General features: G+C 30.0%; 52 protein-coding genes, 1 pseudogene and 1 other annotated feature (1 of these 54 running past the window's edge). Of the genes and pseudogenes, 45 read left to right on the top strand and 8 right to left on the bottom strand.

From position 1 onward, the window contains the following. From Tmeso_RS10625 to trxB, 8 genes are all read left to right on the top strand, one after another. Positions 1-1054 carry the 3' portion of a glycine/sarcosine/betaine reductase component B subunit gene (locus Tmeso_RS10625; RefSeq protein ID WP_099190993.1) on the top strand. Its footprint begins 272 nt before the window's first position, so only the last 1054 of its 1326 coding nucleotides appear in the window; its start codon lies off the left edge, out of view; the stop codon is at positions 1052-1054. A 14-nt stretch (positions 1055-1068) separates the two neighbouring features. Then, on the top strand, positions 1069-2379 hold the full coding sequence (grdH, locus tag Tmeso_RS10620) for a betaine reductase selenoprotein B (protein WP_099190991.1): 1311 nt from the start codon (positions 1069-1071) through the stop codon (positions 2377-2379). 22 nt (positions 2380-2401) lie between these two features. After that, positions 2402-2719, top strand: coding sequence for a thioredoxin TrxA (gene trxA / locus Tmeso_RS10615; protein ID WP_099190989.1), 318 nt, complete (start codon positions 2402-2404; stop codon positions 2717-2719). A 53-nt stretch (positions 2720-2772) separates the two neighbouring features. Next, positions 2773-3249, top strand: a complete 477-nt coding sequence (gene grdA / locus Tmeso_RS10610; RefSeq protein ID WP_099190988.1) for a glycine/sarcosine/betaine reductase complex selenoprotein A — start codon at positions 2773-2775, stop codon at positions 3247-3249. Positions 3250-3525: 276 nt separating this feature from the next. Further along, positions 3526-5064: a glycine/sarcosine/betaine reductase complex component C subunit beta gene (grdC, locus tag Tmeso_RS10605; protein WP_099190986.1), complete on the top strand. Its 1539-nt coding sequence runs from the start codon at positions 3526-3528 to the stop codon at positions 5062-5064. A gap of 11 nt (positions 5065-5075) precedes the next feature. After that, on the top strand, positions 5076-6233 hold the full coding sequence (gene grdD / locus Tmeso_RS10600; protein WP_099190984.1) for a glycine/sarcosine/betaine reductase complex component C subunit alpha: 1158 nt from the start codon (positions 5076-5078) through the stop codon (positions 6231-6233). Between the two features lie 70 nt (positions 6234-6303). Next, entirely contained in the window at positions 6304-7839 is a 1536-nt protein-coding gene (locus Tmeso_RS10595; protein WP_099190982.1) for a glycine betaine uptake BCCT transporter, read from the top strand. A 78-nt stretch (positions 7840-7917) separates the two neighbouring features. Further along, positions 7918-8862 carry a thioredoxin-disulfide reductase gene (gene trxB, locus Tmeso_RS10590; protein WP_099190980.1) on the top strand — a complete coding sequence of 315 codons (945 nt, stop codon included), beginning with the start codon at positions 7918-7920 and terminating at the stop codon, positions 8860-8862. A 24-nt stretch (positions 8863-8886) separates the two neighbouring features. Here trxB and Tmeso_RS10585 read toward each other — a convergent pair whose 3' ends face one another. Continuing rightward, positions 8887-10323: a nicotinate phosphoribosyltransferase gene (locus Tmeso_RS10585; RefSeq protein ID WP_099190978.1), complete on the bottom strand. Its 1437-nt coding sequence runs from the start codon at positions 10321-10323 to the stop codon at positions 8887-8889. Between the two features lie 124 nt (positions 10324-10447). Here Tmeso_RS10585 and Tmeso_RS16455 point away from each other — a divergent pair, with 124 nt between their 5' ends. After that, entirely contained in the window at positions 10448-10618 is a 171-nt protein-coding gene (locus tag Tmeso_RS16455; protein WP_187296320.1) for a hypothetical protein, read from the top strand. A 79-nt stretch (positions 10619-10697) separates the two neighbouring features. Here the strand turns inward: Tmeso_RS16455 and Tmeso_RS10580 are convergent, their stop codons facing one another. Next, complete coding sequence (locus Tmeso_RS10580) at positions 10698-11408, bottom strand: zinc dependent phospholipase C family protein (RefSeq protein WP_187296319.1); 711 nt, start codon at positions 11406-11408, stop codon at positions 10698-10700. A gap of 190 nt (positions 11409-11598) precedes the next feature. On the opposite strand from Tmeso_RS10580, the gene Tmeso_RS10575 reads away from it, so the two are divergent. From Tmeso_RS10575 to Tmeso_RS10505, 15 genes are all read left to right on the top strand, one after another. After that, entirely contained in the window at positions 11599-12240 is a 642-nt protein-coding gene (locus Tmeso_RS10575; protein ID WP_099190976.1) for an MtnX-like HAD-IB family phosphatase, read from the top strand. A gap of 53 nt (positions 12241-12293) precedes the next feature. Next, positions 12294-12866 (top strand): nucleoside recognition domain-containing protein, encoded by a 573-nt coding sequence (locus Tmeso_RS10570; protein ID WP_242967912.1) that lies wholly within the window; start codon positions 12294-12296, stop codon positions 12864-12866. A gap of 1 nt (position 12867) precedes the next feature. Continuing rightward, complete coding sequence (locus tag Tmeso_RS10565; RefSeq protein ID WP_099190974.1) at positions 12868-13389, top strand: spore maturation protein; 522 nt, start codon at positions 12868-12870, stop codon at positions 13387-13389. 192 nt (positions 13390-13581) lie between these two features. After that, a complete protein-coding gene (locus Tmeso_RS10560) occupies positions 13582-13761 on the top strand; it encodes a hypothetical protein (protein WP_099190972.1) in 180 nt (59 codons plus the stop codon). Between the two features lie 188 nt (positions 13762-13949). Beyond that, positions 13950-14144, top strand: coding sequence for a hypothetical protein (locus Tmeso_RS10555; protein WP_099190970.1), 195 nt, complete (start codon positions 13950-13952; stop codon positions 14142-14144). A 148-nt stretch (positions 14145-14292) separates the two neighbouring features. Beyond that, the gene (locus Tmeso_RS10550; RefSeq protein ID WP_099190968.1) at positions 14293-14496 is read left to right on the top strand and encodes a hypothetical protein; all 204 of its coding nucleotides are present in this window, start codon (positions 14293-14295) and stop codon (positions 14494-14496) included. A gap of 126 nt (positions 14497-14622) precedes the next feature. Further along, positions 14623-15837, top strand: coding sequence for an HD-GYP domain-containing protein (locus Tmeso_RS10545; protein ID WP_099191040.1), 1215 nt, complete (start codon positions 14623-14625; stop codon positions 15835-15837). 71 nt (positions 15838-15908) lie between these two features. After that, positions 15909-16132, top strand: a binding site (T-box leader). Positions 16133-16237: 105 nt separating this feature from the next. Then, positions 16238-18181 carry a methionine--tRNA ligase gene (gene metG, locus Tmeso_RS10540; protein ID WP_099190966.1) on the top strand — a complete coding sequence of 648 codons (1944 nt, stop codon included), beginning with the start codon at positions 16238-16240 and terminating at the stop codon, positions 18179-18181. A 9-nt stretch (positions 18182-18190) separates the two neighbouring features. Beyond that, positions 18191-18958: a TatD family hydrolase gene (locus Tmeso_RS10535; protein ID WP_099190964.1), complete on the top strand. Its 768-nt coding sequence runs from the start codon at positions 18191-18193 to the stop codon at positions 18956-18958. Between the two features lie 952 nt (positions 18959-19910). Beyond that, entirely contained in the window at positions 19911-20966 is a 1056-nt protein-coding gene (locus tag Tmeso_RS10530) for a 3D domain-containing protein (protein WP_099190962.1), read from the top strand. Positions 20967-21125: 159 nt separating this feature from the next. Beyond that, complete coding sequence (gene rnmV, locus Tmeso_RS10525) at positions 21126-21662, top strand: ribonuclease M5 (protein ID WP_099191038.1); 537 nt, start codon at positions 21126-21128, stop codon at positions 21660-21662. A gap of 10 nt (positions 21663-21672) precedes the next feature. Continuing rightward, positions 21673-22545 carry a 16S rRNA (adenine(1518)-N(6)/adenine(1519)-N(6))-dimethyltransferase RsmA gene (gene rsmA / locus Tmeso_RS10520; protein WP_099190960.1) on the top strand — a complete coding sequence of 291 codons (873 nt, stop codon included), beginning with the start codon at positions 21673-21675 and terminating at the stop codon, positions 22543-22545. 166 nt (positions 22546-22711) lie between these two features. Continuing rightward, positions 22712-23833 carry a hypothetical protein gene (locus Tmeso_RS10515; protein ID WP_099190958.1) on the top strand — a complete coding sequence of 374 codons (1122 nt, stop codon included), beginning with the start codon at positions 22712-22714 and terminating at the stop codon, positions 23831-23833. A 295-nt stretch (positions 23834-24128) separates the two neighbouring features. Next, positions 24129-25034 carry a cation diffusion facilitator family transporter gene (locus Tmeso_RS10510; protein ID WP_099190956.1) on the top strand — a complete coding sequence of 302 codons (906 nt, stop codon included), beginning with the start codon at positions 24129-24131 and terminating at the stop codon, positions 25032-25034. A 12-nt stretch (positions 25035-25046) separates the two neighbouring features. Continuing rightward, complete coding sequence (locus Tmeso_RS10505; RefSeq protein ID WP_099190954.1) at positions 25047-26114, top strand: hypothetical protein; 1068 nt, start codon at positions 25047-25049, stop codon at positions 26112-26114. A gap of 801 nt (positions 26115-26915) precedes the next feature. Here the strand turns inward: Tmeso_RS10505 and murC are convergent. Then, positions 26916-28262, bottom strand: coding sequence for a UDP-N-acetylmuramate--L-alanine ligase (gene murC, locus Tmeso_RS10500; protein WP_099190952.1), 1347 nt, complete (start codon positions 28260-28262; stop codon positions 26916-26918). Between the two features lie 457 nt (positions 28263-28719). Here murC and purR point away from each other — a divergent pair, with 457 nt between their 5' ends. The 21 genes and pseudogenes from purR (at position 28720) to spoIIE (ending at position 52656) form a co-directional block, all read left to right on the top strand. Beyond that, positions 28720-29541, top strand: a complete 822-nt coding sequence (gene purR, locus Tmeso_RS10495) for a pur operon repressor (protein ID WP_099190950.1) — start codon at positions 28720-28722, stop codon at positions 29539-29541. A gap of 265 nt (positions 29542-29806) precedes the next feature. After that, positions 29807-30085 carry a septation regulator SpoVG gene (gene spoVG, locus Tmeso_RS10490; protein ID WP_099190948.1) on the top strand — a complete coding sequence of 93 codons (279 nt, stop codon included), beginning with the start codon at positions 29807-29809 and terminating at the stop codon, positions 30083-30085. Positions 30086-30298: 213 nt separating this feature from the next. Next, positions 30299-31669 carry a bifunctional UDP-N-acetylglucosamine diphosphorylase/glucosamine-1-phosphate N-acetyltransferase GlmU gene (gene glmU, locus Tmeso_RS10485; protein WP_099190946.1) on the top strand — a complete coding sequence of 457 codons (1371 nt, stop codon included), beginning with the start codon at positions 30299-30301 and terminating at the stop codon, positions 31667-31669. A gap of 35 nt (positions 31670-31704) precedes the next feature. Continuing rightward, the gene (locus Tmeso_RS10480) at positions 31705-32652 is read left to right on the top strand and encodes a ribose-phosphate diphosphokinase (protein ID WP_099190944.1); all 948 of its coding nucleotides are present in this window, start codon (positions 31705-31707) and stop codon (positions 32650-32652) included. Between the two features lie 268 nt (positions 32653-32920). Then, a complete protein-coding gene (locus tag Tmeso_RS10475; protein ID WP_099190942.1) occupies positions 32921-34909 on the top strand; it encodes a methyl-accepting chemotaxis protein in 1989 nt (662 codons plus the stop codon). Between the two features lie 760 nt (positions 34910-35669). Beyond that, complete coding sequence (gene pth / locus Tmeso_RS10470; RefSeq protein ID WP_099190940.1) at positions 35670-36230, top strand: aminoacyl-tRNA hydrolase; 561 nt, start codon at positions 35670-35672, stop codon at positions 36228-36230. A 15-nt stretch (positions 36231-36245) separates the two neighbouring features. Further along, the gene (mfd, locus tag Tmeso_RS10465) at positions 36246-39623 is read left to right on the top strand and encodes a transcription-repair coupling factor (protein WP_099190938.1); all 3378 of its coding nucleotides are present in this window, start codon (positions 36246-36248) and stop codon (positions 39621-39623) included. Between the two features lie 19 nt (positions 39624-39642). Then, positions 39643-40095: pseudogene (locus tag Tmeso_RS16965) on the top strand (SurA N-terminal domain-containing protein); the annotation flags it as partial. Next, complete coding sequence (locus tag Tmeso_RS16960) at positions 40090-40659, top strand: peptidylprolyl isomerase (RefSeq protein WP_278281446.1); 570 nt, start codon at positions 40090-40092, stop codon at positions 40657-40659. The pseudogene Tmeso_RS16965 and the gene Tmeso_RS16960, both read left to right, overlap by 6 nt. A 127-nt stretch (positions 40660-40786) precedes the next feature. Continuing rightward, positions 40787-41908 (top strand): polysaccharide deacetylase, encoded by a 1122-nt coding sequence (locus Tmeso_RS10455; protein WP_099190934.1) that lies wholly within the window; start codon positions 40787-40789, stop codon positions 41906-41908. Positions 41909-42000: 92 nt separating this feature from the next. Continuing rightward, positions 42001-42540, top strand: a complete 540-nt coding sequence (gene spoVT / locus Tmeso_RS10450; RefSeq protein ID WP_099190932.1) for a stage V sporulation protein T — start codon at positions 42001-42003, stop codon at positions 42538-42540. A 283-nt stretch (positions 42541-42823) separates the two neighbouring features. Beyond that, the gene (locus Tmeso_RS10445) at positions 42824-44413 is read left to right on the top strand and encodes a putative polysaccharide biosynthesis protein (RefSeq protein ID WP_187296317.1); all 1590 of its coding nucleotides are present in this window, start codon (positions 42824-42826) and stop codon (positions 44411-44413) included. A 15-nt stretch (positions 44414-44428) separates the two neighbouring features. Then, on the top strand, positions 44429-46021 hold the full coding sequence (locus Tmeso_RS10440) for a putative polysaccharide biosynthesis protein (RefSeq protein ID WP_099190927.1): 1593 nt from the start codon (positions 44429-44431) through the stop codon (positions 46019-46021). Positions 46022-46058: 37 nt separating this feature from the next. Continuing rightward, positions 46059-47507 carry a bifunctional methyltransferase/pyrophosphohydrolase YabN gene (yabN, locus tag Tmeso_RS10435; RefSeq protein ID WP_099190925.1) on the top strand — a complete coding sequence of 483 codons (1449 nt, stop codon included), beginning with the start codon at positions 46059-46061 and terminating at the stop codon, positions 47505-47507. Positions 47508-47623: 116 nt separating this feature from the next. Continuing rightward, entirely contained in the window at positions 47624-47902 is a 279-nt protein-coding gene (locus Tmeso_RS10430; protein ID WP_099190923.1) for an HU family DNA-binding protein, read from the top strand. Positions 47903-47962: 60 nt separating this feature from the next. Beyond that, positions 47963-48205, top strand: a complete 243-nt coding sequence (locus Tmeso_RS10425) for an RNA-binding S4 domain-containing protein (RefSeq protein WP_099190921.1) — start codon at positions 47963-47965, stop codon at positions 48203-48205. A 77-nt stretch (positions 48206-48282) separates the two neighbouring features. Continuing rightward, the gene (gene yabP, locus Tmeso_RS10420) at positions 48283-48540 is read left to right on the top strand and encodes a sporulation protein YabP (protein WP_099190919.1); all 258 of its coding nucleotides are present in this window, start codon (positions 48283-48285) and stop codon (positions 48538-48540) included. A gap of 2 nt (positions 48541-48542) precedes the next feature. Next, the gene (gene yabQ, locus Tmeso_RS10415) at positions 48543-48950 is read left to right on the top strand and encodes a spore cortex biosynthesis protein YabQ (protein WP_099190917.1); all 408 of its coding nucleotides are present in this window, start codon (positions 48543-48545) and stop codon (positions 48948-48950) included. Between the two features lie 15 nt (positions 48951-48965). Then, the gene (locus Tmeso_RS10410) at positions 48966-49280 is read left to right on the top strand and encodes an FtsB family cell division protein (RefSeq protein WP_099190915.1); all 315 of its coding nucleotides are present in this window, start codon (positions 48966-48968) and stop codon (positions 49278-49280) included. Then, positions 49280-50197 carry a Ppx/GppA phosphatase family protein gene (locus Tmeso_RS10405; protein ID WP_099190913.1) on the top strand — a complete coding sequence of 306 codons (918 nt, stop codon included), beginning with the start codon at positions 49280-49282 and terminating at the stop codon, positions 50195-50197. Before Tmeso_RS10410 ends, Tmeso_RS10405 begins: the two co-directional genes overlap by 1 nt. An 89-nt stretch (positions 50198-50286) precedes the next feature. Further along, positions 50287-52656 carry a stage II sporulation protein E gene (gene spoIIE / locus Tmeso_RS10400; protein WP_099190911.1) on the top strand — a complete coding sequence of 790 codons (2370 nt, stop codon included), beginning with the start codon at positions 50287-50289 and terminating at the stop codon, positions 52654-52656. 161 nt (positions 52657-52817) lie between these two features. On the opposite strand, the gene Tmeso_RS10395 is transcribed toward spoIIE, so the two are convergent. The 5 genes from Tmeso_RS10395 to Tmeso_RS10375 all read right to left on the bottom strand — a co-directional run bounded on the left by Tmeso_RS10395 (position 52818) and on the right by Tmeso_RS10375 (position 57310). Then, positions 52818-53474: an OLD family protein gene (locus Tmeso_RS10395; RefSeq protein WP_099190909.1), complete on the bottom strand. Its 657-nt coding sequence runs from the start codon at positions 53472-53474 to the stop codon at positions 52818-52820. Positions 53475-53485: 11 nt separating this feature from the next. Continuing rightward, on the bottom strand, positions 53486-53728 hold the full coding sequence (locus Tmeso_RS10390; protein ID WP_099190907.1) for a hypothetical protein: 243 nt from the start codon (positions 53726-53728) through the stop codon (positions 53486-53488). A gap of 13 nt (positions 53729-53741) precedes the next feature. Next, entirely contained in the window at positions 53742-55202 is a 1461-nt protein-coding gene (locus Tmeso_RS10385) for an AAA family ATPase (protein WP_099190905.1), read from the bottom strand. Between the two features lie 276 nt (positions 55203-55478). Continuing rightward, positions 55479-56492 (bottom strand): metallophosphoesterase family protein, encoded by a 1014-nt coding sequence (locus Tmeso_RS10380; protein ID WP_187296315.1) that lies wholly within the window; start codon positions 56490-56492, stop codon positions 55479-55481. 107 nt (positions 56493-56599) lie between these two features. Further along, a complete protein-coding gene (locus Tmeso_RS10375) occupies positions 56600-57310 on the bottom strand; it encodes a copper amine oxidase N-terminal domain-containing protein (RefSeq protein WP_099190901.1) in 711 nt (236 codons plus the stop codon). Positions 57311-57671 lie beyond the last annotated feature (361 nt).

Genomic DNA, 57671 nt, shown 5'->3' with positions numbered 1-57671 from the left:
AAAAACACATGCATTAAAAGGATGTAGTGTACTAGTTGTTGGGAAACACTGGGGAGGATTCCAAGATGGATTAATAGATATGAGTGGAGAAGGAGCAAAGTACACTTACTTCTCTCAACTTAAAAATATAGTATTAGTTGCTGATACAGATGAAGATTTTGAAAAAAGAGAGCAACAAAAGAAAAATAAAGCTTTAAGATGGGCAGGTATGAGACTTGCTGAATACATAGGAAATGCAGTTAAAGAGTTAGATCCAGAAGAAGTAGAAACATATGAATTAGAGCCAGTAACTAAAAGATCAAAAGAAGTAAATGATTTACCAAGTGTGGTATTTGTAATTCAGTGTCAATCACAAATGGAAGAAATGGGATACAATGACTTAGTATATGGATGGGATATGAATCATTATTTACCAACATTTATGAATCCTAATGAAATATTAGACGGAGCTATAATATCAGGAAGCTTTATGCCTTGTTCTTCTAAGTGGTCTACATATGATTTCCAAAACTTCTCTGCTATAAAGAGATTATATAAAGAGCATGGAAAAACAGTAAACTTCTTAGGCGTTATAACTTCTAACCTAAATGTTGCACTTGATCAAAAAGAGCGTTCTGCAATATTTGTGTCTCAAATGGCAAAATCTTTAGGAGCAGATGCTGCTATAGTTGCTGAAGAAGGATATGGAAATCCAGATGCTGACTTTATAGCTTGTGTAGTAGCACTTGAAAATGAAGGAATTAAGACTGTTGGACTTACAAATGAGTGTACTGGTAGAGATGGAAATTCACAACCATTAGTTACACTAGATGAGAAAGCTAATGCTATCGTATCTTGTGGTAATGTATCAGAATTAATAAAGCTTCCTCCTATGGAAACTGTAATTGGAGAGCTTGAATCTTTAGCAAGAGATGGATTATCTGGAGGATGGGCAGATGATGAAATATTAGGATCTTCTGTTAAAGAAGATGGATCTATAATAATGGAAAATAACTCAATGTTCTGTGGTGATCAAGTTACAGGATGGTCTCCAAAGACAATGAAAGAATTTTAGGGAGGTGCACTAAGATGAAAAAAGCAATACTTTACGTAAACCAATTTTTCGGACAAGTTGGTGGAGAAGATAAGGCTGATTTTGTTCCTGAGATTAGAGAAGGCTTAGTAGGACCTGCTATGGAACTTAACAAGCAATTAGATGCTGAGGTTACTCACACAATTATATGCGGAGATAATTTTATGGGTTCTAATGAAGAAGAAGCAGTAAAAATGATTTTAGGATTCTTAGAAGATAAAGAATTTGATATATTTGTTGCAGGACCTGCATTCCAAGCGGGTAGATATGGAAATGCTTGTGGAGTTATAGCTAAAATAGTAAAAGAAAAATTCAATGTTCCAGTTATATCATCTATGCATATAGAAAATCCTGGAGTTGAAATGTTTAAGAAAGATGTAGTAATTTTCCCAGGTGGAAAAAGTGCTGCAGCTATGAGAAAAGATATAAAGAAGATAGCTACATATGCAAATAAGATATTAAATGGAGAAAAATTAGGAACAGCTGAAGAGGAAGGATACTTCGTAAGAGGAATAAGACATCAATATTGGTTAGAAGATGCAAAGCCAGCTTCTGAGCGTGTTGTTGAAATGCTTCTTAAAAAGATAAACGGAGAAGACTTCGTAACTGAGCTTCCTATTCCTAAATTAGATAGAGTTGAAATTGCACCTCCTATAAAAGATTTATCTAAAGCTACTATAGCTTACGCAACTACTGGTGGTATAGTACCGGTTGATAATCCAGATAGAATACAATCTGCTTCTGCAACAAGATGGGGTAGATACAGTATAGAAGGAATGGACAGATTAGAAAGTGGAGTATTTAAAACAATACATGCAGGATTTGACCCAGCGGCGGCTGATGCTGATCCTAATGTTATAGTTCCTATAGATTCTTTAAGAGAGTACGAAAAACAAGGAGTAATAGGAAAGCTTCATGAATATTTCTATACAACAGTTGGAACTGGAACTACTCAAGCAGAAGCTGCTAGAATGGGTAAAGAAATGGTTGAATACTTCAAAAAAGAAGGCGTAGATGCAGTTGTACTATCTTCTACATGAGGTACTTGTACTCGTTGCGGTGCAACGATAGTAAAAGAAATTGAAAGAGCTGGATTCCCTATAGTGCAAATGGCTAACTTAATACCAGTTGCTAAGACTGTAGGATCTAATAAGATGGTTCCAACTATTTCAATACCATATCCATTAGGAGATCCATCTACAACTAAAGAAGAGCAGTGGAAATTAAGACATCATAGAGTTGGAGTAGCACTTGAAGCTTTAACTGATGATGCCAAAGATCAAACTGTTTATAAAGTTAAAATATAGATATACAAAAGGAGTGATTTGGATGTTAGCTTTAGATAAAAGTACATTTGAAGAAGAAGTTCTAAATGGTACAGGATGTATGTTAGTAGACTTTTGGAGTGAGAGTTGCGAGCCTTGTAAAGCTCTTATGCCAAGTGTCATTGAGTTATCACAAAAATATAGAGACCAATTAAAGTTTGCTAAGCTAGACACTTCAAAAGCTAGAAGACTTGCTATAAAGCAAAAAGTTTTAGGGTTACCAACTATAGCTATTTATAAAGATGGAGAAAAAGTTGAAGAGTTAACTAAAGATGATGCAACAGCTGAGAACATAGAAGAAATGATAAAAAAATACTTATAAGATAATAAATTTAAATAAATTAAAAAATACTAAAAAAGAGAGGAAGTATAGTCATGGGATTTTATGATGGAAAAAAAGTCATTGTAATTGGTGACAGAGATGGAATACCTGGTCCTGCTATGGAAGAGTGTTTAAAAGGTACTGGAGCAGAGGTTGTATTCTCATCTACTGAGTGTTTTGTCTGAACTGCTGCAGGAGCGATGGATCTAGAGAACCAACAACGTGTTAAGGATTTAACTGAGAAGCATGGAGCTGAAAACATGGTTGTTCTTTTAGGTGCCGCTGAAGCTGAAGCTGCTGGTCTAGCAGCTGAGACAGTAACTGCAGGAGATCCAACTTTTGCAGGACCACTTGCAGGAGTAGAACTTGGACTTAGAGCATATCACGCTGTAGAAGATAAGTTTAAAGGTGAAGTTGATGCATCTGTATACGAGGATCAAATTGGTATGATGGAAATGGTTCTTGAAGTAGATGAGATAATAGAAGAAATGAAAAATATAAGAGATGAATTCTGTAAATTTAATGATTAATTAAGCTCTGCATGTTTGTAGCTTAAATTAAATAAAGGAGTGGTATACTATATCACTCCTTTTTACACAAAAAAAATTGTTAAATATGTATCATATGACAAATTACATAATAAACCTGTTAAATATATATCATTTAACAAAATATGTATGGTATAATGAGTTAGAAATACAAAATATTTAAAAAATTAATAATTAGAAATATTAATATTAAAATTTTGTATTTCATAAGTAACAATAATATAAAAAGAGTTTCATAATAATGCGGAGGTGAATGTAATGTCTTATGCTGTAGTAAAGGGAAGTGGGTACATACTTGTACATACCCCAGATATGATAATTCACAATGGATCAACTCAAGTAACTGAAAGAATAGTTAATCCTGAATCAGAATATTTGAAAGAATTACCAAAACATTTAAGAAGTTTTGAAGAAGTTGTAAAATATTTACCTAACCAAACGTATATAGGGAACATGACACCAGAGGAACTAGGAAAAGTTGAAATGCCTTGGTTTGACAAGGAAAGTGATAAAACTAATAGGTTCGGTAAATTTGGAGAGATAATGCCTCAAGATGAATTTATAGGACTTTTACAATGCGTAGATGTATTTGATTTAGTAATACTTGAAAATGAATTTGCAAAAACAGTAAAAGGAAAATTAAAAGATCACCCTTTAATAAAGGATGAGTTAGTAAATAAGATAAAAGAAGGCGATGAATTAGATAATATAGAGAAATTTATAAAAGAAAATCACGCTGAAGCTTTATATAACGATGGAAAAATAGTTGGTTGTGTAAAAGCAGCCCATAATATAGATCCTAACTTAAATGCACATATAATATTTGAAAACTTAGTAGTTAAAGCATCTGGAGTAGTTGCTATGCTTAACTTATTAGATAAAAATAATATAAACCCACAAGATATAGATTATGTTGTTGAGTGTTCAGAAGAGGCTTGTGGAGATGTTAACCAAAGAGGTGGAGGAAACTTCGCAAAAGCCATAGCTGAAGTTGCAGGATGCGTTAATGCAACTGGCTCTGACACAAGAGGATTTTGTGCAGCACCTACTCATGCTTTAATACAAGCAGCAGCTCTTGTTAAAGCTGGAGTATATGAGAATGTAGTTATAGTTGCAGGTGGAGCTACTGCAAAACTTGGAATGAACGGAAAAGACCATGTTAAGAAAGATATGCCTGTACTTGAAGATGTACTTGGCGGATTTGCAGTACTTGTAAGTAAAAATGATGGTGTAAACCCAGTTTTAAGAACTGATTTAGTTGGAAGACATACAGTTGGAACAGGATCTTCTCCTCAAGCTGTAATAACTTCATTAATAACTATGCCTCTTGACAAAGGTAACCTAAAAATAACTGATATAGATAAGTATTCAGTAGAGATGCAAAATCCTGATATAACTAAACCAGCAGGAGCAGGAGATGTTCCAACATCTAACTATAAGATGATAGGAGCTTTAGGAGTTAAGAGAAAAGATATAGAAAAGAAAGATCTTATGAACTTTGTTAAAAATCACGGAATGCCAGGTTGGGCTCCAACTCAAGGACATATACCATCTGGGGTACCATATGTAGGTTTTGCAAGACAAGCTATGTTAAATGATGAAATAAACAGGGCTATGGTAGTTGGAAAAGGAAGTTTATTCCTTGGACGTATGACTAACCTATTTGATGGAGTATCAATAGTTATGGAAAAGAATGATGGTAAAGTAGATCAAGATCAAGGAGTTTCTAATGAAAGCGTTAAAATAATGATAGCTGAGGCCATGAGAGAATTTGCATCACATTTATCAGCTGAATAGAGGTGATATTAATGAGTGATAAAAACTTAAAAAATATGATAGGAAAAGCATTTAATGAGATTGCAGATGCTATAGAGAGTGGACAATTCGGTGAAAAGAAAAGGGTTGGAATAACTCTTCTTGGAAGCGAACATGGTGTTGATAATATACTAAAAGGAGCAGAACTTGCTCAAAGTAGAGATAATTCAATTGAAGTAGTATTAATAGGACCTAAAGTTAATACGAATCTTAGAACAGTACAAGCAAATACAGAAGATGAACAGCATAAGGTTATGGAACAACTTTTAGATTCTAAAGAAATAGATTCTTGTGTTACTATGCATTATAATTTTCCAATAGGAGTATCTACTGTAGGTAGAGTAGTAACTCCAGGTATTGGTAAAGAAATGATAATAGCTACTACAACAGGAACTTCATCAGCTCATAGAGTTGAGGGTATGGTAAAGAATGCTTTGTACGGAATAATAACAGCCAAATCTTTGGGAATAAAAGACCCAACAGTAGGTATATTAAATTTAGATGGAGCTAGACAAGTTGAGAAAGCTTTGAAAGAATTAAATGAGAATGGATACAAAGTTAATTTTACTGAATCATTAAGAGCAGATGGCGGAGCTGTTATGAGAGGAAACGATCTATTAACAGGAACACCTGATGTAATGGTTACAGATACATTAACAGGTAACCTACTTATGAAGGTATTCTCATCATTTAATACTGGTGGAAGTTATGAAGCTATGGGATTTGGATATGGTCCTGGGGTTGGAGAAGGATATGACAGAACTATATTAATACTTTCAAGAGCATCTGGGGTACCTGTTGTAGCTAATGCTATATCTTATGCAGGACAAGTTGCAAAGGGGAATATTAAGAAAATATCTAAAGACGAATTCAAATCTGCAAAAGATGCTAAGCTTTGTGATATATTATCTTCTGTAACTAAAGAAAAGAAAAAAGATGAAGAAGAAGTTGCAGCACCAGATAAAGAAATCGTGACAGGTTCTGTTTCTGGTATTGATATATTAGATCTTGAAGATGCTGTAAAGGCTTTATGGAGAAATGGAATATATGCAGAAAGTGGCATGGGATGTACTGGACCTATAGTTATGATAAATGAAACTAAGGTTGAAGCTGCTTTTGAAATACTTAAAAAAGAAGGCTATGTAAGTTAAGAATTAACCCCCGAAGACATAACTAGGAGATATATTTATATATCTCCTAGAATTTAAAGGAGGAATTTATTTGACTAATAAGACTAATAAAAATAATGATAATTCAGTATATATTATATCGGTACTGTTTGTTTTAGGTATCGTTGCATGGGCTCTTATAGCTAATGAAAGTTTTGGAAATGCAGCTAATGGGCTCTATGTATTCTTAAGAGATAATTTTGGATGGATGTATCTAATGGGAATGTTTTTCTTCGTATTAGTTGCAGTACTACTTGCAGGTAGTAGATACGGAAATGTAAAACTTGGGCCAGATGATTCAACACCAGATTATTCTTATGTTTCATGGTTTGCTATGTTATTTAGTGCAGGAATGGGTATAGGATTAGTATTCTGGGGTGTTGCAGAACCTCTTAATCATTTTGTTAATCCTCCTCTTGGACTTGCTGAGCCAGGATCAGCTGATGCTGCTCAACTTGCTATAAAAACTTCTTTCTTCCACTGGGGATTTCATCCGTGGGCAGGTTATAGTGTATTAGCATTAGCTCTTGCATATTTCCAATTTAGAAAAAATACACCGGGTCTTATAAGTAGTATATTTATACCTTTATTCGGTGAAAAAAGAGTTAACGGAGGACTGGGTAAATTTATAGATATACTGGCTATATTTGCAACTGTTGCAGGAGTTGCAACATCTTTAGGACTTGGAACTCTTCAGATAAACAGTGGACTTAACCACTTATTCGGGATTCCAACAAATACGACATCAAAAGTAATAATAATAGTAATAGTTACGATATTATTTATGTTGTCGGCAGTTACAGGACTTGATAAAGGAATTAAATTTTTATCAAATCTTAATTTAGGAATAGCTTTTGTATTAATGATGTTAGCTTTCTTACTTGGGCCTACTGTAAAAATAATAAATGCATTTACTGCTGGAATAGGACAATACTTAGGTAGCTTTACGCCTGATAGCTTTCGTATAAATGCATTTGGAGACAACTCATGGTTAGGTGGATGGACATTATTCTACTGGGCTTGGTGGATTGCATGGGCACCATTCGTTGGAACTTTTATAGCACGTATATCAAGAGGAAGAACTATAAGAGAATTTATAATAGGAGTTTTATTAGTACCGACTCTTGGGAGTTTCATGTGGTTTGCTGTATTTGGAACATTAGGAGTTAACTTAGGACTTGATATAGCAACAGAGGCTGCAAAAGTTACAGAAACAGCTTTCTTTGTTGTGATGAGTCATTACCCGCTTGGAAGTATAATATCTTTGGTAGCTGTTATATTACTTTGTACATTTTTTGTTACATCAGCAGATTCTGCTACATTCGTTTTAGGTATGATGTCTTCTAATGGAGATTTAAATCCATCTACTAAGAGAAAAGTTATTTGGGGAATTATACAATCTTCAATGGCTTTTGGTCTTTTACTTGGAGGAGGACTTACAACACTTCAAACAGCATCTATAGCTGCAGCATTCCCGTTTGCATTAATAATGATTTTAGGATGTATATCCTTATTCAAGGAGCTTAAGAATGAAGATCTTGATGCTGTTAATGAAAGATATAAAGAACAAAAGATAAATAAAGTATAATATAAAGGAATACATAAAAAAATATCGAAATATTATAAAGGTTTACAATATTAGGGATATTAAAGGGAGATGAAACTTATGTCTATGGTATATGATTTAATAGTAATAGGAGCTGGACCAGGAGGTTTATCAGCGGGATTATATGGAGCTAGAGCTAAGATGAACACTCTTATAATAGAAAAGGATAGAACTGGAGGACAAATAGCTACTACAGATGAAGTTGCTAACTATCCAGGATCTATACAAAATGCTACTGGACCAAGCTTAGTAGCTAGAATGGTAGAGCAATGTGAAGAGTTTGGAGCGAAAAGAGTAAAGGATACTATTGAAGATGTAGAATTTGATGGAAAGATAAAAGTTCTAAAAGGAAAGAAAGAGGAATATAAAGCTAAAGCTGTAGTTATAGCAACTGGAGCTACTCCAAGAAAACTTAACGTACCTGGAGAGAAAGAGTTAACAGGAAAAGGAGTTACTTATTGTGCTACTTGTGATGGAGCATTCTTTACTGATTTAGAAGTATTCGTAGTTGGTGGAGGAGATTCTGCTTGTGAGGAAGCTATGTTCTTAACTAAGTTTGCAAGAAAAGTAACTATATTATCAAGAGATAACCACCTTACTGCTGCAAAATCTATCCAAGCTAAGGTTTTAAATCATGATAAGATAGAAATTAAGTGGAATATAGAAATCACTGAGTTAAAAGGTGATGGAATATTAGAATCTATGACTCTTAAAAATAGAGAAACAGGTGAGATTACTGAGTTTGAAGCTGATGAAGAAGATGGGACTTTCGGAGTATTCATATTCGTAGGATATGCACCTCAAACTAAGTTATTTGATGGAAAAATAGATATGGACCGTGGATATATACCAACTACTGAAAATATGGAGACTAATGTTCCTGGAGTATATGCAGCAGGAGATTGTAGAGTTAAAATATTAAGACAGGTTGTTACTGCTTGTGGAGATGGAGCAACTGCTACAGTAATGGCTGAGAAGTATATTGAAAATAATTTTGAAGAATAGTATTAAAAAAGATAGCTTGTAAAATTACAAGCTATCTTTTTTCTTTTCTTTTATCATTTCATTTTTAAGGGTCCAAAGGTTTAATGATAAATCTACCTTATATACTTCTGGAGACTCTATTCGTCTATATTGCTTCCACAATGTATTTAATTCTTGTTTTGCAAATTCTCTTATTTCCATAACGCTCTTTGGTTCGTGAACGCATTTCCCTTTTAAAAATAAAGGTTTTAATAATTCTTTTATAGAGTAATTTTTAAAAGTTTTCTTTTTCCAAGTATGAATAGGATGAAATACTGTAAGAGGACTATTTGCATTTATAGTTTCTTCGTCTAAGAGAATAATATCTGCCTCAGCTTTTTTTGATTTATTATATATTCTAACTACTTTTTTATAACCTGGATTATTTATTTTTTCTGGATCTTCAGATATTTTAATTTTAGGTATTAATCCATTTCCATCATCGGAAGCACAAAGCTTATAAACTCCTCCAAGAGAAGGACAATCACTAGATGTTATAAGTTTTGTTCCGACTCCCCAACTGTTTATCTTAGCTCCTGAGTTTTTAAGGTGAGTTATTTTATATTCATCTAGATCATTTGAGGCAACTATTGATAAATTTTCAAACCCAGCTTCATTTAGCATTTTTTTAGCTTGTTTTGATAAATATTCAAGATCACCTGAGTCAAGTCTTATTCCAATAGGCTCATGACCTTTGTCTCTAAGTTCTTTGAATACTTTAATCGCATTAGGTACACCGCTATTTAAAACGTTGTAAGTATCTACTAATAAAAGAGCCTTTTCTGGATATACACTAGAGTAAGCTCTAAAGCTCTCTAACTCAGAATCGAATTTTTGAACCCAGCTGTGAGCATGGGTACCTATAATTGGAACATCAAACATTTGACCAGCAAGCACATTTGCAGTACCTGAACAACCCCCTACAATGGCGGCACGAGATCCATAAATACCTGCATCAGGTCCCTGAGCACGTCTTAGCCCAAATTCAAGTACGGAATCTCCGTTAGCTGCAAAGCAAACACGAGATGCCTTAGTAGCTATCAATGATTGAAAATTAATTATGTTAAGAAGTGTAGTTTCTATAAGTTGAGCTTGGTATAAAGGAGCCTTTATTCTTATTATAGGTTCATTAGGAAACATTACAGAACCTTCTTCAACTGAGTATATATCTCCTGTAAATTCAAAATTTCTCAGTAGATTTAAGAAAGCATCCGAGAATAAGTTTAGTTGTTTCAAATAGTCTAAATCATTTTCTTCAAATTTAAGATTATTTATGTAATCAACCAGCTGTTGTATTCCGCAAACTAGAGTATAACCTCCGTTACAAGGATTTTTTCTAAAGAACATATCAAATACAACTATATCTTCATGGACATTTTGACTAAAATAACCGTGCATCATTGTTAATTGATATAGGTCAGTAAGTAAAGTTAAATTTCTCATAATTTATCATCCTTTCCAATCGTAGCTACATTTTAGATTTTATCAATATTTTCAGAAATCTACAATAACATTAGTATATATTTAAAAATTAACGAAAAAATAATTTTATCTAGGAGGTGATATTGTGGACAAAGAAGGGAAAAGATTAAAGAACAGCAAAGAAATAATAGATGAATATAAGGGATTAGAAGCTGATAGAGATATTTATTATGAACAGGATTTAGGATATAGAAAAAATAATGTTCAAAAAGGAAATTTTTATAAACAGGGGCATGGACTATTATCAGATGAATAAAAAATTCGCTACATGCTACCGTTAGAAACATTATATAGATATAGTTAATAAGAAAATAAACCCTGACTAGCTTATTAAATCAGGGTTTATTTTTCTGTACAACATTATTATAAAAAAATACCATACATCCAGCTGTGGTTCTCTGAGCTAGTGGAAGAATTTTTCTGGATATTTTATAAAACCTATCTTGGGTATTTACAATATTTTTGAACTGTATGTCCATTCTTAAAGAAAATCTAGCATTGAATCTTACAAATTTATCTATAGAACTTAACATTATAGGTTTTTTATTGCATATAAATTCTTTTATAGAATCGTGGTGTTTTTTTACGAATGTTTCAAACTGCTTATGATTATCAAAAAGCTTTATATTAGCATGCTGAGGTATAGTCATATCCTGAATTATATGCATAGAAGCGCCTAAATAAAACATAGATTTATCTATGTTATTTATATTCCAAAAATATATAGATTTATTATAATAATTCTTTGCAAGATTTAAAGCATTATTGCCTCCATATATCCCCTTCTTTTTATAAGGATGATAAAAATGACCGTTGCTTTTAAAATCTTGGTCTGCCCAAACGGCTCCCTCGTTTATGGTTTTTATATGTTTTGAAAAAAGTTTATATTCTTTATTATAATGGTTTATTCTTAATATATTTAATGCTTGCATATTTATAAAAATATGAACCTTGCAGTGTGTATTTATTATCATTTTTTTAAAAGGATTCACAACTTTAAAAGAAGTATGTAATACTTTCCCATAATATTTTTCTAATAAATTCAATATTATCTCCCCTTACTATTATAATTCGACTTAGTATGCCCGATATATAAATATAATATTCTAAGATAATACAATACTTTAAAAAAATGTAATTGTATGTTAAAGTTTTAGTAAGCTTTAATTAATTGCATAAGCTTTTATTAATTAAAGATTCAAATAGTAACAGGGGACTTTTGAGGAGGTATATAAAGTGGAATATATAGTTATATGTGATTTTGATGGGACGATAACAATAGAAGATACTGTTAATTCTATGGCGAACAAGTTTGCCGGAAATCAATGGAAAAATCTTGATGATATGTGGATGAGTGGTCAGTATGATGCTCGTGAAATAAGTCAAAAAATATTAGATATGATGAAGACAAATGAAGTAGAGCTTAAAGAATTTATAAGAGGTATTGCCATAGATTCTAAGTTCAAAGAGTTTATAGATTATATAAGAGAAAAATGTATAGAATTTTACATAATAAGTGATGGATTTGATTTTAATATAGAAAATATATTAGAAAATAATGAAATAGAGGGACTTATGAGTTTTTCCAATATACTACAATTTGAAGGAAGTAATCTATTGGGGGTATATCCTAACACTAATGAAAATTGCAGAAAATGTGCAAACTGTAAGAGCAACTTAATAAATGATATAAATCTTGATAATAAGAAGATTATATATATAGGAGATGGACACTCTGACAAGTGTGCATCAAAGAATGCAGATTATATATTTGCTAAAAAAGATCTTGCAAATTATTTGAGAGAGAATGAAATTGAATTTATGGAGTTTGAGAATTTTGCTGATGTATTAAGTAAAGTTAAAAGGATAATCTCATAAAATAAGAATAACTGAAGTAACCCCCTTCATAAAATTACTGAGGGGGTTTTTTAATGAACAAAATTTGGTTTTATATGATTTCTATTGGGATAATAAATAGTATATTTATGGGAAAGCTTCCTGAGCTTAATATGGTCATAATGAACGAAGCTTCAAGGGGTATAGAATTTGTTATAAGTCTTATAAGTATAATGGCTCTTTGGATGGGGATAATGAATATAGCTAAAGAATCTGGGCTTGTAGATAGAATAGGAAAGTCTTTATACTGTGTTATGAATAAATTATTTCCATCTATTCCCAAAAAGAGTAAAGCGCTATCATACATGATAATGAATATGTCACTTAATATACTAGGAGCTTCTAATGGTGCTACTGCATTTGGCTTAAAGGCCATGGAAGAACTCCAAGAAATAAATCCTAAAAAAAATACAGCGACAAACGATATGATAATGTTTTTAGTTATAAATATGTCATCGGTTCAATTAGTTCCATTCACAGTTCTTAAGGTAAGAATGGATGAGGGTGCATCTAATCCAAATGAAATAATAATTACCACCTTAATAGCGACTGCAGTATCTACAATAGTGGGTATAATATCGTGCAAAATGCTTCAAAGGAGGTATTGAAATGGATTTTTTTTCTAATATATTAATCCCAATTATAATACTAATAATAATTGCATATGGGAAATACAAAGGCATAGATATATATGATAGTTTTATAAGAGGAGCATTTGATGGAATAAAAACTACATATAAAATATCACCGTACATATTAGGAATATTCTTAGCGATAGGAATATTTAAAGTTGGATATGGGATAGAAATACTTGAGTATATATTTTCTCCTATACTCAAAATATTTTCTATACCTAAAGAATTATTATCATTGATAATAATAAAACCGTTATCTGGAAGCGGAACACTTGCTATATATAAGGATATTATACCGAGGGTAGGAATCGATACATTAAAAGAAAAAATGGGAGCTACAATAGTTGGCTCATCTGAGACTATATTTTACACAATGGCTATATACTATGGAAACTTAAAGATAAAAAATATAAGACATACATTAGTGTGTGCTCTTATAAGCCATATGGCTGGAGTGTTAGCATCTGTCTTTATATGCAATATTCTTTTTAGCTAAAAAATATTCTTATTAAAACCTTATATTTAAACTAGTATATCCTAAATATTAGATTTTAAATCTCAACTATATCTCCAATTATTTACTTGAATTAAAAATCATATAATTCATAAAATAACTAGGTAATTAGGTCAAAGTTATATAAATTTTTAAAGAGAATAAAGTTGCTGTATTCAAAGGGAGGGTACTATTATGAGTAAAAGAAACAAGACAAAAAAAATGGGAACTACTAAGAGTGCAGAAATTAGTAAAGGAGAAACTGCAAAGAGTATGGGATTAGAATTTGCAAACGAGTTTGTATCAGAAATGGGTTCTAAATTTGCAGCAACACCTGGGAAAGCATCTAAGTCTAATAAGAAAAATAAAAAATAAAAATAAATAATAAATAGTAAAGAAGAAGCAGAAATCTGCTTCTTCTTTACTTTCTAGGAAATTATAATATTTATTACCATTTATTTACTTGAATTAAAAACTATATAATTCATAAAATAACTAGGACAATTAAGTTAAAGATATATGACTTAAAAAAAATTGTTTAATTGAAAAGGGAGGATATTATTATGAATAACAAAAATAAGTCAAACAAGAATGCGGAAATGAGTGCAAGAGAAGCTTCAAAGAAAATGGGATTAGAATTTGGAACTGAGTTAGGATCAGAAGAAATGGGTGCAAAATTTGCAGAAGGACCAAATAGTCCTAAATCTAACAAATCACCTAATGCTAACCAAAAGAGAAATAGAAAAAATAATAAATAATTGAAAAAGAAGCAGATTTCTGCTTCTTTTTCAATTATTCACTAGAATTAAAAACTATATAGTTTTTGAAATAATTTAGAGAACTCAATTCAAGCTATATAACTTTATTAAAGAAAATAAAAGATATATTATAAAGGGGGGTGTTATTATGCCTAAGAAGAAAAAAGGTAATAAAACAGGAGTAGATATAAGTGCAGAAATTAATGCAAGAGAAGCTACAAAGAGAATGGGATTAGAGTATGGAAGTGAGCTTTTAACAGAAGCAGTGGGAACAGATTTTGTAGAAGGACCTAATGCTAGTGAAAAAACAAGCAAAAAAAATGATAAAACGAATACTAAGACGAAATACTAAATAAGAAGCAGATTTCTGCTTCTTATTTTACTCTATAGGAAATTACAAAACAATTACAGATTTTTCGGAAAAGTGATATAATATTTATGAAAATAAAGGTTTAGATAGGGGGAGATTTTGAGAAATATGAAATTTAAGTTTAGTGATTTTTTGATGAGTATATCTACCGCTTTAGATTTCATAGAAATAGATGTATTGTCGGTAGAAACAAATCATTTAAAGCGAGTAGCATATGTATCGCTAAGACTAGCACAATATTTTAATTTAACAATACAAGAGCAAATAGATACAGTATCATTTAGCATACTTCACGACAATGGTCTTACTCAGACTCTTTTAAATAATAAAGTAAGATACAATGATTTAAAAGAATTTTATCAAAGAGAATCATTTAAGGAGCATTGCATTGTTGGAGAGCATAATGTTAAATCCTTTCCTTTTTTAACTAAACATAAAAATATAATAAAATATCATCATGAGACATATGATGGTAAAGGATTCTTTAGGATAAAGGGCGATAATATTCCATTAATAGCTCAATTTATAGCATTTTCAGATTATATAGACTTTGTATTTAAATATAAAAAAGTAGATGATAAAAAGAAAGAAAAACTTATAAAATACATAAAAGAACAAAAAAATAAAAGATTCAGTGGCAAAATAGTAGATGCATTTTTAGAAATATCAGGTGAAGATGGATTCTGGTACTTATTAAACGATGATAATATAGAGAGAACTTTAAAGTTAGAGATTCCTTTATATGAACAAAAAACAGATATAGATAATATATTAAAAATAATGAATGTATTTTCAAAGATAATAGACAGTAAGTCTCAGTTTACTGAAAAACATAGTGATGGGTTATCAAAAAAAATATGTAAGATGTGCGAAAGTTACAATTATGATTATAATGAGAAAATAAAGTTAATTATAGCCGGAAAACTGCATGATATAGGCAAATTAGCAATACCTATAGAAATACTAGATAAGCCTAAAAAACTAGATAATGAAGAAATATTGATAATGAAAAAACATTCATACTATACTAATAAATGTTTGTCTAATATAGATGGGTTTGAGGATATAGCCAAATGGGCATCGAATCATCATGAAAAGTTAAATGGAACTGGATATCCTAAAGGTCTTAAAGCTCATGAATTAGATTTTAATTCAAGACTTGTAGCTTGCCTTGATATATATCAGGCTCTAACAGAAGAAAGACCATACAAAAAATCATTTTCGCATAAAGAAGCTATAGATATATTAAAGAATATGGCATTAAATAATCAGATAGACATTGATATTACAAATGATATAGATAAAGTTTTTGAATCCAGTTAAAAATATAAGTAATATACTTGACATTATGAGGATAATTATATAGAATTTTGGTTAAAATGATATAAATATTATTATAAGCGTTGAAGGAAAGAGTAGATAAAGATATCTTCTAAAGAGAGCTATGTATGGTGAAAGATAGCGTTGAGGTCTTTATTGAATATGGCTCTGGAGCTTTTTAGTTGAGAAAGTATTAGCTTTTAAGATTAAAACGATTAGACCCGTTAAAAGTCTACTAAGATACTCAAAACTTTTGAGTAAATTAGGGTGGTACCGTGAGAATATACTCGCCCCTACTATTTAGTAGGGGCGATTTTATTTTTAAGCAACAGAGTCGTGAGACTTGTTGGCGACATGAGTAACCGCGTTAGCGAGTAGACGAATTTTTGAAGGAGGAAATATAATGTCAAATAAAACTTTTTATGTTACAACTCCAATATATTACCCTAGTGGAAGACTTCATATTGGACACACTTATACAACAGTAGCGGCAGATGCTATAGCTAGATTTAAGCGTTTTTGTGGATATGATGTTAAATTTTTAACTGGAACAGATGAACATGGAGAAAAAATACAAAAAGCTGCTAAAGCAAAAGGGTTAACTGAAATAGAGTACTTAGACAATATAGTAGGAGAAATAAAGGATCTTTGGAAAACTATGGATATATCTTATGATGATTTTATTAGAACTACTGAAGATAGACATAAAGATATAGTTCAAAAGATATTTACTAAATTACACGACAAGGGAGATATATATAAGGGTGCTTATGAAGGATGGTATTGTACTCCTTGTGAGAGTTTTTGGACTGAGACTCAACTTCTTGAAGGAAATAAATGCCCAGATTGTGGTAGAGAAGTTTATGTAGCAAAAGAAGAGGCTTATTTCTTTAAATTATCTAAGTATCAAGATAGACTTATCAAATACTTTGAAGAAAATCCAGATTTTTGCTTCCCTGAATCTAGAAAAAATGAGATGTTAAATAATTTCTTAAAAGCTGGACTTGATGATTTATGCGTTTCACGTACAACTTTTGACTGGGGAATTAAGGTACCTCTTGATAGCAAGCATGTAGTGTATGTATGGCTTGATGCTCTTTGCAACTATATAACGGCTTTAGGATATTTGAGCGAAGATGAGACTGAGTACAATAAGTTCTGGCCTGCAGATGTTCATATAGTAGGAAAGGAAATTGTTAGATTCCATACTATAATATGGCCAGCAATACTTATGGCTCTAGACTTACCTCTTCCTAAGAAGGTATACGGCCATGGCTGGATATTATTTGCAGACGACAAAATGTCAAAATCAAAAGGAAACATAGTATACCCTGAGCCTCTAATAGAAAAATACGGTATAGATGCGCTTAAATATTTCCTACTTAAAGAATTTACATTCGGTCAAGATGGAAGCTATACTAACAAAAACTTCTTAACAAGAATAAACTCAGATCTTGCAAATGATATAGGAAACTTAGTAAGTAGAACTGTTGCAATGGTTATAAAATATAGAGAAGGATTACTTCCAAGTCCTAAGACACTGGGAGATTATCATGAACAACTAATAGATATGTCAAGCTCTGCATTTAAAAAAGTAGAAGATGCTATGGATAGGCTTCAATTTAGTGAAGCATTAGAAGTAATATTCAAGATTGTAAGAAGAAGTAATAAATATATAGACGAGACTATGCCATGGGCTCTTGCTAAAGATGAAGAAAAACAAGACGAATTAGACACTGTTTTATATAACTTAACAGAAGCTATAAGAATAGTATCAGTTTTAATAAGCCCATTTATGAATGAAACTGCAAACAAGATATATAAGCAGCTTGGAATAAATGATCAAGCTGATATACTTACTTGGGAGAGTACTCATGAATTTGGTCAAATAAAAGAAGGAACAAAAGTTTCAAAGGGAGAAGTTTTATTTCCAAGAATAGACATAGAAAAAGAAGTAGAAGAGCTTGAAGAAATGTTTTCAGATAAGCCAAAAGTAGAAGAAGTTAAATTAAACCATAAAGAAGAAATAACAATAGATGAATTCGATAAAGTAGAACTAAGAGTAGCTAAAATAATAGAGGCATCAAAACACCCAAAAGCTGATAAGCTTTTAGTATTTAAAGTACAGCTTGCAAATGAGCAAAGACAAATAGTATCTGGAATAGCAAAACACTTCAACCCAGACGATTTAGTAGGAAAGCAAGTTATGGTAGTATGTAACTTAAAACCTGTTAAATTAAGAGGTGTTGAATCTCAAGGGATGATACTATCAGCAGCAACAGATGATGATTCATTACTAGTGCTTCCAACTATAGAGGGAATAGACTCTGGCAGCGAAATAAGATAGAGGTGAAATATGTTATTTGATACACACTCACACTTAACAGATAATAGATTTAATGAAGATAGAGAAGAAGTAATTAAAAAAATAAGAGAATCGGGAGTAGAACTACTTCTAAATCCAGGAGCAGATATACCATCTTCTTTAAAAGCGGTAGAATTATCTAAAAAACATGATTTTATATACGCATCAGTTGGAGTACATCCTCATGATGTTGAAGATATGGATGAAGGAAGCATAGAAGTTTTAAGAGAACTAGCAAAAAATGAAAAAGTAGTTGCAATAGGAGAGATTGGACTTGATTACTATTATGATAATTCTCCAAGAGATCTTCAAAGGAAATGGTTTGAGGAGCAAATTAAGCTAGCAAATGAACTAAAACTTCCTATAATAATTCATGATAGAGATGCTCATCAAGATACACTAGATATAATTAAAAACACAAAAAGTGAAGAAATAGGATGTGTTTTGCACTGCTATTCAGGAAATGTAGAACTTGCAAAAGAGTACATCAAAATGGGATGTATGATATCAATAGCAGGCCCTGTAACATTTAAAAACAATAAAAAAACAATAGAGGTAATAAAACAAATTCCTCTAGACAATCTGTTAATAGAAACAGATTCTCCATACCTTACACCGCATCCTCATAGAGGAAAAAGAAATGACTCATCATATGTAAGATATATAGCTGAGACAATAGCTATAGAGAAGGAAATATCATACGAAACAGTATGTGAAGTTACAAAAGAAAATGGAAAAAGATTTTTTAATATAAAATAGAAAAAAAGATGGTTATTTTTTAATAGCCATCTTTTTTGTTGTTAATCCTAATAAAATCTCTAAATATAACTACTTTAGCCTGAAATTGAGATTATTTAAATACCGCTACTTAATTAATATTTTTATACAACTAAAGATTGCACCTGCTGAATATACTAAAACTTTTAAACTCCCTGTGGTCAAACAAAAAAGTTTCTTAACGTATATTCAGCAGACGCAATCTAAGTTATATAGAAAAATATTAATTGAAAAGTAGCTAACATTTAAATAATCCCAATTTCTAATATGGTTTATTAGTGTTTATATACATATACATAAGATATTTTTAAAGATATAAAAACTCAGTTGGAATAAAAGATCTATGTGAATTAAGTTTCGTTTTATAAGGAGGTAAGATTTTATTAAATAATTAGAAAATAAAACAAAAAACTATCTATGGAAATGTTAGCGAATGCCTTTAGACATTTTGAGTAATATAACTTAGTTTTTGTCGTTTAATAATTCGTTAAGAAATTTGCGTGTCTGAGCGTAGTGAGTTCGTAAATTTTAGGATTATTAATAAGACAAAAGCTTAGTTGTATTCAAAATATAGTTGTATGAGTGGTATTTTCATAGATAGTTTTAATAACCCACTAAGTCAAAAAAAATGGATTTACATCACGTCTACCATTAAAACACAAAAAATAAAGGAAATCCCTAATTTACAAATAATATTATATAAATGAGTAATAAAACACATCATAAAAACATATCATAGAAACTAAGGAAAAACACAAACCCTCATTGAAAAAAATATTTTCAAAACAAAGTATGTATATAAATATAAACAATAGTAAATAATAGAAAAACAGTGAAAATTGAAACAAAAATTTGACAATAATAAATAAATCGAATATAATGTATCAAGTCTTTACGGGAGGGTCTTTTCCAACCAAAAAAAGGAGGGATCTATATGAGACTTAAACTTATTAAAATGTTAATAAACAACAGAATATGGAAGATTGAAGAAGCTTTAAAAAATAAAAAAGTATACACTACAGTAATAGCTATAGCCTTGGTTATTACATGCACTTCAATATATTACGCACTAGAAAATGACGTTACAGTAACAGTAGATAATAAAAATCAAGAAATACAAACTTTTTCAAATACAGTTCAAGAATTGCTAAAAGAGCAAAATATTGAATTAGGTAAAAATGATAAAGTCCTCCCCAATTTAAATTCAAAACTAAAAGACAATATGAAAATAACAGTTAAAAGAGCATTTGAAGTAAAATTAGCTTTAAATGGAGAACAACAAACAATAATAACTACACAAGACACTGTAGAGGGTTTGTTAAAAGAAAATAAAATACCTGTATCAGAACTGGACAAGGTAGTTCCAAGTCTAGATCATAAGCTAACTAAAAATGACGAGATAAAGATAGTAAAAGTTGAAGAAAAATTAGTTGTTCACAATGAAGACGTTGGATATGAAGTTGAAACTGTATACGACAATAATCTTGAAATGGGAAAAATTCAAAAAGTACAAAATGGATCTTATGGTAAAAAAGAAGTTACTTACAAAGTAAGATACAGTGATGGAAAAGAAGAAAGTAGAATATTAGTTTCTGAAAATACTATACAAAAACCAACTAATGAAATAGTAAAGAAGGGAACTAAAGATTTTATAGTTACATCAAGAGGTGAGACAAAAACATTTAAAAAAGCACTAATTGTAAGTGCTAGTGCTTATACTGCCGGATTCGAAAGCACAGGCAAAAGACCTGGAGATAAAGGATATGGAAAAACATATATGGGAACAACGGTAAGACCAGGAGTTATAGCTGTAGATCCAAAGGTTATACCTCTAGGAAGTAAGGTTTACATACCGAATCTTGGAATTACATGTGTAGCAGAAGACATAGGTGGAGCTATAAAAGGAAATAAAATAGACATATACATGAATAGTTTATCAAGAGCAAATTCATTTGGAAGAAAAAATCTACAAGTATATGTTTTAAAATAATTTAATATTAATAATAAGTATTCCCAATATTATTTTTGTTGAAAATAATATTGGGAATTTTAATTATACATCAATAAGATTTTCGTATATAATTAACATAGCAATATGACTATATGTTAGTATAAGCGAATTCGAATATAGATTTTAGAGGTGGTTAATCTGATTAAAGAAATAATAGTAGTTGAAGGAAGAGATGATGTAACAGCAGTCAAAAAGGCAGTAGATGCTGAACTTATAACAACAGGTGGATTTGGGTTTCCAAAAGGAGTTATGAGCAGAATTAAAGAAGCCCAAAAAAGAAGAGGAGTTATAATCTTTACTGACCCTGATTTTGCAGGAGAAAAAATAAGAAAGAAAATAGCAGCTGAAATACCTGGGTGCAAGCATGCATTCTTGCCAAGAGAAGAAGCTATAAAAGATGGAGATATAGGAATTGAGAATGCATCTGTTAAAAGTATATTAGCAGCTTTAGATAAAGTCAGAACTGAGAATGTAAAAAAAAGAGATGAATTTACTCAAAGAGATTTAGTTAGAAATGGACTTATAGGATTTGAAGATGCATCAAAAAAAAGAGATGAAATTGGAAAAGTGTTAGGAATAGGATATGGAAATGCAAAGCAGTTTTTAAGTAGACTTAACAACTATGGAGTAACGAGAGAAGAATTTGATGAATCACTTAAAAATATAAATAAATAGGAGAGATCACATGGAAAAACTTTCAACATACAGAAATACCAAAGATATAGTAGATAAATATGGATTTAAATTTTCAAAATCCCTTGGACAAAATTTCTTAATAGATTCTAATATAATAGATAAAATAATAAATGGAGCAAGAATAACTGAAGATGATTACGTAGTTGAAATAGGACCAGGAATAGGTACATTGACTAAAGAAATATCAAAGATTGCTAAAAAAGTGGTAGCAGTAGAAATAGACAAGAAATTAATACCTATACTTAAAGATACTTTATCTGAATGTGATAACGTAGAGGTTGTAAATCAAGATGTATTAAAGGTTGATATAAAACAGCTCGTAGATGAAAAACTGGATGGAAAACCTATAAAGCTTGTTGCAAATCTTCCTTACTATATAACAACACCTATTGTAATGAAGTTTTTAGAAGAAGATATTGTTGTAAGTGATATAGTTGTTATGGTTCAAAAGGAAGTAGCAGATAGAATGAGTGCAGTTCCATCGACTAAAGATTATGGATCATTGTCAGTGGCAGTACAATACTATAGTGAACCTCATATAGTTGCAAAAGTTCCAAGAAGTATGTTCGTACCTCAACCTAATGTAGACTCTACAGTAATAGCTTTAAGAGCTCATAATGAGATAAAGCATGATTTAAAGGATAAAGACTTATTCTTTAAAGTAGTAAAAGCAGCTTTTTCAAAGAGAAGAAAAACTATATTAAATGCAATCAGCTCATACGATATAGACCTTTCTAAAGAAGAAGTAAATCAAATACTAGAAGAAGCATCAATAGATGCTAAAAGAAGAGGAGAAACTTTATCTATAGATGAATTTGCTAATTTAGCTAATAAAGTATATGATAAATTAAAAGATAAATAAATATTATGTTTAATTAAAATGAAGCTCATTGAGATAACGCCATTTGGCTAATATTTAAGTGAGCTTCATTTTAATATCACAATAAAAATAATCAATATACATGCATTTTATCTTCCCTCAAAACATATAAGTAGTAATATAGATTTATTTCAATGGGGGGATAGAGTTGAGAAGAAGATATAAAAGAGATTATATGATATTAGAATCAAAAGACCCATCATTTAGATTAAAAGAAAAAATATCACCTAAGGCATTCGCAAAGATTGAAACTAAAGAAGAAAAAGTAAATATAATGATTTACGTTGAAAATGTAAAATACGTTAAATCAGGATATAGAATAATTCTAATACAAGATGATTTAACTACTAAAGATATAGGTAGAGTTTTGGTAAATGAAAGCGGTAAGGGAGAATTCAAGATAAATTTTGATGAAAATGACTTAGACGTAAAAAGTATAGCACTAACACATGAGAACGATATACCTCTAATAGGATTTAAAGGAAAGAGGATAGATAATTACGAAGAACTTATTAATAAGAATATAAAAAGAGAAGAATATGTAGTAGAAGATTCTAATAAAGAAGATGAAATAGAGATAATTCTTGAGCCAAGAAAAGAAAGGATAGAGATTGAGTTAGAGGAAGAAGAGGAACAAGAAGAAGAGGAACAAGAAGAAGAGGAACAAGAAGAGGAACAAGAGGAAGAGGAACAAGAGCAGGAAGATTTGGAAAGAATAGAAGACTTGAAAAATGAAAAAAAAAAAAAAGAAGAAGAAATTCCTTATTCGCAAAAAGAAAAGATAGAAGAAAAAATAGATTATAGTCAAGATCAAGGTATAGATAGAAAAGAATGTAGTCAGAAAGAAGAGAGAGTATATCTTGTACCTAGAAAGTTAAAAAAATTATTAAATAAACATAAGGAGATAAAACCATTCATAAAAGATATAGACAATACGAGATGGTGGAGAATAGACATAAATCCTCTAACTATGTGTAGCTATACAATGCCATACCTAGGATATATAAACTATATAAACTATACTATATACTCAGATGTTACTTCTTTGTCATACAAGTATAGACATTATATATTTGGCATAAAATATAGCTGTGATGGAAATAGGAAGTATTATGTGTATGGAATACCAGGAAGACGCAATGAGCAACCAGACGAGGGTGAAACTGGTTTTTGTAACTTCGTACCATGTGATAATAAAAACAAAACTTATGGATATTGGATATGCTGCATAGATTGCAAAAGTAGACTAATAGCAGTAGCAGATAAATAAATTTTAAAATACGATAGTCGATTTTTTAAATTTAAAAAATTCACTATCGTATTTTTTTGTAAAGAAACAACGTATGATATTAAATATATTATTTAAATCAGTTTTTATTTTAAAATAAAAATGATATAATAATGACTTGGATGGATATGGATTAATATAATGGCTGATAATAAATAAAATAATATTGGGTATAATAAAGATAAAAAATATATGGTTTGACTAAAATTAATAATACTATATATATGGGTATTTAGCTTATAAAGTTGAATACCCATTATCAAATTAGGAGGGTATTATGGAAACAAGATATGAAGAATCAACAAACGTCACCATAAAATCTATAGTAATAAATATTGTATTAACAGTTATAAAGTTATTGGCAGGTTTTTTTGGGAACTCTAATGCAATGCTTGCAGATGGTATGCATTCTGCTTCGGATATAGCTACATCTATAGGAGTGTTAATTGGAAATTATATATCCAAAAAACCACACGATAGTGAGCACAACTACGGCCATGAAAAGGCTGAAACTTTAGTTGCATTTGTCTTATCACTAGTTCTATTATTTGTTGGGGCTGAGATAGGAATTAATTCTTTTAAGCTTTTATTTAACTTAGATAAGGTAAAAACGCCTAATATGCTTCCGTTAATAGTTGGTATTGTATCTATTTTCTTTAAAGAGTACCAGTACTACATAACTATAAAGGTAGCGAATAAAATAAATTCCCCATCCCTTAAGGCTGATGCATGGCACCATAGATCAGACTCTTTATCAACTGTTGGAGCTTTGATAGGAATAACGGGATCTATGCTTGGATTTAAGGTCTTAGATCCGCTTGCAGGAGTATTAGTATCGTTGTTCGTAATAAAAGTGGGTATAGATATATTAATGTCATCATCTAATGACCTTATGGATTATTCTATAGAGAAGGAAGAAAAAGATAAGCTTAATGATATAGCTATGAATACAGGTGGAGTTTGTAATGTAAAAAGCTTTAAGAGTAGACGCCATGGCGCCATGGCATACATAGATTTAACAATATGTGTAGATGGAAAAATCAGTGTATTTGATGGTCATGAAATAGCACACAATATAGAAAAAAATATAATAAATAGTTCAGATAATATAAAAGCTGTTATAGTCCACGTTGAACCTAAAATGGATTGGTGCAAAAAATGTAATCATAAGAATACAATATAATGAGGTGATATAGTGAATAAAAAAGTTATAAAATCAATACTAATATTTTCATCAGTAGTATTTATACTAAGTTTTTTTATAACAAGCTTAAAGACCAAACCAAAAGAAAATCAAGTAACAACTACAGCAGCTCAAGAATCAAACCTTATGGACTCATTATTAAAAGAACAAAGTATAAAACTATCAAACAACAATATGCAAGATATAACAATGGAAGAAGACTATTTAAACGACTTTAGATACTATATCCAAAAAAGCAACAAAATAGAAAAAGTTGAATTTGAAGAAGTATTAACTGGATATTCAGATAATATAAAGTTTAGTACAGACCTTAACTATATAAAAATAATGAATGATAAAAAAACTCAATACTTTGATATATCAGATGAACAAATAAAAGGACTAAAAAAACTTATTGATAAATCTATAAATACATCATTTGATACTATAAAAAAAGCTAAAGAAATAAAAGAAGTTCAAATATCATATAAGAACAAGAAAAAACAAATTGAAAATATAAAAGAATTCAATGAAAAACTACATAAGAAATCAAGCATAAGCGAGTACAAAGCATCAAAACTTATGGCTGAGGTTAAAGAAAACTTCGATATAAACATAAAAATAGATGGCTACGATATATACGCAAAAACATTAGGAAAAACAGGACTTGGAATATATCATAAAGACTATGCTGCATACTATGAAATAGATGATACATTATACAACTATTTATGCGATGTATTATTTATATCGAAAAATGATAATGAATCAGATGAAATAACATCAGATGAAAGAGAATATGAATGGGTTCAAACAATAAAAGTAGAAGATAAGGTAAATGATATAAAAGAAGAGCTAAAAGGAGAACTAAAGGACGAATTAATAAGAACTTTATTTGGAGAGATTAAAGAACCAGTTGAATTTAAAGAATATGAATTTAAAAGATACAATTTGAAACTTAAAGGTGAATCAAAAGAACAAGAAATAATAGTCTACGAAAATCATATAAAAATAAATGATAAATACTATAAAATAAATGGAGCAGATTTAATTGTAGACTCTGTGGTTAATAATATTTAAATAAAAAGATATTTTAAGAGTAAAATTTCATAAATAAATTAGTGGTTAAGCAAAAAATTACGCTCATTTAAATACCGCTACTTAATTAATGTTTTTATAAAACTTTATAGATTGTGCTGTTAAAATATCCTAAAACTTCTTAAACTCCCTACGGTCAGACAAAGAAGTTTCTTAACGGATATTTTAACAGCACAATCTAAGTTTTATGAAAAAACATTAATCCAAAAGTAGCTAACATCTAAATAAGCGTAATTTTTATATTGGTAAGTAAATACTAATGATTTATATAGTTTACTGCTGTCGCAGAGTTCTATTTTAGCAATGAATCTAGCTATATTCTAAGATTTACAATTATTATACTAAGTGTATATTTTGCTTCCTAAGCGGAGCTAATAGAATCTGTATAAAAAGTCATTATAACGATATGCGATAATTATAGAGTTACTATTAGGATGGTAATTCTTTAGTAGAGGTCAAGGTTACTTTTACTATATAGAAATAATACTAAAAACTGTCTATAAAAATGTTAGAGAATGCTTATAGATATTTTGATTAATATAACTTAGTTTTTGCTGTTTAATAATCCGTTAAGAAATTTGCGTGTTTGACCATAGGGAGTTCGTAAATTTTAGGGTTATTAATAAGGCAAAAGCTTAGTTATATTCAAAATATCGTTGTATTCTCGGTATTTTTATAGATAGTTTTGATAACCCACAAAATTTAAGAAAGAAGCATAAAAAATACCTAGATCTCATTTGTACGAAACCTAGGTGTTTAACACTTCAATTATCAATTTGAAAACTAAATCAATTTATCTGCAACCTCATATATACTTCCAGCCCCAGTAGTTATAACAACATCATCCTTCTTAACATTATCTCTTACATAATCAGCAATATCATCAAAATCCTTTATATAAATAACATTTTTATTATAAGCCTTGATCTTTTCAACCAAATCTTTAGAATGAATAGACCCATTATTTTTTTCTCTAGCTGCATATATATCGGTTATTATAACAAAGGAAGCATCATCAAAAGAACATGCAAACTCATCTAAAAGAGAAGAAGTTCTAGTATAAGTATGTGGTTGGAATATGCACCATAGATTTCCGCTACACATGTTCTTAGCTGCTGCTAAAGTAGCTTTAACTTCTGTTGGATGATGAGCATAATCATCTATTATAGTAGCCTCTTTATAAGTACCCTTGTATTCAAATCTTCTTCCAACACCCTTATACTTGCATATATTATCTCTTATAGTATCTTCATCTACTCCAGAAACTAAAGATGCACATATAGCACCTGTTGCATTGTATATATTGTGGAGTCCTGGAACACAAAGATTGAATTTTCCAAGATTCTTATTATCAAGTGATAGGGAGAATGAACCATGCCCGAATTTATTAAATGATATATCACTAATAACCATATTATTATCAACTGACATTCCATATCTTATAGTATTAGAATTAACACCATCTAAAACATCGATACAGTTTACATCATCACCGTTCACTATAAAATATCCATCATCAGGAAGAAGCTTTCCAAACTTATTAAAAGATTCTTTAACATCATCAATACCATCAAAATAATCTAGATGGTCTGCTTCTATATTTAAAACAATAGAAACCTTAGGATTGAAGTTTAAGAAACTATCAACATACTCACAAGCTTCAGTAATGAAGTTTTCTGAATTTCCTATCTTTACATTTCCGCCAATGTCCTTTAAATTACCACCTACAAGTATAGTAGGATCAAGATTAGAATACTCAAAAATTACAGACAACATAGAAGTAGTACTTGTTTTTCCATGAGTTCCTGAAACCGCTATAGAGTTTTTATAATCTTTCATTATTTCACCTAAAAACTCAGCTCTAGACAAAGTATTTATATTTTGAGAATATGCTTCATTAAGCTCCTCATTATCATCACTTATAGCAGCAGTATAAACTACTAAATTTATATCATCAGTTATGTTTTGTTTTTTGTGACCAATGAATACACTTATGCCTTGCTTTCTTAAATTAGTAACAGTATCTGAATCTTTAAAATCAGAACCAGAAACCACATAGCCTTTATTTAAGCATATCTTAGCTAGTGCACTCATGCTTATTCCACCTATTCCTATAAAGTGTACATGCATCTAAAATCAACTCTCCTTAATAACTAATATTGTGTTATAATAAAAAAGTCTGTATTTAAAAATTTCAAAATGAAGACTTTTATGAAACTCATAACGGAAACTATAATAAAAGATTTAAAAATAGACTTTTTTGAAATAAATAATATAAATAGATAAAAAACATACAACTTACATTTTTTTCAATAAATTACAAATAATAAATTGCATCTACTATTATTAATATGTATAAAACGTAAATTCTATTATAACATAATAATATATTTTATCCCTAAGGAAATTATATAATTTTTGAATTTTGGGTAACTTTGATTGAAAATTTACATTTGCAGCTATTTTTGATTAACAGAAACCGTAGGGATCGTTGGCGACATGAGTCAGTGCGTAGCGACTAGACGAATTTTTTAGTGGTTGAGTTGTATAAATTTATTGTTCAAAACAATTTAACAGGAGGTAATATATGAAATTTAAAAGAACTGAAAGAATTGGAGCCATAGTTAAAATACTTTCAGATAACCCAAATAAAGTATTTACATTAAGTTATTTTACTGAAAAATTTAACGCTGCAAAATCTACTGTAAGTGAAGATATATTAGTTGTGAAAAATGTATTTGAAAAATTAGATTTAGGAAAAGTTATAACAATAGCAGGAGCTGCGGGTGGAGTTAAATACATACCAAAAATATCGGCTAAAGATAATGAATTATTTTTAAATGAAATTTGCCAAAAGATAGATGATCCATCAAGAATACTATCTGGAGGATTCTTATATATGATAGATCTTATATACAGTCCAGAAATATCATCTAAAATAGGTAAGATATTTGCATCATATATAGATTATAGCCAAGCAGATTATGTAGTGACAATAGAGACCAAAGGTATCCCTATGGCACTTATGACAGCAAAAGCTATGAACTTACCTCTTCTTATAATAAGAAAAGATACAAAGGCATCAGAAGGTTCATCTCTTAATATAACATATGTATCTGGAAGTAAGAATATAGTTCAAACTATGACGCTTCCTAGAAAGGCATTGAAAGAAGGATCTAAGGTGATATTAATAGATGACTTCATGAGAGGTGGAGGAACACTAAAAGGTATGCAAGATCTTATGAATGAATTTAATGCTGAGGTTATAGGAAAAGGGGTTTTAATATCAACAACTACTCCTAATGAAAAGCTTGTAAAAGATTACGTGTCTTTAATAGATTTAAAAGAGATAGATGAATTAAATGGAGTTATAAAAGTTGAACCTAATAAAAATTTTATAATAGATTAGTATAAAAAATGTAATTCTTAACAAGAATTACATTTTTTTTGCTTAAAAACAATACAATAGGATAATGTGTGAAAATCAGTGAAGTTTACATAAAAATTGTAAAAAAATTAAAAGGGAATTGAAAAAGTTTGTAGAATATATTACCATAGAATATATTACCATAGAACATATTAACAACAATGTAACTTTTTATGATTTTTATTTTAGAAAAGTATACATTTAAAAACTTAAGAGAAAGACTTTTGTATAAAGGGGAGTGGGTATTTTGGAAATAACAGACGTTAGGGTAAGAAAGATAACAGATGATGGAAAAATGAAGGGGATTGTATCTGTAACTTTTAATAATTTATTCGTTGTGCACGATATAAAAATTATAGAAGGTCAAAATGGTCTTTTTATAGCTATGCCAAGTAGAAAGATAACAGAAGGGGAATTTAGAGACATAGCTCATCCTATTAACTCTCATATGAGACAAGTTCTTCAAGACAGCATATTAAATGCTTACGAGGAAGCTTTAGCTAAAATGGAAGTTGCAATGGAATAATATTAAATCGATAAATATACTTATATTGCTTATATAAAAGTTTTAGCAATATAAGTATTTTTTTTATGTTTTCTGAAAAAATCTAAAATTTCAAAATCGAACGAAATATAGAATATCCATTATTTTATATCGTATTATTATGTACTTTTTGGACAAAAAATGCTATAGTATTTAAGTGAAAGTGATACACTAATATGTACATGAGGTGAAATTATGAATTTGAAATCTATAATACTGGCTGCTGGTAAGGGAACTAGAATGAAATCTAAACTTCCTAAAGTACTGCACAAAGTATGTGGAACTGAAATGGTAAATCATGTTGTGAATATAGCTATGAAGGCAGGATGCATCGAAAATGTAGTAATTCTTGGACATGAAGCCCAAATGGTTAAAGATAACTTAAAAAATAACGTAAAAACTGCTATACAAGAGCAGCAGCTAGGAACAGGACATGCTGTTATGATGGCTAAAGATCATATAAAAGAAGACGATAAAATAGTAGTCTTATGTGGAGATACACCTCTTATAAAAGAGTCTACTCTACAAAAGCTATTCGATTATCACAAAGAAAATAAATGCGTTGCAACTGTTTTAACTACGAAAGTGGACAATCCTACAGGATATGGAAGAATAATAAGAGATTCTAATAAAGATGTTTTAAAGATAGTTGAACAAAAGGATGCAACAAAAGAAGAAGCAAAAGTTAATGAAATAAATTCTGGAATATACTGTTTCAATGGAAAAGATCTTAAAATGAGCTTATCTAAGATATCTAATAATAACAATCAAGGTGAATACTACCTTACAGATGTTATAGAAATATTAAAGAATGAAGGCTTTAAAGTAGGAGCTTATGAAGGATCAACTATAGAAGAACTAATGGGTGTAAACTCAAGAGTAGACCTTCAAAGAGCAGAGAGAATACTAAGAAATAGAATTAATCAATATCATATGGAAAATGGAGTTACTATAATAGATACTAACAATACATATATAGAATGCGATGTTAAAATAGGAATGGATACTACAATATATCCTGGAAGTATAATAAAAGGAAATACGACAATAGGAGAAGATTGTATAATAGGAACTAATTGTGTAATCGAAAATTCTTCAATAAATAACAAAGTAGAAATTCAATCATCTACTATAATTGACAGCGCTATTGGAAATAATACAACAGTTGGACCATATGCATACTTAAGACCTAATAGCTCAATAGGTGAGAATGTAAAAATAGGAGACTTTGTAGAAGTTAAGAATTCTACAATAGGAGATAACTCAAAGGCATCTCATTTAGCGTACATAGGAGATGCAAGTGTTGGTAAAAACGTTAACATAGGATGTGGAGTAGTTTTTGTAAACTATGATGGAAAAAACAAGTTCAAATCTGTTGTTGAAGATAATGCATTTATAGGATCAAACTGCAATATAGTAGCACCTGTTACAGTCAAAGAAGAAGGATATGTAGCTACAGGATCTACTATAACAGATGATGTGCCAAAGGGCGCTTTATCAATAGCAAGAGCAAGACAAGTGAACAAAGAAGGTTGGGTAGATAAAAAAGGCATATTAAAAAAATAATTATATACAAAATTCTTCTGGGAGGTTATTCATATATGAATACTAGTGGTAGTGAAATTAAAATTATTACAGGAAACTCTAACCCTGAACTTGCACAAAAAATAGCTGAGCATCTAAGTGCAGACATAGCAAAAACTGATGTATCAACATTTAGTGATGGAGAAATATCTGTTAACATTCAAGAAACAGTAAGAGGAACAGATGTATTTGTTATTCAATCAACTAATAGTCCAGTAAATAATAATTTAATGGAATTATTAATTATTATCGATGGGCTAAAAAGAGCATCAGCAGGTAGAATTACAGCTGTAATACCGTATTATGGATATGCTAGACAAGACAGAAAAGCAAAATCTAGAGATCCAATAACAGCGAAATTAGTTGCAAACTTAATAACAGCTGCGGGAGCAGATAGAGTACTTACTATGGACTTACATGCTGCTCAAATACAAGGATATTTCGATATACCAGTAGATCATTTACTTGGAGTACCAATACTTGCTAAATATTTTAAAGAAAAACAATTAAAAGATTTAGTAATTGTATCACCAGACCTTGGAAGTGTTACAAGAGCGAGAAACTTTGCTAATCAATTAGATGCACCAATAGCTATAATCGATAAGAGAAGACCAAAAGCAAATGTATCTGAGGTTATGAATATAATAGGAGATATAAAAGACAAAAATGTTATATTAGTAGATGATATGATAGATACTGCAGGTACAATAACTAATGGAGCTGATGCTTTAAAGAAATTTGGAGCAAAAGAAGTATACGCTTGTTGTACTCATCCTGTTTTATCAGGACCTGCAATAGAGAGAATACAAAATTCTGTTATAAAAGAGCTTATAGTTCTTGATACTATAAACTTACCAGAGGATAAAATAATAGACAAAATAAAGGTACAATCTGTTGCACCTATATTTGCAAGTGCTATAAACAAGATATTCTCTAATGAATCTGTGAGTTGTTTATTTAAATAAAAAAATTCGTCTAGTCGCTACGCGCTGACTCATGTCGCCAACGATCCCTAACGGGCTCCGTTGCTCAAAATAGTTGCAAGCGTGGTTCCACAGATTTAAAATTATATAGTTTTTTATGTGTAAAAAAATGGCTATTTAGCCATTTTTTTTACTTTATAGGGAATTATATTTATAAAAAACAGAAAAAAATGTCGAAAATATGGAAAAATCATAAATATATGCTAATATATATAATAAAAACAATACAATAAAAAAGGAGAATTGAGGCATGAAATTGGGGATAAAAAATAAAATGATAATGATGTTTATACTTCTTATAAGCATTCCTTTAATAGTCGTTGGGGTAGGTACTTATAAACAAAGTATAAGTATAATAAACGGAGATTTAAAAGAGCTAGCTTCTAGTACTATGGATGGAATCGAGATATCTATAGAAAATTATTTAAATGGGTATAATGAAAATTTAAATATGATTTCAAATAATATAGATGTAAAATCAATAGTAGAACATCCAGAATATGAACAATTTATGATGCATATATTCAAAGATTTTATAGATTCTCATAAAGATTCTATATCCATATACTTAGGTCTTGAAGATAAAAGTATGTATACATATCCTGAAGCTGAATATGAAGAAGGATTTGACCCAAAGCAAAGACCTTGGTACAAAAATGCAGTTGAAAAAAATGGCGTATCGTGGACTGAACCGTATATAGATGTACATACTAATAAATTAGTAGTAACGGCATCTGCACCTGTATATGATAATAACAATAATTTTATAGGGGTTGTAGGTATAGATATAGATCTTAAAACACTGTCAGATAATATGAATAGGATGACTATAGGTAGTAATGGATATCCTATGCTTATATCATCTAATAAGTTAATGATGAGCCACAAAAACCCTGAAAAAATAGGTAAGGGAGTAGATTCTCAAGATATAGTTAAAGCACTTGATGAAAATAAAACTAGTGTAGCATATAAATATGAACAAAATGGGAAAATGGTATCAAAGCATGCACATTTCAAGAGTATGAAATCAACTGGATGGACAATAATAGGAAGTATATATACTGATGAAATATACAGTAGAGCTAATGATATGTTAAAAATATCTTTAACGATTGGTCTATTATTCTTGTTAGTAGCTATATTTATAGGTTACATATTCTCTAATTTCATAACAAAACAAATAAAACATATAATAGAGTATAATCAATATATAAAATCTGGAGATTTAACAGTACAGTCCAAAGTTAAAACTGGAGACGAATTTGAAGAAGTCTCTAATATATTCAACGATACGGTACATACATTAAAAGGTTTGATAACGAATATAAGTGATGTAACTATTAATGTAAGAACTTCATCAGAAAATTTAGCTGCAATAGCACAAGAAACTAGCGCAACGTCAGAACAGGTTGGAGCTAATATTGAAGAAATAGCGAGTGGTGCTATATCTCAAGCTGAAGAAGCTGAAAGAGGATATGGATTAGTAGAAAATCTTGCAAGTAAGTTCGATGAATTAAATCAAAATACTAACGAGATGTTTAAATCAGCTGAAAATGTGGCTAATTCAAATGTTGCTGGATTTGAAGCAGTTGAAGAATTAATTCAAAAGACTAATAAAAACTCAGATGCTACTCTTAAAGTAGAAGAAGCTATAGTGGAGTTTAATAAAAAATCTCAGGATATAGAAAATATATTAAATACTATAACAACTATAGCAGAGCAAACCAACTTATTAGCACTTAATGCATCTATAGAGGCTGCAAGAGCTGGAGAACACGGCAAAGGATTTGCAGTTGTAGCAGATGAAATAAGAAAGCTTGCAGAGGGTTCAAGAGTTGCAACAGATAATATAAAGAATATAATAGATAATATAAGAAAAGATAGTGATAATGCTGTAATTATTATGAATGAAGTAAAAGAAATATCCAAAGAACAAGTGGATTCTGTTAACAAAGTTAATGATTCATTTGATGTTATATCAAAATCTGTTGGAGATATAACTTATAAAATATCTTCTATAAGTGATTTTATACATAATATAAATAAAGAAAAAGATCTTATAGTAGAGTCAATACAAAACATAGCAGCAGTATCAGAAGAAAGTGCATCATCATCTGAGGAGGTAAATGCTTCTATGCAACAACAATCAGCAGCAGTTGAAGAAGTAGCAAAGCTTGCGGATGATCTTAATGGGCTTGCTATGAAGCTTACAGATGAAATAAAGGTATTTAAGATATAATTGTTATAAAACTAAAAAGATAGTGCTTAAACCCAAAATGACACTCATTGAAATAACGCTACTTAGTCAACATTTTAATAAAACTATAGATTATGCTTTATAAAATATCCTAAAACTTCTTAAACTCCCTTTGGTCAAACAAAGAAGTTTCTTACCGGATATTTTAACAGCACAATCTAAGTTTTATAGTAAAATGCTAACCAAAAGTAGCTAACATTTCAATGAGCGTCATTTTTAATTATAGGGTAAATTATATAATTTTTAAGTTATTCATATCATCTTTCTGCCCTTAGATTATTTTTCAACGGGTAATTTTTTTATATGAAAGCTAAAAGTTCTAAAATCCCATCCTATGTAAGGTTGGAGATAAGAACTTAATGGTTTCTGCATGTAAGTATTGCTTTATAATGAGGTAGGATTGATTTTATGTTATAGAAATTAACATAAAAAAACTGTCTATAAAAATGTTAGTGAATGCTTTTAGATATTTTGACTAATATAACTTAGTTTTTGCCGTTTAATAATACGTTAAGAAATTTGCGTGTCTGACTGAAGGGAGTTCGTAAATTTTAGAATTATTAATAAGTCGAAAGCTTAGTTGTATTCAAAATATTGTTGCGTTCATGGTATTTTTATAGACAGTTTTGATAATCCACATAATTTGAGATTTTTAAATAAAGACTTTTTAAACTCATATAAATATTTCTAGATATGATATAATAATATAGTTACCAAAAATGCAAAAACAGGAGGATTTTAAATGTATGTAGTTGTAGGACTGGGGAATCCAGGTAAACAATATGATAATACAAGACATAATGTTGGATTTGATGTTATAGATATCTTAGCAAAGGACAATAATATACAAGTTAACAAAATAAAGCATAAAGCTATTATAGGAGAAGGAAGAATAGGAACTGAGAAGGTAATACTTGTAAAACCACAGACCTATATGAATTTAAGTGGGCAAAGTTTACTTGATATATATAGCTTCTATAAACTAGAGCCAGAAAATATAATAGTTATATATGATGATATAGATCTTGATGTGGGTAAGATTAGAATAAGAAAAAAAGGAAGTGCTGGTACTCACAATGGAATGAGATCTATAATATATAATCTTAAATTTGATGATTTTAAAAGAATAAGAGTAGGTGTATCAAGACCTCAAAATGGTCAAGACCTAGCTTCATTTGTGCTGTCTAAATTTAAAAAAGAAGAGATAGACTCTTTAAATGAAAGCCTACAAAGATCAGCTTACGCTGTTGAAGCTATAATAAAAGAGGGAATTGATGTATCTATGAATAAATATAATGGTTAATTAGAGGTGATAAATATGAACAATATCTTCACATATCCATTGAATAATTCTTTGGCATTTAATACCTTATTAGAAATGATAAATAATAATAAATCTCCTCTTTTGATAAATGGGCTAATACCTTCTCAAAGAACTCATATGAGCTACAGTATTATAAATAAATTAAATAGACAGGCTATAATAATAACTCATAGTGATCTGGAAGCTAAAAGAATATATGAAGATTTGAGTTTTTATTTAGGAGATAAAGCTGTATATTTACCATTTGAAGAAATATTATTTTATTTCTTAGATGCAAAAGATAGACATGAAGAATCAAAGAGAATGAAGGTTTTATTGAGGCTTGTAAAAGAAGAAAACATAGTAATAGTATGCTCAATAGAAGCAGTACTTAAAAAATACATACCAAAGAATGTATTTAAGCAGAATATATTGAAATACACTATGGATGATACTATAAACATAGATCAACTCTCATCAAGGCTTGTAGGACTTGGGTATGAAAGAGTTAATAAGGTTGAGGGAGTAGGACAGTTTAGTATAAGGGGTGGAATAATAGACATATATTGTGCTAACACAGACTACCCTTTGAGAATAGAATTATTCGATGAAGAAATAGATTCTATAAGAATGTTTGATATAATATCTCAAAAATCAATAGAGAAGATAACAGAGTTTGAAATAATTCCATCAAGAGAAATTCTATATCCAGACAATATAGATAAAACTATAGAAAACCTTCAAAATGAAATAAAAGATGATACTAGTGATGATGTACACTCTAATATATTAAAGATAAAAGAACTTATATATTTTGAAGGACTTGAAAATTATATAGATTATATGTATGAAGATGAAGATAAAACTATATTTTCTTATTTAAAGAAAGATGCTTTAGTAATATTCAATGAACCTGAAAGAATAAAAGAAAAATCTCAAAATTATTATGAAGAATTTAAATCGAATTTTAATGTAAACCTAGAAAGACATACCGTTTTATTATCACAAATAAATTTAGTAAATACATTTGAAGAATTAGATTATTTTATTAAAGATAGGTTCATAATACAAAATAGTGTGCTATCAAAGCAAGTAGATGAATTTAAGCCAAATAGTATTATCAATTTTAATTCAAGAGAAATAACAGTGTTTAATTCAAAAATGGACTTATTTATAGATGAAATAAACAATTTAAAAAAACAAGGTTACAAGATATTGATAGTACCTGGATCTTTAGAAAAATCTAAAAAAATATACAATGATTTATTGGACTTAGATGTTGAAGTTATATTTTCAAAAGAAAAAGAGGCTCAAATTGAAAATTCTCAAATAATAATAACTCCTGGTAGTATATCGGAGGGGTTCTTATGTAGTGATTTTAAGTATGCTTTAATAACTGATAAAGAGATATTTGGAGTTCACAAAAGAATATCTCAAAAGAAAAAGAAGAAGTTCAAAAGTGGAAAGAAGATAGAAAGCTTCTTAGAACTTAGTGTTGGAGATTATGTAGTACATGAGGGTCATGGAGTAGGAAGGTATGCTGGAATTGAACAATTAAAGGTAGATGGAATCAAAAAGGATTATATAAAAATAATTTATGCAAATTCAGATAGTTTGTTTGTTCCAACGGATCAAATGGATAAAGTCCAAAAATATATAGGACAAAATGTTGAGAATGTAAAGCTTAATAAACTTGGAACCAATGAATGGGCAAAGGCAAAAAATAAGGTTAAAAAATCAATAGAAGATATGACTAAGGATTTAATAGAACTTTATGCAAAAAGGGAAAAGGCAAAAGGTTATGTATATAATGAGGATACCCATTGGCAAAGAGAGTTCGAATCTTTATTCCCATTTGAAGAAACTAGGGATCAGATAAAGGCAATAGAAGATGTTAAATCTGATATGGAATGTGATAAGGTAATGGATAGATTAATATGTGGAGATGTTGGCTACGGTAAAACAGAAGTAGCAATAAGAGCAGTATTTAAAGCTTGCATGGAATCTAAGCAGGTAGCATTCTTGGTGCCAACTACAATATTAGCTCAACAACATTTTAATACATTCCAAAAAAGATTTGAAGATTTCCCTATAAAAGTAGAAGTTTTAAGTAGATTTAAAACTCCAAAGCAGCAAAAACAAATAATAGAGGATATTAAAAAAGGACTTGTAGATGTTTTAATTGGAACTCATAGAATAATATCTAAGGACATTGAATTTAAACAATTAGGACTTGTAGTAATAGATGAAGAGCAAAGATTTGGAGTTAAGCATAAAGAAAAACTTAAAAAGTTAAAATCATCTGTTGATGTATTAACACTTTCTGCAACTCCTATACCTAGAACTCTTCATATGTCACTTAGTGGGATAAGAGATATGTCTTTAATAGAAGAGCCTCCTCAAGAGAGGCATCCTGTACTTACTTACGTTGTTGAATCTAAAGAAAGCATCATAGCAGATGCAATAGAGAGAGAGATATCAAGAGGAGGTCAGGTGTTTTTTGTTTACAATAGAGTAGAGGGAATTGAAAGAATAGCTACACTTATAAAAAAACTTGTACCGTCTGCTAGGGTTGCTCTTGGGCATGGAAAGATGAGCGTTAGAAGCTTAGAAAAGATAATGGTAGAATTTCTTGAAAAAGAATACGATGTATTAGTTTGTACAACGATAATAGAGACTGGAATGGACATTCAAAATGCAAATACAATAATAATATACGATGCAGATAAAATGGGATTATCTCAGCTTTATCAGTTAAGAGGAAGAGTTGGAAGATCATCAAGACAAGGGTATGCTTACTTCATGTATGAAAAAAATAAAATGCTAAGTGAGGTAGCTGAAAAAAGACTTAAAGCTATAAAAGAATTTACTGAATTCGGTTCAGGATTTAAAATAGCAATGAGAGACCTCGAAATAAGAGGAGCTGGAAATATACTAGGATCTCAGCAGCATGGGCATATGGCTGTAATAGGATATGATCTTTACGTCAAAATGTTAAACGAGTCTATAAGAAAAGTAAAAGGCGAAGAAGTAATCGAACAAATAGATACAGAAGTAGATTTAAGTGTAAATGCTTATATACCTGAGGATTATATAGAAGATGAAAGAACTAAGATTGAGATATACAAAAAAATAGCAGCTATAGAAAATAAAAAAGACAAAGAGGATATAGAAGAAGAAATAGAAGATAGATTCTCTGATATACCTACTCCTCTTAGAACATTAATAATGATAGCTTATATTAAAGCACTGGGTAAGCAATTAAAGGTAGAATCTATAAAGCAGATAAAAGATACAGTGTATCTAAAACCGTATTACAAATTTAAACCAAAGGAAAAAAATCATTACAAATTGATTACAGAAATTGCTAACGTTTTAGAAAAGATGATATAATAACCTTGTCAAAAAAAATGAGAGGATGTTTGATATGAAAAAAATAATGGCAGCACTGCTTATGGCTTTAATGGTATTTTCGCTTACAGCATGTAGCTCTAAAGAATCAAAAGATATAGTTGCTAAGGTTAATGACAGAGTAATAACTGTTAGTGAATATGAAAAGACACTAGCTATGTATAAAAAGAATTTTGAGGGTATATATGGACCGGATATATGGACAACAGAAGTTGAAAAGGGAAAGACTGTAATAGAGGTTATAAAGGAACAAGTTCTTAACAATATGGTTAATGATGAGGTAGTTTATCAAGCGGCTCAAAAAGAAAATATAGCTGTAGAAGATAAAGATGTAGATGCTCAGCTTAAACAGTTTAATACTCAACTTGAGGCAAATGCAGACTTTAAGAACTTTTTAAAAGAAAATAATATAGACGATCAATTTTTAAAGAATCAACTTAAAAAAGATATGATAATATCTAAATACAAAGAAAACTATATAGCATCTTTAGAAATAAATGATGAAAAATTAAAAGATTATTATGATAACAATAAAGAAGAATACAAAAAAGAAGAAGTAAAAGCTTCTCACATACTATTTAAAACTGTTGATGACGATATGAAACCAGTATCAGATGAAGACAAAAAAGCAGCAAAGAAAAAAGCAGAAGATATACTAGTAAGAGCAAAGAACGGAGAAGATTTTGCATCTCTTGCTAAAGAATACTCACAGGATACTGTTTCAGGAAGTAACGGTGGAGATCTTGGATATTTTGGAAAAGGTGTTATGGTTCCAGAATTTGAAAAGGTAGCTTTTGAAATGAAGCCTGGAGATATATCTGATCTAGTAGAGAGTCAATTTGGATATCATATAATAAAGGCTATTGATAAGGTGAATGAAATTATACCTTTTGAAGATGTTAAGAATCAAATACAGGTTAATATAGAAACTGATTCATATAAACAAAAGATTGAACAGCTTGAAAAAGGTACTAAAATTGAAAAACATGAAAAAAATATAAAGAATATAAAGGAATAAATTAAAAGAGCTATCATATGATAGCTCTTTTAATTTATAAACGAATTTTGTAAAAAATTACACTAATAAAAAAAGTTGTATAGAGCAAATTATTACAGAGTATAGATTTATTGAAGGGAAGATAAAAATGAGAAAAGTAATAGTTTGCATATTAATTTTTATATCTACCTCGTTAACAATATTTGGTGAGGACAATTATAATCAGCCTCTTATAATAATCAATGAAGATTTAATATATTATGAGAACATTTCTCCCCAGATAAAGGGTGGAACTACCTTTGTTCCGATAAGCATGTTCGCAACATCTATAGATGGGATTATAAAGTGGGATGAAGAAGAAAATACAGCAACTATAATTAAGGAAGATAAAAAAGTAGAAGTAGATTTTGAAAATGAAATAATAATAACTAATGATGGAAATTGTATAATATGTAATATGTACACAGACAATGGATATTTGATGATACCTTTTAAATCTATAGCAAGTTATTTTGGGTATACAGTTTCTTATATAGAAAGTGAGAATATAATAAGAGCTACTGACAATGATGCAGTTATAAGTGATGAAAGTTTAATCCAAAAATTAAAAAATAAAATATTTAAGTGCAGAAATAAGAATAATACTACAGAAGAAAAAATAGTTTATATAACATTTGATGATGGACCATCTTTATATACTCAGGATATACTTCAAAGCCTTAAATTTTACAATTCGAATGCAACTTTTTTTGTATTATCCAGTAGTATACACAAATACCCAGATGAACTAGAAAAGATAGTGGAAGGTGGGCATAGCATAGGACTTCATGGAGTTAGTCATGATGTGAAGCAAATTTATAAGTCACCTGTGAGTTTAGTTACAGAGATGAAAAATGATTCAGAGGTAGTTATGAGTAAAATAGGTTTTACATCAAATCTTATAAGAACCCCGTACGGAAGTTTTCCGTATCTGACTAAAGAATACAGAGATGCTTGTGTAAGTGAAGGATATAAAATATGGGATTGGAATGTAGATAGCAAAGATGCCCTTGGAGCAGATATAAAGCCAAGTATTATAGTTAAAAATGTTATAGAACAGGTTAAAGAACATGAAAAAAATAATGTAGATCCTATAATTCTTATGCATGAGACACTTAATTCATCTATTGCTCTTCCTCAGATACTTAATTATCTAACTAAAAATGGATATAAGGTTATATCAATAGATTATAATGAAAATCCTGTTAACTTTTGGCATGATTCTAGATAATTAAAAAAATTTAACATAGATGGATAAAACTTTGTATATTTTTTTACTTTTGGTAAAAAATATATTTACACATATATTATGGAGGGATGAACATGAGAGCTACAGGAATTGTTAGAAGAATAGATGATTTAGGAAGAGTAGTTATACCAAAAGAGATAAGAAGAACACTTAGAATAAGAGAAGGAGATCCCCTTGAAATATTTACTGCAAAGGATGGAGAAGTAATCCTTAAGAAATACTCTCCTATTGGAGAGTTGAATGAATTTGCACAGGAGTATAGTGAAACATTAGCTGAACATACTGGATTTGGTATTGTTATAACTGATTTAGACAGTGTGATATCAGTGTCAAGATTGTCTAAAAAAGAATATAAAGATAAGGCTATAAGTCAAGAATTAGAAGATTTAATAGAGAGTAGGGCATCAAATCTTGTTAAGGATAATAAGACTGTTCCTTTATTTAAAGGAGACTCTACAGAGTATAATAATCAAATTATAATGCCAATAATAAGTGAAAGTGGAGATGCAGTTGGAGCTGTTATAGTTGCAAATAAAGAAGAAGGCGAAATAAGTGAAAATGATGAAAAATTAATAAAAGTTGCAGCTTCTTTCTTAGGAAAACAAGTTCAGTAATTGAAATATAAAAAGGAGAACCAATAACGGTGGCTCCTTTTATTTTTTATTTACTAAAAAACCATAAAATTTTTAATTTGAAGATAACATTGATTAAAGAGTTAAACTAGCAATTATTTTGAGCAACGAAGCCCGTTAGGACTCGTTGACGACATGAGTCACCGCGTTAGCGAGTAGACGAATTTTTTATCAATTTATCCGTACTTATAGATATAAATCTTAAAATATGATATATTAACATTTAGTTTGGATAGTTGACTTCTTAATGATTGGGGGGAGTAAAATGACAAAGAATTCATTTTTAAAAGGTGCTTTTATATTAGGATTAGCAGGTGTTGTAGCTAATATTTTAGGTGCTATATTTAGAATACCTCTTGGAAGGATAATAGGAGCAGAGGGCTTAGGATATTATCAAGCTGTATTTCCTACATATATAATGTTACTTAATATCTCAGCAGCAGGATTTCCTACTGCAATATCACAACTTGTATCTCAAAAGATAGCGTTAGAAGATTATAAAGGCGCTCATAATATATTCAAAACATCGTTTTTAGTTTTATTTTCAGTTGGTTTTATAAGTTTTTTGATACTGTTTGTTGGTGCTGAATATATTGTAAATAATATACTAAAAAACCCAAAAGCATATTACAGTATGAGAGCAACAGCTCCAGCTTTACTATTAGTACCAATAATGTCTACGTTTAGGGGATATTTTCAGGGAAGACAAGATATGACTCCTACTGCAATATCTCAAATGATGGAACAACTTGGAAGAGTAGCTATAGGTATATGTCTTGCGTTTGTTTTTCTTTCAAAGGGAACTGAACTTGCAGCAGCAGGAGCATCATTTGGAGCTACAACGGGTGCAATACTTGGAACACTGTACATATTGTTTGTTTATATAAGAAGAAAACGTTTAATAAAAGAAGAAATAAGTAATAGTAAAGTATATAATCAAGAAACTAAATCACAAATAGTAAAAAAGCTTCTTTCAATAGCAATACCTATAACTATAGGTGCTGCTATACTTCCTATAATGAATCTGATAGATTCAACTATAGTAATGGGGAGACTTCAGTTTGTAGGTTATTCGTATGAGGAGGCTAATATTTTATATGGACAATTGAATGGTATGGCTGCTTCTCTTATTAACTTTCCATATGCTATAACTACAGCTCTTAGCATGAGCATGGTTCCATCTATATCCTATTTTTACACTATAAAGGATAATATAGGTTTAACTAATAATATAAAGACTGGCGTTAGAGTTGCGCTACTTATTGGACTTCCTGCATCATTTGGACTAGCAGTTCTTTCAACTCCATTTATGCAAATGCTTTATCCAAATGAGCCATCATCAGTGGGACAAATGCTATTATATTTGTCTATGTGTGTGGTTTTACTTGGTCTTATTCAAGCATTTACGGCAGTACTTCAGGGAATTGAAAAAACACATATACCTGTAATTAATTTATCTATAGGTGCTATATTTAAGGTTGTTTTTACATATATATTAATAGCAGTACCAAGTCTTAATGTGAAAGGAGCACCAGTAGCATCCTTAATTGCTTATATAGTAATATTGATACTTAATTATAGATATATCAAAAAACATGTCAAGGTAGAATTTGATATAGTATACTTCATAGTAAAACCTTTAATATCGGCTGCTATAATGGCTATACTTGTAGCTGTTTCTTACAATGGAGTATTACTTTTAGTTGGTAATACAGTAGCTTGCTTAGTATCTGTAATAGTAGGAGGGATTGGATATGGATTGGCTCTTATAAAGACTAATAGCATATCTAAGGAAGAAATACTTATGATGCCAAAAGGAGAAAAATTATATAAGATTGTTAGTAAGATTAGTTAAAAATGGAGGTTTAATATGAGCAAAAATTCCTTTTTAAAAGGAGCTTTTATATTGGCTGTAGCGGGTATAATTGTCAAAATACTTGGAGCATTTTTTAGAATACCTCTTGGAAATATAATAGGATCAGAGGGTATGGGGTACTATCAAAGTGCATATCCTGTATATGTTTTACTTCTTACCATATCATCTGCTGGTTTTCCAGCAGCTATATCAAAGCTTGTATCAGAAAAGATAGCTATCAATGATTATAGAGGAGCACATAGGATATTTAAAGTATCTTTTATAGCCCTTATATTAACGGGTATAGTAACCTTTAGCATACTGTTTCTTGGAGCAGATTATATAGTAGGATATATGAAAAACCCAAAGGCTTATTATTCTATGATGGCTATATCTCCTGCATTATTATTTGTACCTATAATGGCTGGATTTAGAGGTTATTTTCAAGGAAGACAGAATATGACGCCAACTGCTATATCCCAGATAGTTGAACAGTTTTTTAGGGTGGGTCTTGGTCTGTATTTAGCATGGATATTTTTTCCAAAGGGGACTGAGCATGCAGCGGCTGGCGCTTCATTTGGAGCTACATCTGGAGCGGTTGTTGGAAGTTTATTTATGATAGTTATCTACATAATAAATAGCAAGAAGATAAAAAGAGAATTAAAATACAATACTTCAAAAAGAATAGAAAGTACAAAAGAAATAATAAATAAGCTATTAATAATAGCTGTACCTATAACTATAGGAAGTGCTATTATGCCTATTATGAATATGATAGATGCTGCTATGGTTATGAGGAGGCTCCAAGATGGAGGGGCTACATATCTGGAGGCTACCAAGCTTTACGGTCAATTAACAGGAATGGCGGCAACTTTAATCAATCTTCCTCAAGTACTTACTATGGCTTTATCTATGAGTCTTGTACCTGTTATATCTCATTCATTTGCTATAAATGATATGAATAAAGCAAAGACAGATATAAAAGCTGGTGTTAGAGTAGCTCTTTTAATCGGTCTTCCGGCAGGATTTGGGCTTGCATCATTATCAACTCCTATAATGCAAATGCTTTATCCAAAAGAGCCATCTTCAGTTGGGCAAATACTAATGTTTTTATCTATGGGAGTAATATTTTTAAGTTTAATTCAAACTTTAACGGGTATACTTCAAGGTATGGCAAAGGCTTATATTCCAGTTATAAATTTATTTATAGGAGCTATTTTAAAGGTTATCATAAGTTATACGTTAATACCTATACCATGGTTCAATGTTAATGGGGCGGCTATTGGAACTGTAGCTGCATACATAGTAGCGACTATACTTAATTTTTATTATTTGAACAAAAACATAGATATAAAGTTTGGTTTTAAAGATTTTGTATTGAAACCTTTGATATCAGTTATTATAATGAGTATATGTGCTATATTTACATATAATATTTTATATAGGTTCTTTGGGAATTCTATATCATGTCTTGGAGCTATAACTTTATCAGGAATTGTATACGCAGTAATGCTTCTTTTGACAAAGGCGATTAGTAAGCAAGAGATTTTGATGATGCCAAAAGGAAAGTTGATTTATAAGATTCTTCATAAGACTAAATTGATGTAGGATAATATTTTTGTAAAAATGTATAGAAGGTGAAAATATGGGAAGTATTCATATAGTGGGATTAGGTCCAGGAGAGTTTGATTTATTAAGCTTTGGAGCTTATAATAAGTTAAAGAATGGATCTAATATATATTTTAGAACTAATAAGCATCCTGTGGTAGATGATTTGATAAAAGAGGGAATACAATTTGAATCACTTGATTATTTTTATGATAGGGAAAAGGATTTCGATAAAGTATATAAAAATATAAGTAATTATATAATAAAAAAAGCAGAATCTGACGATATAATATATGTTGTTCCAGGTCATCCAAGAGTTGCAGAAAAGACTGTTGAATTAATACAGGTTTATGCTAATGAAAATAATATAGATATAAATGTAATACCTTCTATGAGTTTTGTTGATGCTATGTTTGATTTTTTAGAGGTAGATCCTGTACATGGATTTAAGCTTGTAGATGCTTTTAATATAAAAAATGAGAAAATAGATATAGATTCAAGTTTGATAATAACTCAAGTTTATGATAAGTTTATAGCATCAGAGGTTAAATTAAACCTTATGAATTACTATGACGATGAACAAGATGTGTATATAGTAAAAGGAGCAGGTATTAAAAAAATCCAGCAAAAGCATAAGGTAAAGCTTTATGAGCTAGATAGATTAGATGAATTCGACTATCTAACTAGCTTATACGTTCCAATAGCGTCTGTTAAGAAGTATAAGGATATATTTGACCTTCAAAGTATAATGCAGACTCTAAGAGGAGAAGGTGGATGTGATTGGGATAAAAAACAAACCCATCAAACTCTTACGAAATATTTAATTGAAGAAGCTTATGAAGTAGTAGATAGCATAGAAAAAGATGATATAGATGAATTAATAGAAGAATTAGGAGATGTACTTTTACAGGTAGTATTTCACTCTCAAATAGGCAATGAGGAAGGATACTTTGATTTTAATGATGTAACTACAGCTATATGTGAAAAGCTTATATTTAGGCATCCTCATGTATTCTCAGACGCTGAGTTTGAAGAAGGAGAGTTCATTAAGAAATGGGAAGAACTTAAAAAAGAGGAAAAAGGAGAAACTACTATAACTGAAAGTTTGCAAAGAATACCTAACTCTCTTCCAGCTCTTATAAAGTCTACTAAGGTACAAAAAAAGGCAGCTCTTGTAGGTTTTGATTGGGACAATATCGAAGATGTGTACAAAAAAATACAAGAAGAGTACAAAGAAGTTGTTGACGCGAGTAGACTTGGCAATATACAATACATAGAGGAAGAAATAGGCGATTTGTTATTCTCTATAGTAAATTTGGCAAGATTTCTCAAGGTAGATTCAGAACAAGCTCTTAATAAAACGGTACAAAAGTTTATAAGAAGGTTCAGCTTTATAGAACAGAGCGCTATAAAAATGGACAAACAACTAGAAGATATGACGCTTCAGGAAATGGATGAACTTTGGAATAAAGCAAAGAAACTCTAGAATAAGATTAAAACTTTATTACAAAGAAGGAATTTAAAAGAAAAGCTAGAATTAAAAGTTTATGTGATTTATTTAAAATTTAAATAAAAAAGAAAATACATAAGGAGGTAGTTACTGTGAACAAAGCTGAATTAGTAGCTAAAATGGCTGAATATAGTGGATTAACTAAGAAGGATGCAGAAGCAGGACTTAACGCATTTATGAAGTCTGTAGAAGAAGCATTAGTTGAAGGTGACAAAGTTCAATTAGTTGGATTTGGAACTTTTGAAACAAGAGAAAGAGCTGCAAGACAAGGTAGAAACCCAAGAAATCCAGAGCAAATTATAGAAATACCTGCATCTAAGGCTCCAGTTTTCAAAGCTGGAAAAGGTCTTAAAGATACTGTAAATAAGTAGTATATTAAAAAAGTGTGGATATTCCACACTTTTTTAATATAAAGATATAGGAGGTGCGTTATGAGATTAGATAAGTATCTTAAGGTTTCAAGACTTATAAAGAGAAGAACTGTGGCTAAGGAAGCTTGTGATAAGGGAATTATAAGCATAAATGATAAGGTTGCTAAGTCTTCTACTGTTTTAAGTGTTGGAGATATTATAAAGATAAGATTTGGAGAAAAAGTTACTACTGTTAAGGTAACTCAAATAAAAGAGCATGTACTTAAAAACGATGCAAAAGAAATGTATGAAGTTATAGAATAAATACTAAGTTCCCTTCATAAATTTAATATATAGAAGTTAATTCTATATCAATTAAGTTTTATATGGAGGGATTTTTTATGGATCATTTACTCAATATGAAAAATAGAGAAGAATTAAAATTGTGTGGGATTGAACATATTTATTCTTTTAATGATACTAAGATAGAGTTAAGAACTGTTTCTGGAGATGTATCGATACAAGGGGAAAACCTAGACATGGGCAAACTAAGTATAGAAGACGGTATGGTAAATATAAAGGGAAGTATTAATTCTATAGTTTATTCAAAAATATCTAAAAAGGATGAAGAAGGCTTTTTAAAGAAGCTATTTAAATAATAATGTATCCATCTGAAGAGATATATATACTGTTTGTTACTGTCTATGGTGGGATTTTAATGGGAATAATATATGATTTTTACAGAGGGATAAGGTGTAACATAAACAATAATAAGATTATAAGGTGTATAGAGGATATTTTATTTTGGGTAATAATAACTATAATAAGTTTTTTAATACTTCATAGAGCTAATTCTTACGATCTTAGATATTATAATTTTACAGGGTTTATAGTTGGTGTTATTATTTACTTTAATACTGTGAGTAAATATATACTTAAGTTTTTGTGTAAACTTATAAAAACTATAATATCCATAATAACAAACCTATATTATCTGATAATATATCCTATTCACTTTGCATTTGATGTTATAATGTATATAGGATTTAAGCAGTTTAAAAAAAGATGATATTTGGAGGATAAAATGAGAGATAGAAAAACTAAAAAGAAGAAGTTTAATATATATGTATTAGGTTTTAAGTTGTTTGTATTGTTCATATTATGCTCATCTGTTTATAGTGTAATAAATCAAGGCATGGTTATAAGAGAATATAAAAAAAAGATAACGGTTTTGAATGAGCAGATAAAACAAGAAGATAAAAATATTAAAAAAGCTAAAAAAGAAATTGAAAATTACAAAACAGATGATTATATAGAAAAGATTGCTAGGGAAAGACTTAAAATGGTAAAACCAGGAGAAATCATATATATAGATATTAACAAAAGAGAGGGATACTAATGAAGATTGCGGCTATAGATATAGGAACTAATTCTATGAGACTTTTATTAGCAGATTATGTAGAAGGTAAATTTTTTAATAGACAAAAATATATAAATACGACACGAATAGGCCAAAATGTTGATAAAGAAGGAATTATATCAGATGAGGCAATAGAGCGAAATGTAGATGCACTACATGAATTTGCAAATATAGCCAGAAAATATGGTTGTGAAAAAATATTTGCCATGGGAACCTCTGCTCTTAGAGATAGTAAAAATAAGGAATACTTTTTACAAAAGGCTTTTGATAAGAGTGGAGTTCTAGTTGAAATAATAAGTGGGGATAATGAGGCAGACCTTGGGTTTTTAGGTGTTGTACAGGAAATAGATGAGGATATTCTCGTAATAGATATAGGAGGAGGCTCTACAGAGTTTATAGTTGGAAATAAAGCTGAGGGAATCAAGTTTACTAAGAGTGAGAATGTAGGAGCTCTTAGAATGACCGAAAAATTTTTAACTAAAGACCCTATAGATAGCTCAGAGATTGAAGATGCCACAACTTATATAGAAGGTACTATAATGGATACTATAGAGAAGATAAGCAATTTTAATATAAGTAAAGTTGTTGGTATAGGAGGAACTATAACATCTTTATCAGCAATACATCAAGATTTAAAGGTGTATGATACACACAAGATACATAAGAGTGTTATTTTAGACACAGATATAGAAGAAATACTTCGTAATTTGAAAGAATTAACTGTAAAAGAAAAAAGAAATTTAAACGGTCTTCAGCCAAAAAGAGCGGATATAATAACTGCTGGAGCGTTAATCTTAAATATTATAATAAAAAATTTAAGAATAAAGGATATAACTGTTAGCGAATTTGATAATTTAGAAGGTCTAATTTGTCATAAGCTAAAAAGAATGTCTTAAATTTCTAAATGCAATATTACTGATTATGACAAAAACCTTTCTATCGCTTTGATACAATCAAATGTATTAAGTGAGGGGGAGGTTTTTTTATGCAAAGACCACAGATATCTTCATATAGAAGAAGATATATCAATGAGATATCCGAGGGTATGAACGTTGATAATACAGCTATATTTTTATGTGTAATAGGATTTTTGCTCGGACGAGCGGTTATAATAGACAATCTAGGGCCTTTTGGTATAGCTTATTTTATTTATATGTGTACATATAAAAAGTATAAGATGCCAGTGTTTTTTTCTATATCAGTAGGGATAATTTTAAGTCACACAGGGCCTCATGCTTTAAGGTACATAATAACTCTTTTATTTATAAACTTCATATCGTCATTTATATCAAAGTACCATGATAATATTTTTAGAGTATCTATTATAGGTTTTTTTATAACAGCTATAAGCGGTATGGCATATTCTTTATTAACGGATATATATATATATGATGTATTAGTTTCTATGATAGAAGGACTGGCTGTATCTTCTCTTATATATATATATTCATATGGAATACCTCTTATTCTAAAAAGGTCTATAAGAAGGAATATATCCAGTGAGGAGACTATAGCGTTATCTATAATAATAGGTCTTTCAATAACAGGAATATCAAATATAAGCTTGTTTGAAGTGTCATTAAAGAGTGTATTATCATTTTTAATAATAATAGTAGTGGCTTATCAATCAGGACCAGCTCTTGGATCTGCAAGTGGTATAACTATAGGGATAATAACTACTATGAATACAATATCATCACCTATGTATATAGGAATATATGGATTTTCAGCGCTTTTAGCAGGACTATTTAGAAAAGTAAGCAAGTATGCAACTACATTAGGCTTTATAATGGGGTGGAGTATAATAACTATATATACAAGAGGAAGTAGTGAACTTTTGCTAAGCCTTAGAGAAATAGCCATATCTTCTTTAATATTTCTTATGATACCTGATGATAGATTAAAGTACATAGAGAAATTTACTAAAGGAATTTTGGGTAGTGAGGAATCTTCTATTAACTATATAAACAGGGTAAAAGAAATAATGAATACAAGGCTTAAAGATGTATATAAGGCTTATGAAGAGGTTGGAGTCACTTTTGATAAAGTTAGAGAAAAGGACAAGGTTTTAGACCAAAGGGATATAGCAAGTGTTATAGATATGGTAACTCACGATGTTTGCTCTGATTGTCCTATGAAGAGGGGATGTTGGAATTTAAAGTTTACAAAGACTTATAGCATGTTTACGGACATATTAAATCATATAGAGGAAGATGGGAAGATAGATAATAATTATGTAAAGTCTAAGTTTGAAAGAGATTGTATGAAGTTTGATGAAGTAATAAAAGCATGTAATCATTATTTTGATTTATTTATGCTAAATTATAAGTGGAATAAGAAACTTTGTGAGACTAGAAAGCTAGTATCCAGCCAGATAAAATCTATTGCTTATTCTATTGAGAATGTTTCAACTGAAATAAATAATAGTATGGACTTTGATATGGATATGGAAAACAACATAATAGTTGAACTGGATAAGGAAAATGTAAAGGTGGATAAGATAAGTTATATTAAAAGAGATGATAACTTTGAAATAAATATACAAAGACATAATTGTTATAATGGAGATTTGTGTGAAAAAAAGTTAATAAATGCTGTATCAAGAGCAGTAGGACAACAGGTATCAGCTTATAAGACTGGGTGCAGGTCTATGAATAATATTTGTAACATAAGGCTTGTTAATTTCAAAAAGTACACAGCTAGAACTGATGTAGCTTATTTATCTAAGGATGGAAATATAATATCTGGGGATAATTATACGTACATGGAGATATCAGATGGAAAGTATATGACTGTACTTAGTGATGGAATGGGAAAAGGAGAGAAGGCATCTGAAGAATCAGCACTTACAATAGAAATATTAGAAAAAATGCTAGAAGCAAAGATAGATGAGAAAATAAGTATAGAAACTATCAACAATATGCTAATGTTAAAATCGTCAGATGAAATATTTTCAACTCTAGATTTAAATATTATAGATTTGAATAATGGAAACTTAGAGAGTGTCAAGATGGGTGCGTGTCCATCTTTTATTAAAAGAAAGAATGGTGGAGTTGAAGTTATATCATCTTCATCGCTTCCGGTTGGGATAGTATCTGAAATAAAAATAGACAGAGAAAAAAGAAGTGTGAGAGAAGGAGATATAATAATAACAGTATCAGATGGAATAATAGACGCTGGAAAAGATAAAAAATTAGGAGAAAATTGGTTGTACACAATTATAGAGAAGATGGACAAAAAGAGTACAAAAGAAATTGTAAAGTGTATATTAGACAAATCACTTGAGCTTGTTGATGGCAAAGCTCAAGATGATATGACTGTTATAGTTACCAAGATATGGAAGAACAGAAAATAAGAAGAAATTTCTAAATATTCATAGATTTTGTGGATAATGTGGATAGAACTGTGGATATGTTTGGGAATAATTTTTATATATTATGCATATAATATTACGTTTATTAGTTATAAACTTAGCCACAGGTGCTTGTGTATAATGTGGATAAAATGTGTGGATTATTAACAATCCACATTGTATTCATTCACATGAGAGATTCCGTTATTCATGGTTACTACATATCTCTTATCCGATATTTCGGATAGGTGGGTATTGTGAGTAACCATTATTATTTGTCTATTAAAGTTTGTGTTTATTTCTTTTAAGAATTTACCTACGTTTATAATGTATTCTTCTGATACGTGCTTTGCAGGTTCATCCAATATGAAAGGCCCTTCTATCATAGGTTTGTGGGTTTGAAGCATACAATATTTAAGTGTAAGAGATATTACGTCTATTATGCCTCCGCCACGACTGTCTTCTGGAGTATTTATTATACTGGTATCTTCATCTATTTGACTTATAACATTAAAGGATGCCTCTGGGCGTCCTCTTTTTTGTTCAAATTCTATTTTAAATTCTATGTTTTCGCCTGTTACGAATTGAAGTGCCTTAGTTACCATTACTTCGAATTTATGCTTTACTTGTTCACGAGCAAATGCTGAACTTTCTTCGAGTAACAGTTTAGCTTTTAAGAAAGTTTCTTCTTGAGACCTAAAGTCTTCTATTTTTAATTTTATAGTTTTCATGTCTTCTTCTAGCTTTGATTTCATTGTTTTTTTGTAGACTATGTAGTCTCTATATCTAGCATATTTATCTTTTATTTCATTTAAACTCATATAATCACCTCTTAGATATTAGGTATTGTATCGGGAAGCATTTCGTTTATCTTTGATATTAATTCTTGTTTTTCATTTTCAAGCTTTGATATTATTTCGTCCAGTTTTTGTGGATCATATCCTAGAGATATTATTTCTTCATTTAAGGTTTTTTCTTGCTTTTCAAGTTCTTCAAGTCTTGTTTCTGCTTTGTATTTTGTCATTTTGCCTTTTTCTATTTTATCTTTAAGTTCTTGCAATTGCTTTTCGTTCATTTTAAAATCCTCCTTATAAGTTAGATATTATATTTTCTGTAGTCGTGTTATCTATATCACTAAAACATGTTGGGCATTTTCCCATTTTTTTAAGCATGTCTGAGTATGCTTGGGTGCATTCGTTTAGTCCTGCTTGGACTGTTGTTATATAGTCTGAGCCTTTTTTTAGCCTTAGTTTTGTGTCTTTAAAGTTTGTGTTTAGTTGTTTGAGTGATTCTATTTTAGTTTGTATATTTGTATATTCTGAGTGTAGTCTTTCTATTGTGTTGAAGTCTGGCATTTTGGTTATGTTGTTTTTAAGTTTAGTTTTTTCGTTTGATATTATTTTATAATCTCTGTTTATTTTTTGTAGAGATATAGTTTTTGAGTTTAGGGTTTCTAGTTTCAAGTATGTTTCGTTTATATTGTCTATGTTTTGTAATTTCTTCAGTGTTATTTTTAAGTTTTTATTATTATTGTTTAAAAAGTCTATTTTATTTTTTAGTAGTTGTATTTTACTTAACTTATCTATTGTATTTATCAAGTTATTGTTTATTTTTTCAGCTTCTTCTATGTTTGATAGTTTAATTATAGTATCTTTAAGCAAGTTTTTGTTTGTGGTTATAGATTTCAAAGAAGCTGATGTTTTTTGAAGGTTTAGAGATTCTTTGTGTTTTATTTCTAAGTCTTTTATGTTAAGTTGTGTTTGTTCTATATTAGACAGCTTGTCTATAACTTCGCTGCATTTTGATTTTTGTAGTTTTATGTTTTGTAGTGAGGTTATGTATCTTTTGAGAGTATCTATGTTTTTCTCTATTTTTTCAGCTTCTGTTATAAATTGAGCTATTTTAGAGAGTTTCTTTTCTTCTTCTTCAAGGTCTTCGTATTGTTTTAATTTTTCGTTTAAAACTTCGTACTCATTAGATTTTTCTTTTGTTTTTTTGTTTATATCTAGTATGTCAGCTTTTATGTCTCTTATTGATGAGTCGAATAAGTTTGCGTTTATAAGCTTACCTATTGTTTTTGATCTTTGTGCTCCGTTTGATGATATCAAAAATGGTGGGTCTAGTTGGAATAAGAAATTTGGTATTTCAACTAAGTCTTTATCTATTTTAAGTATATTTACTCCACAGGCTTCAAGAACTTCCGGTATTGAGTCTACACCGAAGTTTTCGTTATCTGATATATCACCGTTTGGATATTCTATTTTATATGTATTTTTAGATACTATTTTCTTTTTTCCACTTAGTTTTTTAGTACGAGTTATCTTAGTTTCATCACTAAGGGTTAGTGTTACGCTACATTCGTTAGTTCCTTGGCTTACCATATTGTTTCCCTGAGGGTCGTTTAGGATAACCCATCTTATTGCTCTTATAATAGCAGATTTTCCTTTGTCGGATTCACCTATTATCGTGTTGAGGCCGTTTACGAGATCTAGGGTGGTGTCTTTATGGCTTTGGAAGTTTTGAATGTGGAGTTGTTTTATAAATTTCAATTCGAAAGCCTCCTTGTTTTTTGGTTTGGTGGTAGTTGGAAAATGACACTTATTAAAATAACGCTACTTAGTCAACCTTTTTATTAAACTACAGATTATACCTTATATTATATGCTAAAACTTCGTAAACTCCCTTTGGTCAAACATACGAAGTTTCTTAACGCATATCATAACGGTATAATCTAAGTTTAATAGAAAAAGGTTAACAAAAAGTAGCTAACATTTTAATAAGCGTCATTTTCAAGTATATACGTTAAGCATAGACTAAGGATTTAACTATTCGCTTGATAAGCTTTCCTCAGCTATTGATAGCTTTGTAAGTGCATAATCTACCACTTCTTTTTCTAGTTCTTTATTAGATGCTATTTTTTTTACTATGCTGGTTATGTCCATTGATTCTATTGTTGATGCTACTTTTATTTCTCTCATGAATTCTTCTATTTGGATTTCTTTATATTGTGAGCCTTCTATATGAGATCTATCTAATACGTCTTCTCCTTTTTGTTGCTTTAGAGGTATGAATTCTAGTTTTATATCATTTTTTGATATTTCTATATATAATGCTCCTACTTTTCTTTTTATTTCATTTTTGTCTGAAGATACTCTGGATAGAGAGCCTGGGTTTGAGAAGTATTTTCCGTTTACTTCTATAGGGTCAAATCCAGCATGGTAGTGACCTGTTAGTGTTAAATCTGCTTTGGTTTCTTTTATTTCATCTATTGTCACAACTTTCATATGAGGGTTTAGTTGTTTTTCCATAAGCATACCGTGTATTATGTGTATTGCTTTATCTGCATCTTTAGTATTTACAACGTAGTCTTCTTTTATATCATCATGGTCTATTCCAAAGTGAGAGGGTGTTCCTGTTATTTGGAGAGTAAGGTCATTTTTGGTTATTATAAGTTTTTCTCCTTTGTACATAAGGTCTATAAGTCCAGCTTTTTCGAATAGCCCTAGTTGTGTTGATTTTATGTTATCTATGTTGTTACCGAACAAATCATGGTTTCCAGCTATACCTAGTATTCTATTGAATTCTCTAAGTATTTTTGCTGTTCTTCCAGCTACGGCATTTGAAACACTTGGATTGTCGAATAAGTCTCCTCCAAATAATACGAAGTCGCAGTTTCTTGTTTTTGATATATCATTTATTTGATTAAGCTTGTCTAGAACTGTATCTAGGAAGTTGTCTTTTCTACTTCTAGGGTTTCTTCCGCTTACATGACAGTCTGTGAAGAATAAAGTTCTTATTATGCTGTCGTTTCCTTTTAATGTGAGGTTGTTGTAGTCCAAAGAGAACATCTCCTTTCATAATATAGATTGTACAACTAAATGCGGATAAGATAAAGTGGTAGATAGTGTTTAAGCGAAAAAAAGCTGCTCAAAAGAGCAGCTTTTTTCTAGTATTCATATTCTTTATCTAGTTCTCTATCACTGTAGTCATATTCATACTCAGCACATTTTTTATCATCTTCATCGTATATGTATATTTGAATATCTTCTCTGAACTCGTCTGTTATTTCATCACATACTTTATCTTCTATAAAGTCTCTAAACTCTGAATAATCACGGTCACTCCAGTATCTAGATGTTCTTTCGAAGTCTCCAGTCATCTTAACCTTAATATCGTCATTAGAAAGTTGAGATAAATCATAATCAAACTCTAGTGTTCCGTATCCCTTAGTGTATTCATCGTAATCATCATTTAGCTTATCCTCTAAGTCTTCTAAATCTTCGTCGTCATCATCATCGTCATCATTTTTAAGTCTGTCAATTTCAGCATCTTTAGCCTTAAGTTGGTTCTTTAGCATTTCTATTTCATAAGAGCTGTTAGTATTTCCTAGACTAGAGTCATTATGAATATAGACAGTCTTATTTCTATCATCCCAAGCAACATTAACTCCAAGGCCTTCTGATATATCTCTTAGAGGAACGTATACATTACCTCCGTATATAAAAGGCTCGTTTGAGAAATTAAGTGTTTTTCCGTTTAAGGATACTTTTATGTTATAGAAATAAGCAGTTATAGATTTAGAGTATCCGCTTGAGAATGCTAGAGTGCCACATATTAGTGTCAGTATGAACGTTAAGCATAAAATTCTTTTTTTCATTTAATTACCTCCTTCTTAGTTTAACGTATATATATAGCATATCGTAAAACTGTGCTATAATAAAAGGGTATTTTGAATTATTTTACATAAAAACATCAGGGAAAAAGTGGATATATCTTTGTTTTGGTGGTTGAGCGAAAAATATAGTTTATTGAAATACCGCTACTTAGTCGACTTTTTCATAGAACTATAAATTATGCCTTATGAAATATCCTAAAACTTGGATAGGCTACACTTAATTAGACAATAAATACTCGGACATGATAATATTAATTAAATAAAATCGGAGGAGATATCATGTCTAATAAACATAAAAGATATACAGATGAATTTAAGCAACAAATAGTAAACTTAGCTAACA

This window comes from Tepidibacter mesophilus, assembly GCF_002724055.1.
GTDB classification, from domain to species: Bacteria; Bacillota; Clostridia; order Peptostreptococcales; family Peptostreptococcaceae; genus Tepidibacter_A; species Tepidibacter_A mesophilus.
Note: the sequence above shows the minus strand (reverse complement) of the source record. Positions and strands in the feature narration are given on the sequence as shown.

Coding starts and splice junctions, on each gene's coding strand:
- trxA (WP_099190989.1), top strand. CDS start 2,402: ATGTTAGCTTTAGATAAAAGTACATTTGAAGAAGAAGTTCTAAATGGT.
- grdC (WP_099190986.1), top strand. CDS start 3,526: ATGTCTTATGCTGTAGTAAAGGGAAGTGGGTACATACTTGTACATACC.
- grdD (WP_099190984.1), top strand. CDS start 5,076: ATGAGTGATAAAAACTTAAAAAATATGATAGGAAAAGCATTTAATGAG.
- trxB (WP_099190980.1), top strand. CDS start 7,918: ATGTCTATGGTATATGATTTAATAGTAATAGGAGCTGGACCAGGAGGT.
- Tmeso_RS10585 (WP_099190978.1), bottom strand. CDS start 10,323: ATGAGAAATTTAACTTTACTTACTGACCTATATCAATTAACAATGATG.
- Tmeso_RS10570 (WP_242967912.1), top strand. CDS start 12,294: ATGAACAAAATTTGGTTTTATATGATTTCTATTGGGATAATAAATAGT.
- Tmeso_RS10565 (WP_099190974.1), top strand. CDS start 12,868: ATGGATTTTTTTTCTAATATATTAATCCCAATTATAATACTAATAATA.
- Tmeso_RS10560 (WP_099190972.1), top strand. CDS start 13,582: ATGAGTAAAAGAAACAAGACAAAAAAAATGGGAACTACTAAGAGTGCA.
- Tmeso_RS10555 (WP_099190970.1), top strand. CDS start 13,950: ATGAATAACAAAAATAAGTCAAACAAGAATGCGGAAATGAGTGCAAGA.
- Tmeso_RS10550 (WP_099190968.1), top strand. CDS start 14,293: ATGCCTAAGAAGAAAAAAGGTAATAAAACAGGAGTAGATATAAGTGCA.
- Tmeso_RS10545 (WP_099191040.1), top strand. CDS start 14,623: ATGAAATTTAAGTTTAGTGATTTTTTGATGAGTATATCTACCGCTTTA.
- metG (WP_099190966.1), top strand. CDS start 16,238: ATGTCAAATAAAACTTTTTATGTTACAACTCCAATATATTACCCTAGT.
- Tmeso_RS10535 (WP_099190964.1), top strand. CDS start 18,191: ATGTTATTTGATACACACTCACACTTAACAGATAATAGATTTAATGAA.
- Tmeso_RS10530 (WP_099190962.1), top strand. CDS start 19,911: ATGAGACTTAAACTTATTAAAATGTTAATAAACAACAGAATATGGAAG.
- rsmA (WP_099190960.1), top strand. CDS start 21,673: ATGGAAAAACTTTCAACATACAGAAATACCAAAGATATAGTAGATAAA.
- Tmeso_RS10510 (WP_099190956.1), top strand. CDS start 24,129: ATGGAAACAAGATATGAAGAATCAACAAACGTCACCATAAAATCTATA.
- murC (WP_099190952.1), bottom strand. CDS start 28,262: ATGCATGTACACTTTATAGGAATAGGTGGAATAAGCATGAGTGCACTA.
- purR (WP_099190950.1), top strand. CDS start 28,720: ATGAAATTTAAAAGAACTGAAAGAATTGGAGCCATAGTTAAAATACTT.
- glmU (WP_099190946.1), top strand. CDS start 30,299: ATGAATTTGAAATCTATAATACTGGCTGCTGGTAAGGGAACTAGAATG.
- Tmeso_RS10480 (WP_099190944.1), top strand. CDS start 31,705: ATGAATACTAGTGGTAGTGAAATTAAAATTATTACAGGAAACTCTAAC.
- Tmeso_RS10475 (WP_099190942.1), top strand. CDS start 32,921: ATGAAATTGGGGATAAAAAATAAAATGATAATGATGTTTATACTTCTT.
- pth (WP_099190940.1), top strand. CDS start 35,670: ATGTATGTAGTTGTAGGACTGGGGAATCCAGGTAAACAATATGATAAT.
- mfd (WP_099190938.1), top strand. CDS start 36,246: ATGAACAATATCTTCACATATCCATTGAATAATTCTTTGGCATTTAAT.
- Tmeso_RS16960 (WP_278281446.1), top strand. CDS start 40,090: ATGATAATATCTAAATACAAAGAAAACTATATAGCATCTTTAGAAATA.
- Tmeso_RS10455 (WP_099190934.1), top strand. CDS start 40,787: ATGAGAAAAGTAATAGTTTGCATATTAATTTTTATATCTACCTCGTTA.
- spoVT (WP_099190932.1), top strand. CDS start 42,001: ATGAGAGCTACAGGAATTGTTAGAAGAATAGATGATTTAGGAAGAGTA.
- Tmeso_RS10445 (WP_187296317.1), top strand. CDS start 42,824: ATGACAAAGAATTCATTTTTAAAAGGTGCTTTTATATTAGGATTAGCA.
- Tmeso_RS10440 (WP_099190927.1), top strand. CDS start 44,429: ATGAGCAAAAATTCCTTTTTAAAAGGAGCTTTTATATTGGCTGTAGCG.
- yabN (WP_099190925.1), top strand. CDS start 46,059: ATGGGAAGTATTCATATAGTGGGATTAGGTCCAGGAGAGTTTGATTTA.
- Tmeso_RS10425 (WP_099190921.1), top strand. CDS start 47,963: ATGAGATTAGATAAGTATCTTAAGGTTTCAAGACTTATAAAGAGAAGA.
- yabP (WP_099190919.1), top strand. CDS start 48,283: ATGGATCATTTACTCAATATGAAAAATAGAGAAGAATTAAAATTGTGT.
- yabQ (WP_099190917.1), top strand. CDS start 48,543: ATGTATCCATCTGAAGAGATATATATACTGTTTGTTACTGTCTATGGT.
- Tmeso_RS10410 (WP_099190915.1), top strand. CDS start 48,966: ATGAGAGATAGAAAAACTAAAAAGAAGAAGTTTAATATATATGTATTA.
- Tmeso_RS10405 (WP_099190913.1), top strand. CDS start 49,280: ATGAAGATTGCGGCTATAGATATAGGAACTAATTCTATGAGACTTTTA.
- spoIIE (WP_099190911.1), top strand. CDS start 50,287: ATGCAAAGACCACAGATATCTTCATATAGAAGAAGATATATCAATGAG.
- Tmeso_RS10395 (WP_099190909.1), bottom strand. CDS start 53,474: ATGAGTTTAAATGAAATAAAAGATAAATATGCTAGATATAGAGACTAC.
- Tmeso_RS10390 (WP_099190907.1), bottom strand. CDS start 53,728: ATGAACGAAAAGCAATTGCAAGAACTTAAAGATAAAATAGAAAAAGGC.
- Tmeso_RS10375 (WP_099190901.1), bottom strand. CDS start 57,310: ATGAAAAAAAGAATTTTATGCTTAACGTTCATACTGACACTAATATGT.